We start from the raw sequence: 56533 nt of genomic DNA, 5'->3' as shown, positions 1-56533 counted from the left end.
GAAGGATCCGCGTGGTGCCCGGCTGGATGCCGTTGCGCTGTTCGTGCTGCAGCAATTCCGCCGCCAGCAGGCGCAGCTGGTCAGGTCCGGCTGCCTTGGGCACCATGATGCCATCGGGGCGGGCGGGCATGACGGCGGCCAGATCGTCCCGCCACAATTGCGTGCCCAGCGCATTGATGCGCACCCAGCGGCCATGGCCGCCACCGGCCAGCAATTGTTGCTGATGGGTGCGCAGCCAGTCATGCGTCATTTGCCGGGCAACCGCCTTTGATTGCGGTGAAACGGCATCTTCCAGATCCACGATCACCACGTCGGCGCCGCAGCCGGCAACCTTGGACAGCTTCTTCTCGCTATCTCCGGGAACGAATAGCCAGGACCGCATTGCCATTGTCGAACCTCTCACAAAATTATTTGGCGCCCTCATCGCTCCCTATAGCCAAGCATGGGGCGCACGCTAGGGGTGGGCGATGACAGTTTCCGATCACGGGGGCACGCATCCTGCCCGTTTTCTGCCTATCGCCGCGCTGGTCGCCGGTAATGCGGCCCTGGCGCTCGGCCCCTATTTCGTGCGCCTTTCGGATAGCGGACCCGTGGCAGCCGGTTTCTGGCGGGTGACCCTGGCGCTGCCTTTCCTTGTCCTGCTGGCCCGCTTCAATCGCCAGCCGATCATGGGGCTGGGGCGGGGCGTGGTGCTGGCCGTGATGCTGGGCGGCGTGTTTTTCGGGCTCGATCTGGCCAGCTGGCATGTCGGCATCGGCTCCACCCGTCTCGCCAATGCGGTATTGTTCGGCAATTCGGGCAGCCTGATCCTGATGATCTGGGGCTTTATCGCTATCCGCCGCCTGCCGCATGGCGCGGAAGGGATCGCCGTGCTGGCCGCGCTGGCGGGCTCTGCGATCCTGCTGGGCCGTTCGCTGGATATTTCCACCCAGACGCTGGTGGGCGATCTGTTCTGCCTGCTGGCAGGCGGGCTTTATGCCGGTTATCTGCTGATCCTGCACGATGCCCGGCGCGAACTGGGCGGGTGGAGCCTGCTGACCTGGGCCTGCCTTGCCGCTTCGCCCGTCCTGCTGGCAATTGCATTGCTGAAGGGGGAGCCGATCTGGCCCGGCGACTGGCGGCCGCTGTTCGGCCTCGCCGCGTCCAGCCAGCTTCTGGGGCAGGGTCTGCTGGTCTATTCCCTGCGGCATTTCTCCCCGGTGGTGATAGGCATCGCCCTGCTGACGCAGCCGGCGGTGGGAGCGCTGGCCGGATGGCTGGCCTTTGGCGAGATACTCGCCCCGCTGGATTTCCTCGGCATAATGCTGGTGGGCGGGGCGCTGGCCATATCGCGCATGGCCCAGCCTGCCGCGCCGTCGACGCCGCCGGGGAAGGGTGATGCCAAAGCGGGGACATAGGCAGGGGAAGGCGCCGCGAATTGCTGCGCCGTGGATCCCCCCGTTACCCCCATCGGCAGAACCTGCCACCCGGCGGGCAGTGCTTCTCGCCTGTTAGTCAGGGGGTGTGCAGGAACGCCTGGCTGAAGCTGACATGGCGCGCTTCGACCTCCTGCAGATCGGGGCCGGTCAGTGCATTTCGCGCCTGTTCCAGCAGCCGGTCTCCTTCCCGGCGAAGCAGGGCCTGACGGCTTTCGTCCTGGATCGGCGCGGCCGCATTGCGCAATGTGTCGAGCATGACCAGCGCGGCGATGCGGCTGGTGGCAATGGCGCTGCGCATCACGCCGAAACCGCGATCCACGTAATGTTCGAAATCATCGGGAAGGGGGATCACGCTGCGTTCCTCCGGCTCGTCCCCGCCCACGCGCTTGCGCAGGTCGCGCCGGCCCAGTTCGGCGGTGGCGGCACCCAGCCAGTGCAGGGCGGTGATCGCGGTGAAGGGATCGTTGATGCCCGGCGAAAGGGCGCGCAGGCCGATTTCAACCAGTTCATCGATCAGGAATTGCGGATCCTGTTCCGCCGAGCGCGATGCGCCGACGGAAAAGGCGGCACGCACATCATCTTCCAGCCCTTCCTTCGGCTCGCCCGAACAGACACGGGCCAGCGCCATGCCGGCATGGATGAAATCGCCCGTCCGCACTTCCAGCGCGATGCGGCAGCCGGCATCGTCGGCCGCGCGCTTTATCTCGTCAAAATCGATCAGGCGGACATAGCCGGTCTGGTCCGCCAATATTGGCGGGCCATCGGGCGCGGCCTTGTCCTCTGCGCCATTGGCGTCTTCGGGGAAGGCATCGGCAATGTCTTCAAGCAGACGCCGGCCAATGCCCTTCAGAACGGTATTGATACGGATGCTGGCCGGAATGTGATTGAGGAAGAATACCAGCACCGCGATGGAAAGGCCCATCAGCAGAAAGGCGATAACCAGCGACAATTGCGGCACGAAGCCGGGCAGGGAAGTGGCCGAGGAATCGAGCACGGCGGCGGCCGCTTCGTCCTCTGCCCGCACGGCGCGCAATGTGATCAGCGCATAAACGAACGTGCCGATGAAGGTGGCCAGGCTCAGCTGGTTGCCCCGATCCTCCATGAAATTGGTCAGCAGGCGGGGGCCGTAATTGCCGCTGGCATAGGCAACGGCGGCGATGGTGATCGAAAAGACGGTGGAGGCGACACCGATCATCGACCCGGCGATCACCGTCAGCAGGTTGCTGGCACCTTCGGGCCGGGCGGGAAGAATCCAGTTGGTATCGTTAAGCCACTGCGCCGCGCCGCGATGATCGAGCCACACCGTGCCAAAGGCCAGCACCCCCGCGCCCAGGGCGAACAGGGCGGGATAGAACCAGTAATTGGCGTTGAGGCGTGACCAGAGCCAGCGGATTTCGGCCGTCATGCGTCAGTTAACGCGCTGACGGCCGAAGGGTTGCATGGCGGCGATATTTCAGACCCTTCCCAGATCACCCTTGCCGATCGTTCCGCTCGCCATTTCCAGCATACGGTCCAGGCTGGCCTTGGCCTTCAGGCGCAGCCCTTCCTCGATCTCGATCCGGGGTTCCAGATCGCGCAGGCAGGTATAGAGCTTTTCCATCGTGTTCAGCGCCATGTAGGGGCAGATATTGCAGTTGCAGTTGCCGTCTGCCCCGGGCGCGCCGATGAAATTCTTTTCGGGCAGGGCCTTTTCCATCTGGTGGATGATATGCGGTTCCGTCGCCACGATCAGCGTATCGCCGGGGAAGGTCTTGGCGAATTGCAGGATCGAACTGGTTGAACCGACATGGTCCGCATGGTCGATGATGTGCGGCGGGCATTCCGGATGCGCGGCAACCGGCGCATCGGGATGCTGTTCCTTCAGCTTCATCAGTTCCCGCTCGCTGAAGGCTTCATGCACGATGCACACGCCCGGCCACAACAGCATGTCCCGGTTGAACTTGCGGTTGAGATAGCCACCCAGATGCCGGTCCGGCCCGAAGATGATGGGCTGGTCCTTCGGGATCTGCTGCAGGATCGTTTCGGCGCTGGAACTGGTGACGATCACGTCAGACAGCGCTTTCACTTCGGTGGAACAATTGATGTAGGTGAGCGCGATATGATCGGGATGCGCTTCGCGGAAGGCCTGGAACTTGTGCGGCGGGCAGGAATCTTCCAGCGAACAGCCCGCATCCATATCCGGCAGGACCACGATCTTTTCCGGGCTCAGGATCTTGGCCGTATCGGCCATGAATTTCACGCCGCAGAAGGCGATCACATCCGCGTCCGTATCCGCCGCCTTGCGCGACAGTTCCAGCGAATCGCCCACGAAATCGGCCAGATCCTGCAATTCCGGTTTCTGGTAGTAATGGGCCAGGATCACCGCATTGCGTTCCTTGCGCAGGCGGTTGATCTCTTCCAGCAGGTCGGTCCCGGTCGGTGGCTTTGTGGCAACGCTCATTACGGTTGTGCTTCCTCTCCGTCGAAGCGGACATTCACGGTGACATCGCCATAGCCGGCGACTTGCAGCGGTATAGCCAGATTCTGGCGGATTGCATCTTTTGCCGCATTGCGGGCGAGGTCCATCAGAACGGGATTGGCCGCCTGTTTCACCGCCTGCTGTTCGGCCAGCCGCGTATTGTCGCGGGTCAGCTGGTCCTGCGCATCGCGGCTGATCCAGATGCCTTCGCGCAGATATTGCGCGCGGCCTTCATCCAGATTGGGGCGGCCGACCTCGATCGCGGGCAATTGCACGTCCAGCGTCCGGCTCGCTTCATCCCAGCTCAGGCGGCTGGCATCCACTTCGGACAGGTCCAGCGTATAATTCACCCGCGCCGGAATCACCGCCACCTGCCTGCTCTGGATCGCGCCGAAAAAGCGGCTGTCCTCGCTCGCCACCACGGGGGAGAGCTGGGCGCTGAAAACGGTCAGGCGGTTCTGTTTTTCAAAGGCGACGAGGCTGGTGGCCAGCGGATCGCCATAGTCCCGGGGGCCAAAGGCGCGCCATGCCAGCCATGCCGACAGGGCCAGCATCAGGATGAAGAGCAGCCATGGCACGGCTTGCACACGCGCCAGCGCCCGCTGCCGTTCGGGCACGGGTTCTTTCTGGAGCGGCTGGGTGCCCTCCTTCTCTTCGGTCAGCTTGCGATCGCCCATATATCCCCCGAACGGCCAACCAGGCCGCGACGTTCCAGATCGAGCAGATGGGCCAGAACCGATTGCCCTGCCGCCGGCCACAATCTTTCATTCACCCCCTTGTACATGACGGGGACGAGGCCGGTAACACTGCGTTCCTCTTCGCCCAGCAGCCGCAATATCTGCCGTTCGCGCTGGCGCCGGTGCCCGATCATGCCGCGCAGGAATTGCCGGGGGCGGGTGACAGCCGGACCATGGGCGGGATAAAATATGCGGTCTTCCCGGCCATAGAGCCGTTCCAGGCTGGCCATGTAATCGGCCATGTCGCCATCGGGCGGCGCCACCACCGTGGTGGACCAGCCCATCACATGATCGCCGGTGAATAATGCGCCGCTTTCCTCCAGCGCGAAGCAGAGATGGTTGGATGTATGGCCGGGCGTGGCAATGGCTGACAGGGTCCAGCCGGGCCCTTCGATCTGTTCCCCGTCCCGCAGAACGCGGTCGGGGCTGTAGCTGCGATCGAAAGGTGCGTCGGCACGGATCTCCCCCGTGTCCAGTGCCAGCGGGGCGCAGCCGAGGATCGGTGCATCCTTGCGCCGGGCCAGCGGAGCGGCACCGGGCGAATGATCGCGATGTGTATGGGTGCAGCAGATTGCCAGGACCGGGGCATCCCCGATGGCGGCTTCCAGCGCCGCGAGATGGCCGGGTTCGTCAGGGCCGGGATCGATAATGGCCAGTCCGCTATCGCTGCCGACCAGATAGGTCTGTGTTCCCGTATAGGTGAAAGGCGATCCATTGGGCGCGAGCACGCGGCGCACCAGCGGTTCCAGTTCTTCGCATTGGCCTGTGGGCCAGGGTTTCGGCGGCAATCCCATGCGCGCCGATATGGGGATGGCGGCTTGTGCTGTCACGCCTTGGAAAGAAAACCGGCACGATGTGCGGCTGGAAACTGCCTCGGCTGCTCCCGGAACGGCCCTATAGGCTCATTACGGCGGCGCCCAGCCTTTCGCGCAGGCGCTGGATGGCGAGCGGTTTCATCGCGTAGCGATCGCGCCATGCGTGATCCAGTCGCTCGACACGGGCATAGAACCGGCTGGTGCGGCCGATAATTTCCTGCAGATCATCAGGCAGAAGGGAAATCTGATCCGGATCGCCATCTTCCTGCGCCGGGGGCAGGCGGCCATAGCGGCGCAACTGGAATTCGCTCAGCTCGCCCGCGAAATAGGCCCGCTGATTCAGTAGCCAGGCGATGGAATGCATCATCCGCGTGGTGGCGCGCAGCGCCTCGCAAGAGAGCGCGATGCGCGCAAGATCGGGGTTCTCGCTCGTTTCTTCCAATCGCCCCGAAAGGTCGAAGGCGCAGCGCGCTTCGTCCGCGAGCTCCAGCGCCTCGTAATAAAGCGAGTCGATGATCGTCGGGCTGAGATCGGCGGGGCTGGACATTACGGGCAAGAGCTAACCCGGAAACGCTTCCTTGCGCCAGTAGACGAAAGTCCATTTGCACCGGATATCCACGAGTGTCCCGGAGAGGTACGGACTGTGCGGCATTCCCCTGCGATCAGGCGATGATGTCCGGCGTAAGGTGATCTTCGATTATCGAGATCTGGTCGCGCAGCCGCAGCTTGCGTTTCTTGAGCCTTGCGATCTGTAGCTGATCGTCGCCACCGGCGCCGGTCAGGGCGGCGATGGCGGCATCGAGATCGCGATGCTCGATCCGCAGTGCGGCCAACCGCTTGCGCATCTCCTCTTCGCTCAACTCGTTCCCTTTCATTGCATCGCCGGCGTGTCTCGGATTGTCGCAGGCCGGGTTTGCCGATCTATGTCTATTATGATTTGATGACAATCGCGCGGCTCACCTTCCGCGGCGAGTCGTGCGCATGGCCGTCCCCGGGCTATCCCGGAAGAGAGGAGAACGCGTATGGAATCGACACATGTCGCCGCATTGCAGGCAAAGCACCATGGGCTTGAACAACGCCTCCGCGACGAGATGAACCGACCGGCTCCCGATAATGTAGCCATACAAGCGATCAAGAAGCAGAAATTGCAGATCAAGCAGGAAATCGCCGCGAATTGAGGCAACCTGCATTCCGGACTGGCGGGTGCAAATATGCGCCCGTCATCCCCGGTAACATTTCCAAGACCAGACATATGCGATAGGCGTCAGGCATGAGCGCCGTCGCAGCAGCACGATCCATCCTCACCCGGCTTCACGAAGTCATGGCTTCCCGCCTTCATGCGCAGGGCAAGCTGAACCAGGTCGTGGACATAATCGGCGAGGCGCTGCACAGCGAAGTCTGTTCGATCTACCTCCTGCGGGAGGGGATGCTGGAACTTTTCGCCACGCGCGGCCTGAACCAGAGCGCGGTGCACGTCACCCGGCTGGCAGTGGGCGGCGGCCTTACCGGCACGATCGCCCAGAATATCGAAACGCTGAACCTGGCCGAGGCGGCGACCCATCCCGAATTCCAGTACCGGCCGGAAACGGGGGAGGAAAAATTCCATTCCTTCGCCGGCGTACCAATCGTCCCCCGCGAACGCGCAATCGGCGTGCTGACCGTGCAGCACACCGATCCGCGCCGTTACGAGGAAGTGGAGATCGAAGCGCTGCAGACCGTCGCCATGGTGCTGGCGGAACTGATCCACAATGCCGGCCTGGTGGATGACGAAGTGGCGGACGGGGCCGAATTCCGTTCCGAACAGGAAGTGCTGGGCGGGCTGCAACTGGTGAAGGGGCTGGCGATCGGCCAGGCCGTGTTCCACCAGCCGCGCATCAATATCGAACAGACCGTGGCGGAAGACACGGAGGCGGAGCGGCAGCGCGTCTACATGGCGTTCGACAAGATGCGCGAACAGATCGAACAGATGTCCGGCCAGGCCGAATTCGGCGTGGGGGGCGAGCATGAACAGGTGCTCGAGACATACAAGATGTTCGCCTATGACGAAGGCTGGAGCCGCCGCATCAATGAAGCGATCGATTCCGGCCTTACCGCGGAAGCCGCGATCGAACGCGTGCAGCAACGCACGCGGATGCGGATGCGCGAAATCCAGGATCCGCTGTTGCAGGACCGGATGCACGATCTGGAGGATCTGGCGAACCGCCTGCTTCGCATCGTGTCCGGCCAGCTGGGCACGGCGGCCAGTGTCGGCCTGCGCGGGGATTCGATCCTGATCGCCAAGAATCTCGGCCCGGCCGAACTCCTGGAATATGACAAGCGCCGGCTGAAGGGCGTGGTGCTGGAGGAAGGTTCGCTCACCGCCCATGTGGTGATCGTTGCCCGCGCCATGGGTGTGCCGGTGATCGGCCGCGTGCGCAATGCGCGCGGGCTGATCCGCGAAGGCGATGAATTGCTGCTGGACGGGGACAAGTCCCAGCTGACCGTGCGACCGGCGCAAAGCGTGATCGAAGCGTTCGAAGCGCGTTTCGCGCGCAATCGCGAAAAGCAGGCGGCCTATGCCAAATTGCGCGATGTCGAACCCTTCAGCCGCGATGGGCAACGCGTCGAAGTTATGATCAATGCCGGCCTGCGTGACGACATGCCGATGCTGAGCCTGACCGGCGCGGACGGGATCGGCCTGTTCCGCACGGAGTTCCAGTTCCTTGTCTCCGCCGCCCTGCCTCGGCGCGACCGGCAGACGCGGCTCTATCGCGATGTGCTGGAAGCGGCGGGGGACAAGCCGGTGATCTTCCGCACGGTTGATATCGGCGGGGACAAATCGCTGCCCTATCTGCGCAGCGAAACCTCGCGAGAGGATGAAAATCCCGCCATGGGCTGGCGCGCATTGCGCCTGGCGCTGGAACGTGCGGGCCTGCTGAAGGTCCAGGCGCGGGCCCTGCTGGATGCGGCGGCTGGGCGGACGCTGAATGTCATGTTCCCGATGGTTGCCGAACCGTGGGAATTCGACGCGGCGCGCGAAGTGTTCGAAAGCCAGCTGGCCTTCCTGAAGCAGCGCCGCCGCAAAGTGCCCGAAGCGGTGCATTACGGCGTCATGCTGGAAGTGCCTGCTCTGGCCGAAGTGCTGGACCTGATCATGCCGCGCCTGTCCTTCATTTCTATCGGCACCAATGATCTAACCCAGTTCCTGCTCGCGGCGGACCGGGCCAATCCCAAGCTTGCCGAACGTTATGACTGGCTGAGCCCGGCGATCCTGCGTTTCCTGCGCCGGGTGACGGAGGCGACAGCCGGGGAAAATGTGGCGCTGGGCGTTTGCGGTGAAATGGGCGGCAGGCGGCTGGAAGCCATGGCGCTGCTGGGGCTCGGCATCCGGCGGCTTTCCATTACGCCGGCGGCGGTGGGTCCGATCAAAAATCTGGTGCGCCAGCTGGATCTGGTGGAAATCGGCGCGGCCATGGCCGGCTGGCTGGCCAATCCGCCGGCGGATATACGCGCCACCATGCTGCAATGGGCCACGGAACGGGGGATCGATGTCGATTAAGCCGCCGCGCCCCAATGGCCGCTTGACTTGAACTATGCAGACCAGCTTTTGTGCATAAAGAGGGTTTCGCAAACAAGGACCGGCGTTTGGCTGGAAATCAGATGACGGAAGAAGTCGAGCGAGAGGACAATCCGGCCCAGCCGGAAGGCATCGGCCCGCAATTGCGCGCCACGCGGGAAGCCCGCGGCCTGAGCCTGGATCAGGTCGCCGCTGAAACCCGTATTCCCGTGCGCCATCTGGAAGCGATCGAACAGGGTGATTTTGCTGCCTTGCCGGCTCGCACCTATGCCGTTGGTTTTTCCAAGACTTATGCCAAGCTGGTCGGGCTTGATCAGGAAGACGTGGTCGCCATGGTCCGCGCCGAACTGGAAGCGCAGGAGCCGGAAGGCACCTATCGCACCGCCAGTTTCGAACCGGGCGACCCGGCGCGCGTTCCGTCTTCCCGCCTGGGTCTTTTTGCCATTTTTGCGCTGGTCCTGCTGCTGGTTGGCGGCTTCTTCTTCATGCGCACATTATTCACGCCGGCGGCCGAACTGCCCTCCCTCGTCGCGCAGGAAGAGGCGGCCGAACAGGAACGGCAGGCAGCCCTGGCCGCTGCCGAACAGGAACCCGAGGCCGAGGCAACTCCGGCCGGGCCGGTGGTCTTTACTTCGCTGGAAGAAGGCATCTGGGTGAAGTTCTACGATGCCGAAGGGCGGCAGTTGATGCAGAAGCTGATGGCCGAAGGCGAAAGCTACACCGTGCCTGCCGATGTGGAAGGTCCGCAGATATGGACCGGGCGGCCCGATGCGCTGGCGATCACCATCGGCGGGCAGGAAGTGCCCAAACTGGCCGAAGATGACATGGTCATGCGCGATATTCCGGTGACTGCATCGGCTCTGCTGGCTCGTAACGAGGAAGCGGAGGGAGCGTCTCCCACAAGCTAGCGGGCAAGCCCGCTCGACAACGGATTCCAGCATTGGCACAGTATCGTTCAGCCGAGGTTCGTGCCGATTGCGGCACATGCGGCGCACCGTGAATTGGGAGGAACGCTTGCACATGGGTAAGGCGTGGATGACACCGCGTAAGGCAATGAGTGGTATGGTTCTGGCCGGGCTGGCCGCGGGGCTCGTCCCCACACAGGCCGCGGCGCAGGACGATTCCCGCCTGCGCAAGCTTGAGGCCGAAATCCGCGCCTTGCAGCGGGCTGTGTTCCCCGGCGGGGATTCCCGCTATTTCGAACCGGAAGTGGATACGTCCCGCGCGCAGCCGCAGCAGCCGCCCGTCGGCACGCCTTCCAGCACGGCATTGACCGATGTGCTCGCCCGGCTCGAAGCGATCGAGGCGCAGCTTGCGCGGCTGACCGCGCGGAGCGAGGAAAACGCCAATGCGATCATGCAGTTGAACGAAGAAATGGAGATGATGAAGAACTCCTCCGGTTCTTCCATCCCCTCCGGCTCTCCCTTGCCGCCCTCCGGCGCGACGTCTTCCGGATCGCGGCCGAGCGGCGTGATCCCCGTGCCCGAACAGGGCGGCGGCGAATTGCCGGCAGTCGCGCAAGGTGGATCGCAGCCCGCCAACGCACCGGCGCAGGCTGGCCCGAGCCCTGAAAGAGTGGCGGCGGTCAAGGCCATAGCCAAGCCGTCCTCCGGCGATGCCGGGGAAGACGAATATGTCTATGGTTTCCGCCTGTGGGATGCCAAATTCTATCCCGAGGCAGAACAGCAGCTGGCCCTGTTCCTTGAAAAATATCCGGATCATTGGCGTGCCAGCTATGGCCGCAACCTGCTGGGCCGGGCCTATATGGATGATGGCAAGCCGCGCGAAGCGGCGCGCTATTTCCTCGATAATTACCAGGCGGACAAATCCGGTGCCCGCGCGCCTGACAGCCTGCTCTATCTGGCGGAGGCGATGACGGCGCTGGGCGATACAAGCCGGGCCTGCATCGCCTTGGCGGAATTTGGCGATACCTATCCCGCGCTCGCCACGGGCAGGTTGCAGAAAGAATATGAAAACAACCGCGCCCGGGTCGATTGCAATTGAAGGCCCGCCGCGCGGCGCGGTTGATCGTTTTGCGCGGGCGCTGACGGCTCTCTGGCCCGAAGGCGGGCCGATCGGTCTGGCTGTATCTGGCGGGGCGGACAGCCTTTCCATGCTGCTGCTCGCCCATGCCGCAATCCCCGGCGGTTTCGAAGTGGCGACGGTCAATCATGGATTGCGCGCCGCCAGCGCCGGGGAATGCCGCATGGTGCATGGCCTTTGCGCCCAGCTGGCCATTCCCTGCAATGTGCTGGCAGTAGAGGTGGTGGCAGGCAATCTTCAGGCGAATGCGCGCGCCGCGCGTTATCGCGCGCTGGAAGGCTGGGCTCGTCAGCATGGGCTGGGCGCGGTGGCGACTGCCCATCAGTCGGATGATCAGGCCGAAACCTTTCTGATGCGCCTCGCAAGGGGCAGCGGCGTGGCCGGGCTGGCGGCAATCCGCGCACGCGGCACCGTGCCTGATGGCGACATGCCGCTGTTGCGGCCGCTGCTGGGCTTCACCCGTGAGGAATGCGAAGGGATCGTTGCCGGGGCGGGGCTGGATCCGGTTCGCGATCCGAGCAATGAGGATCAGCGTTTCGACCGGGTGCGGATGCGCCAATGGCTGGCCGCTTCGCCTTTGCTTTCTGCCGAAGCGGTGCGGGCAAGTGCGGCAAATTGCGCCGATGCCGCCGATGCGCTGCGCTGGGCGGCCGAGCGGGAATGGGCCGAACGGGTCGAACAGGGCGACCGCGAAATCCGCTATCGCCCGCAGGCCCCGCGCGCAATTGCCCTGCTGGTCGCGGAAAGGGCCGTGCGGCAATTGGGTGGGCAGCCGCGCGGAACTGCGCTGGCGGACCTGCTGGACCGCCTCGAAAGCGGGCAGGGCGGCAATCTGGCCGGGGTAATGGCGCGCCCGAAAAACGGGGAATGGATCTTCACGCCGGAACCGGAACGGCGCCCGGCCTGACCGCGCCGATCAGCTGGAAAGCGGCGTGCCGATACCGGCAGCGACGCCGCGTGTGATGATCACCCGGTCGCCCTTGCTGGCAATGGCGTAGAGGCGGGAGACGAAATCATCCGGAGCGCCGATGCAGCCATGGCTGGCATAGCCATTTTCCACTTCCGACCCGCCATGGATGGCAACGCCATCCCATGTTAGACGGAGGGTCCACGGCATGGGTGCATTGCCGTATTTCTCCGACACATTGTGCCGTTCCTTGGACAGGATCGGGAAAGTTCCGGTGGGGGTCGGATGTTCCGGCGTGCCCAGCAGAACCGCTGCCGCGCCGATTTCGTAACCATCGCGGAAGACGGAAAGAACGCGGGCTTCGAGATCGACTGTCATCACCAGCGGGCCTTCGGGCACGCCTTCATCGTCCCAATGCCATTCGCCATATTTGATCGGACCTTCGATCGGCAGGATGCGCTTGATGATGAAGGGGCTGTCCGCTTTCGGCTGGGCCTGCTGTTCGTCAGCAGGTGCGGGGGCCGTTTCGGCGTTGGGCTGGGCATCCACGATATCGCGGTTATCGGCCAGTGCTTCCTCTCCGGCGAACCACGCATTGGGATCAGCGGCGGAAGGCGCTTCTTCCGCTTCGGAGGAGCAGGCGGCCAGCAGAGCGGCGGCCGCCAAAGCCAGCATGGCGCGGGCGCCGAAGATTGATCCTGCCTTGGTCATCGGCGGCATATGTGGCGCGATATTGAAGAATTCCATCGTCCGGCCGCGCCTGTCCCGCCGCGATACGACCGGCCTCGCATTTGCGAATGCCTATCCATGGGCGCCGAAATGATTGGCGATGGTGGTGGTGATGCGCAGGGAAAGCTGGTGCGCCTTGTCGATCGGATCGATGAAATCGCGGCGTATCGCCTCGTAACCTTCATCCCCGCGATCCGGGAAATCGGTCGGCTGCGTAAGGTCGAAATCGTCGATCTTGGGAAAGCTGGTGGGGAAGGCCCGGCGTAGTTCAACCAGCGCATCGTCCACGCGCAGGGTGAAGATCATTTCCAGCACGTCTTCGCGAGAAATATCGTTCGCCCGGCTGAAGAGCGGGATGGAAACGGCCCGGATGAACATGTGCTGGAACAGCGCCAGGCGCAGTGCCTGGCTTACACCGATGGCCCGGCGCACATTCTCCCGGTCTTCCAGCGGGTTTTCATTGGGCACCATCGCCAGCAGGCGGTGCAGTTTCAGCGCATCCACCCGCAGGCGGGACGCAAGGCGGCGGAACACGCCGATCCGGTCATCCTTGATCAGATATTCCGCCAGTGCGCCGCAGGGTGCGGTCAGATGGCTTTCCGTGCCGCGATAGGGGCGGCTGGCCCAATAGGCGGAATTGAACAATTCGCCATAGGCGGCAACCGTCTTCACGCTGGCCAGCGCATTGGCCGCGCGGGCAAGGCGGATCAATTGCCGCCCACGTTCGCTTTCGCGCAGCAATGCGGCCAGGTCTTCATAATTGCCATCCGCCGCGCTGCCGATCCCGGCGATCACATTCACCGGATAGCCGAGCTGTTGCAGGATCGCATTATGCGGGATGGCGCGGATCTGCCGCAGGCTCATTTCGCGGTCGGCGGACAGATCCGACTGGCGGCGGGAAACCCGGCTGCCGGTGGAATTGAGCATACCCAGCCCGAAGGCGGTGATCGCCCGGCTATAAGTGCGGCTTTCCAGGTGATCACGCTGATGATCGCGGATCGCGCGATAGAAATCGAGGCTGAGATCGGTGCGGCGATAGAACGGATCCTTCGGCGCATCGGGATCGGTTTCTGCCGGACGAATCTGGGCGATCCGGGTCAGCGTGGCCAGCGCAAGTTCGGGCGTATCGAAGAACAGATAGCCATCGCCGCCCTGGAAGCTGACTTCCGGTTCCAGCCTGATGCCTGCCCGCACGAAACGCCGCCGGGACCACGGGCTGAGCGGCCAGGCCAGACGGTCGGCAAAGCTGGTGGGATGGGCGCCGCGGCCCATGCTTTCGCCATGCGTATCGAAGATCAGCGCGGCGACATCGGTCAGCCCGTTCTGTTCCATTGCCCGTGCCAGCCGGCCCTGTAACCGTTCGATTGCAAGGCTGGCGGGGATCTGCCCGACGAAGCGCCCGGCATCGGAAAAGCCGGTCTGGATCGCTACCCGCCCGCGTTGGCGGGCATAGTCGCGATAGATATCCTCCTCCAGCAGCGCATCGAGAAAACGGCCGCCATGTTCCAGCGCATTTTCCGTTTCGAACAGGGGGGAAATATCCACCTTGTCCTGAATGCCGAAGAGTTTGGCGAAATAGAGCGCGGCCAGAACGGTTGCCGGTTCTTCGCATTCTGCGATCAGCATGCGGATCGGGGTGTCGGCATCCACGTGTTGCAGGATCTGCGCCATGGCCAGAAACTGGCGGATTGCCGTGCTGCTTTCGATCGCCAGCGCGGCGAAGTTCGATTTCAGCGGCTCCACCTGTTCTATCGCCTTGCGCAGATGGACGATGGCGCCCTTGCTCGACAGGTCGATCTGGCTGTCCGGGTCAAGCCGGCGGCGGATCGCATTATGCAATTGCTTGGAATTGACGCGGAAATGGATCCACCCCATTCCCAGCCCATCGGCACGCATGGCTGCGGCCAGGGTTTTCAGCCGGACCCCGCGTTCCCCGCCGCAATCCTTCGCTTCCGTTTCCAGCGCATCGATATGGCGTTTGAGCGACAGGACCTGCCGCGGATCATTGGCGGTCAGCCGGTTGGCCGCGACTGACAGGGCCGCCGGGTCGGACAGGTCGGCGGCGAAATCATGCGCCCGGTCTGCGGCATAGGCTGCTGCCGGCTGCAATTCGCGCAGCAGCGGATGATTGGCGTCGATCTCTTCCAGCGTGGCGACATAGCGGCCGAGCCGCTGCGCCTTTTCAGCCAGGCGAAAACCGATGGAATTGGCCCAGGTAATATCGGTCCGCCCATCCATGTCGTAACCGACCCAGCTGGCGAAGCGGAAGGGCAGGGGGGCCAGATCGCTCCATTCCTGCGGCCATTCCTGCTGCGCGTGGGTCAGCACTTGCGACACGATCCGGTCGCGCGCGTCCTGCGCATTGGCGATCGCCTTCATCGCCTCCGCATGTTCATGGGACAGGGTGATTTGCGGCCGTTCCGATGTGGCGGTGCACACGCTTTCGTCGATCGCATCGTCGCTGCTGGCGGCTTTCGCCACGGCTTCGGTCTGGTTCGGGGACAGCAGGAAGGTCGGATGCGCGGTGAATACGGCGTGCAATTGCGGGCTTTCCCAACGCTTGCGAAAGGCCGCAAAATCATCCTCCGCGAAATCGTGCCGCAATGCCGCGTCATTTGCGGAAGGCGTGACCGGGGCAACAAGATTGCGCAGTCTTTCGGCCCGCGCGGCCAGCGCATCGCATTCCAGTTCCGCTATCAGCCTGTCGCAATCGAACAGCGTCATCTCCCCGCTTTCCAGCAGGCGGGAAAGATCGAGGGAGAGCTGGAATACGGGATTGAAGAGCGGCGTCTCCTCCGTCCGTTTATGCAGGCTCTGCAGGCGTTCGGTGAGTTCGGAGACGGTCTTCAATGTCACGTGGTGAGCCCCGCTGCCTCTCGGGCCAGTTTCTCGATCTCGGATCTGTTCGGCTTGCCCCTGGGGGCGATCCAGCTTCCACCCACGCAGAGCACGGGATCGAGCGCCAGCCAGTCCGGCGCCGTTGCGGCGGAAATGCCGCCGGTCGGGCAGAATCGGCACTGGCCGAACGGCGCGGCCAGCGCCTTCAGCGCTGGAATGCCGCCCGCCGCCATGGCCGGGAAGAATTTGAAATGGGTCAGGCCCAGATCCAGCCCGCGCATTATATCGCCCGCAGTGGCCGTGCCGGGCAGGAAAGGTACGCCCGCTTCCAGTGCGGCCTTGCCCAGCGGTTCCGTCAGGCCCGGAGAGACGATGAATTCGCTGCCCGCAGCCAGCGCCTGCTCCAGCTCTGCCGCATTGGTGACTGTGCCTGCACCGACGATCGCACCTTCCACCTGCTTCATTTCACGGATCGCATCCAGTGCCGCCGGGGTGCGCAACGTCACTTCCAGCACGCGCAATCCGCCTGCAACCAGCGCTTCGGCCAGGGGCAGGGCATGGGCCGCATCGTCGATCACCAGAACGGGGATGACGGGGGCGGTGCGCATGATGTCACCGATTGCATTCATATTCAGGCTGCTCCGAGATGTTCGTGGGCGAAGGCGGCCGCGGCGCCGAACAGGCCGGGTTGCGGATGGACGATCAGCTTCACCGGAAGGCTGGACATAAATTGTTCGTAACGGCCCTTGAAACGGAAGCGGCCGGCAAAACCGGATCGCGGCAGGCGTTCGCGCAGGCGATAGCCGAGCCCGCCCGCAATCACGACTGCACTTGCACCATGGCCGAGGGCGAAATCCCCGGCCACGCCGCCCAGTGAAAGGCAGAAACGGTCCACCGCCGCCGTGGCCAGCGCATCTTCCCGGTCAATGCCGAGCTGCCAGATGCGGCGATCTTCCATTTCCGGCACGGCGCGCTTTTCCAGCGCGGCCAGCGCTTCGTAAATGGCGACGATGCCGGGGCCGGAGACGACCCGTTCCACCGAAACGCGGCGATGCTGCTGGCGCAGGCGCTGCAGGATCAGATCGTCGATATGGTCGATGGGCGGAAAATCGACATGGCCACCTTCGGTCGCCTGTACGTGATATCCGGTGGCGAAGCGGTGGAAATGGGCGACGCCCAGCCCGGTGCCGGGGCCGATCACGCTGATCGTACCCCTGTCGGGCAGGGGCGTTTCGGGGCCGGTCAGGTGGATGAAGGCATCTTCCGGCGCCCGCGCCACAGCGTGGGAAACCGCAGCGAAATCATTGATGACGGTGACTTTTTCGAGCCGCAATTGTTCATCCAGCGCGCCCGTGTGCAAGACCCAGCTATTATTGGTCATGCGCACGGTTTCGCCGGTCACGGGCCCCGCAATGGCGATTGCCGCCGCATTGGGAACCGGCTTGTCGCAGCGGCGGGCGAATTCTGCCCACGCGGTTTGCAGGCTGGCGAAATCATCGGTCTTCAGCGTGACCGGTTCCTGCAGGTCGATCCTTCCATCCGAAGTCACGCTCGCCAGGGCGAAGCGGGCATGAGTCCCGCCGATATCGAGGGCGACGAGATCCGTCACAGGCCAGCCATCGCAAGCATTGCCGAACCACCTTTCTCCGCTTCGTCCGCATTGGCGCGGAACATGCCGAATAATTCGCGGCCCATGCCCTGTGCCGGCTTGGGCGCTGCTGCCGGTTGGCGCGAGGATAGGTCGGCGGTGGTGGAAAGCGTGCCATCCTCGGCCGAAAGGCGCACGATGTCGCCATCGCGCAGATAGGCCAGCGGGCCCCAATTGCCGCCGCTGTCGCCCAGCGCCTCGGGGCTGACATGGATGGCTGCCGGAACCTTCCCGCTGGCGCCCGACATGCGCCCGTCTGTGACCAGCGCGACCTTGTATCCGCGATCCTGCAATACGCCCAGCGGTGGGGTCAGCTTGTGCAATTCGGGCATGCCGTTGGCGCGCGGGCCCTGAAAGCGCACGACCACGATCACGTCCTTGTCCAGCTCTCCGGCGGCGAAGGCCTTTGCCACCTGCGCCTGATCGTCAAAGACGCGGCATGGCGCCTCGATCGTCCAGCGTTCGGGCTGGACCGCGCTGGTCTTGAAACAGGCGCGGCCGAGATTGCCTTCGACCAGCCGCATCCCGCCTTCGCTCTGGAACGGTTCGCTGGCCGGACGTAGCATTTCCGCGTCGCCCGACGGCCCGACATCGCGCCACGCGACCTTTTCGCCATCCAGCCAGGGTTCCTGCGCATAGGCAGACAGATCACCGCCGCCGACAGTCATGATATCGCGATGGGCAAGTCCGGCATCGAGCAATTCGCGGATCACGAAGCCCATGCCGCCAGCGGCGTGGAAATGGTTCACATCGCCCGATCCATTGGGATAGACGCGGCAGAGCAGAGGTACGACCTTGCTCATTTCCGCAATATCGCCCCAGTCGATCTGCACGCCCGCGGCACGGGCGAAAGCGGGAATATGGATCGCGTGATTGGTCGATCCGCCGGTTGCCAGCAGGCCGATGGCCGCATTGATGATGGCCTTTTCATCCACGCAATGGGCCAGCGGGCGATAATCATCGCCATCCCGCGTGATGGCGGCCAGCCGGTGGACCGCGGCGCGGGTCAATTGCTTGCGCAGCCCGCTGTCCGGCGTGACGAAGGCGGCGCCCGGCATATGCAGGCCCATCATCTCCATCATCATCTGGTTGGAATTGGCCGTACCGTAGAAGGTACAGGTGCCGGGCGAATGATAGCTCTTGCTCTCGCTCTCCAGCAATTCGGCGCGGGTCGCCTTGCCTTCGGCGTAAAGCTGGCGGACCTTCTGCTTTTCCTTGTTGGCGATGCCGCTGGGCATCGGGCCGCTGGGGATGAAGATCGTGGGCAGCCAGCCATAACGCAGCCCGCCGATGAGCAGGCCGGGCACGATCTTGTCGCAAATGCCCAGCATGGCCACGCTGTCATACATGGCGTGGCTGAGGCCGACGGATGCCGCCAGCGCGATGACATCGCGGCTGAACAGGCTCAGTTCCATGCCATCCGCGCCCTGCGTCACCCCGTCGCACATGGCGGGTGTTGCGCCCGCCACCTGCGCCGTGGCGCCCACTTCGCGGGCATAGATCTTCATCTGCGGCGGGTAGGCGCCATAAGGCTGATGGGCGGAAATCGTATCGTTATAGGCGCTGATGATGCCGATATTCGGCCCCCGCCTCGTGGCGATGCTTTCCGCATCCTCACCCGCCGCGGCGAAGCCGTGCGCAAGATTGGAGCAGGGCAGGGCGGTGTTACGGTCCCGATGCCGTTCGCCCTCTATCTCCATCAGTTCCAGATAGGCCCTGCGGCCGGGGCGTGATCGTTCGATCACCCGGTCGGTCACGCGTTCGATGACTGGATGCAGTTTACTCATGCCAGCTTACCCCGTCCCGCTCGGTCAGGGCGATGGCCGCGCTCGGCCCCCAGCTGCCGGCGGTATAGCTTTTCGGGGTCAGCCCCTCCTTCTTCCATTCGCCACGGATCGCGTCGATCCAGTTCCATTGCGCCTCCACCTCGTCCCGGCGGACGAACAATGTCTGGTCGCATTCGATCAGGTCCAGCAGCAGCCTTTCATAAGCGATGCGGCGGTGCTGGCCGGTAAAGGCATCGGGCATGGAAATTTCCAGCGGGACGGAGCGCAGGCTCATCCCTTCGCGGTCCAGCCCCGGAACCTTGGCCATCAGCGACAGGGTGATGTTTTCTTCCGGCTGGATGCCGATAACCAGGCGGTTGGGCACGGTCCGCGTGCCGTTGAAGATGGAATGCGGGATCGGGCGGAACTGCACGACGATTTCGGTCACGCGCCGGGGCATTCGTTTGCCCGTGCGCAGATAGAAGGGCACGCCCTTCCAGCGCCAGTTGTCGACATGGGCCTTCAGCGCCACGAAGGTTTCGGTATTGCTTCCACGGCCCAGTTCTTCGTCATAACCGGGCACGATCGCGCCGCCCACGGCGCCCCCGCGATACTGGCCGGTCACGCTTTCGCCCGGCCCGATCGGGCGCAACGCGCGCAGGACCTTCACCTTTTCATCGCGCACGGCGCTGGCATCGAAACTGGTGGGCGGTTCCATCGCCACCAGCGCCAGCAATTGCAGCATGTGGTTCTGCACCATGTCGCGCAGGGCGCCCGCTTCGTCATAGAAATCGACGCGGCTTTCCAGGCCCACCGTTTCGCCAACGGTGATCTGCACATGTTCGATATAGGAGGAATTCCATAGCGGCTCGAACATCACATTGGCGAAGCGCAAGGCGATCAGATTCTGGACGGTTTCCTTGCCCAGATAATGATCGATACGGAAAATCCGGCTTTCGGGAAAAGCTTCCGCCACGGCATCGTTGATTTCGCAGCTGGATGCCAGATCCACGCCCAGCGGCTTTTCCAGGCTGATGCGCGAACCTTCGCCTGTCAGCCCGGCTGTTTGCAGGCCCTTGATAGTGGTTTCAAACAGGCTGGGCGCGGTGGACAGGAAGATGGCTAATTGCCCGCCGGGGCCGCCGACCTTTTCCGCCAGGGCGGAAAATCCGGCCGGATCCTTCACGTCCAATTGCTGATAACTCAGGCGGTTGAGGAAATCCGCCGTGCCGCCGCGGCGATTGGCGGGCATGAATTTTTCCAGCGCCCCGCGCGCGAAATTGCGGAATTCGCTGTCCGTCATTTCCGAACGCGCGGTTCCCACGATCCGCATATCGGGTTCCAGCAGGCCGTCAGAATGAAGGGCGCAGAGCGAGGGAAGCAGCATGCGCTGGGCAAGATCCCCGGTCGCGCCGAACAGCAGCAAAGTGTTGGCTGTTGAACTCATGAAATTGCGTCTCTGCGCGGTGAATACATCCATCAGACCTTTTGTTCGTACCCCGTTATGCTGCACTGCGTCAGGCCTTGCGGCAAGGGAAAGATCAGCCGCGCCTGCGGACCGATACCTGCTGGTTGCCGAATTGCGTCGGGCCGAACACAGTCATGAAGCTGACATCGGCCGCATCGCGCCCGACCCCGATCTTCACCGCATCATCCGGCCCTGCCATGCGTGTTGCATCGACAATATACCATGCTCCGCCGCCAGGAATATCCGGATCTTGCAGAAATACTTCTGCCACAGCGTGAAAATCGGCCGGATCGACCTCTGGCGCATAGACGCTGACATATCGGGCGGGAATTTCCGATGCCCGGGCGAAGGACACCATCAGATGTGCATAGTCGCGGCAGATGCCGCGCCGTTCCACGAAACTGTCCAGCGCGGTGGTGTTGCTGTCGCTCGTGCCGGGCTGATAGCGGATCTTGCGCGTGATCCAGTCGCGCATGGCCAGCACGCGCCGGCCGCCCGTCTTGCCGCCGAATTCGGCCTCCACGAAGGATTGGAACCGGGTTGCCGCGCAATATCGTGAATCGAACAGATATTGCACGGTTTCCGCCGGGAGGTTGTGCGGGTCCAGCCGGCCAAGATCGTCCAGCCCCGCCTGCATCCGTTGCAGGCCGATCCGGGCGGAATAATGGACGTTGAACTCCCCCTGGCAACGCAGCCAGATCCGTTCCCCGATATTGTCCTGTGCGGCGACGCGGGCGATATGCTCCGCCGGATCCATCCGCGTCTCGCAGGACAGGATTTGCTGTTCCGGAATAGCCGCCGCCTCGAATTGCAGCAGCATGTCGGTGCTGGCTTCGGCGGTGAAGGAAAAACTGCTCTCGATCTCGATCTGCATACAGGTCCGCAACGCGCCGCAAGGCCGTGGGTTTCGTCTTACTCCCCGATTATGTGCACCACGATATTGCGGCGGTGGGACATGCTGCGATGTTCCACCAGATAAATGCCCTGCCAGGTGCCCAGCGCCATGCGCCCGCCCGATACCGGAACGGTCAGGCTGTTGCCGGTCAGCATCGACTTGATGTGGGCGGGCATATCGTCCGGCCCTTCATCGTCATGTTCGTAATGGCTGCCTTTGGGCACAGCCTTGTCCAGCCACCGCAGCAAATCGCGCCGCACGGCAGGGGCCGCATTTTCGTTGATCGTCAGCGATGCCGAAGTGTGGCGGCAGAAAATCGTCACCAGCCCGGTGACGATGCCTGTGCCGCGCAGCCAGTTGTCGATCTCGTCGGTAATTTCAACGAGGGTGGCCCCTCCGCTCGATACGCCGAAGCTGGTTTGTTCCTGTCTCATGCGCGCCCGTATAACGGCGGCTGGCCATGGGCGCGAGACGTTCGGGTGTCGGCGCAGACAGCGGACTGAACAGGCTGCCGTGGAGCCGAGCAGGAATGACGCCTACTGAATGCGTTTGACGCGGACGCCGGGCTGGCCGGCATAGCGGAGCATGAAGCTCCCCAGTGCGGCGCGGCTGATCTCCACGGTGGAGCCGCGCCCCGGCGGATTGTAGGAGAAGGGGACGGCTTCCACGAATTCCCACCGGGCGCCATCCTCCAGCGTCAGCAGGTAAATGCCGGGGGAACGCCTTTCCACCGATGTCAGGCGTGCCTTTATTGATTGCGGGCGCTGGTCCCTCCCGTCCCCGGCCGTCTGTCTCTGGCGCACGCTCTGGGCGCCGAAGCCGCCCGGCTCGACCGGGGCAGGGGTGCCGGAGTGGCGACCCGTTCCGAGGGGGATGCACTCTCGGCCTGTCCATTGATCAGCTTTTCCGCGCCAATCGTATTATCATAGCAGGCGACGCGTGCGGCCATGTCCCCAATCCTGGCGCATTCGCGCATGATCCGCACGATCGCTTCGTAATCGGTGGGCTGCGCCGCCCCGGGCGTGGCGCCGGCCAGAAGAATGGCCGAAATGCCGAACGTGCCGATGCTGCATCCTGTTTTCGAAATCATGCCTGTCCGTCCTGCAACGAGCAGTGGCGGCAGGTCCTTTTGCACTGGGAGGGGACCCGCCGCCACTGTGGCGGACCCGGCGGCCAGCTTGCCGGGCCCGCTTCCTGATTGGCCTAGAGCTTCACATTCACCGCCAGGAAGAAGCGGCGGCCGAGAACGTCGTACTGGCTGGGATAATAGGGGTTGGCGGCCCGGCCGAAGCGCGGCGTGCCGTCCCCGATGACGTCATCGGTGAAATAGCCGACATAGGGCGGCGACTTGTCGAACAGATTGTCGATACCGCCCCGGATGGTCACATTGTCCGTGATTTCATAACGGCCTGTCAGGTTGAACAGGTCGTAGGCCGGGGCGCCGGCGACATTGGTTGTTTCATTGGTCGCTGCCGCAACGGAATCGATCGAGGGCTTGTGCTGCCATTGCAGGGCAATGGTGGCCGGGCCGACCGAATAGTTGAAACGGGTGAACAGCTTCCAGCGATAGGAACCGGACTGCGTGCCGACTTCGCCGCCGCCCAGCGTACCGGCATAATCGGTCAGCGGGATGGCCACCTGGTCCGGCGTGGTCGCGAACCTGTCCAGATAGGTGAAGTTCACATTGGTGGAGAATGTGCCGGGAATGCCGATGCCCACATCCTCGAATGTGATGCCCCAATCCATCTGCACATCGACACCGGATGTTTCGACCGCGCCCTGATTGTCATAATTGACGGTGATGACCTGGACATTGCCGTCGGTATTGTCCCGCTCGATCCGGGCGCAGGCATCGTTCATTTCGAAATTCGGGTTGAATTCCGTCGTGAAGCACTGGCGCAGCACCGAATCCAGGCCTTGCTGCGATATGCCGTCGGTCAATTCGATATTATAATAATCGACCGAGAGGCGAAGCCGCCGCAGCCACGGATTTTCGCTGGGCGAGGTGATGACCGCACCGATCGTATAGGTCTTGGCGGTTTCTTCCTGCAGGCCATTGGCGCCTGCCAGAAGCGAGGTGAAATATTGCCCGCCAAGGAGGAAATCGTCCCGCCCTGACGCGTAATATGTGGCTGCCGCATCTGCGCCCATCATCTGTTCGCACAGGCCGCGCACCTGGGCCGCCGTGCCATTGTCATTGGCATCCGGATTGGCGGAATAATTGCCATAGAGCAGCGGCGACGTGTTGTTTTCCAGCGAACAGGGATCGCCATCGCGGGCATAGGACAATTGGTTGGTCCGCGCCGTGAACAATTCGCCCAGATTGGGCGCGCGGCTGGCCTTCTGATAACCGCCCCGGAAGCGCAGCCAATGGGTTGGCGCCCATTCGCCATTGATCTTGTATGTGCCGATCGTGCCGACTGAATCGTAATCCGACAGGCGATAGCCGAGTTCGAGATTGAGATCTTCGACAAAGGGCATGTCGGACAGGACCGGGATCAGCAATTCGCCGTAAAGTTCGCGGACCGCCGTCGATCCTTCCGTGCTCGCCTGCGGGAAGGTAGTCGTCGTTTCGTAAAAGGAAGAACCTTCGAAGGCTGAACTGTCGGAAGTGAATTCGATCGAATTCTTCCGATAGGCAGCGCCCAGGGCGAAGCGCAACTGGCCGCCCGGCAGTTCGAACAGGCCACCCTGGAGGTTCGCCTCCACGAGCTCCTGCGCGATGCGGTTTTCAAATTGCAGGTCAGCGCTGGTGGCCGTGTCGCAATCGGAACTGAAGGCGGAGTCGGGGATGAACACGCTCAGCCCTGTTTCGCAGCTGGCGGTGGAACCGTAACGCGCGCCATTATTGCCCAGGGCAAAGAAATTGCGACCGTAATTGGGCGAGGTCAGGATCGTACGGAACCGTTCGAGCGAGACCAGCCCGACGAGATTGGTCTTGGCGACCGTTTCGCCATGCGAAGCGATCACGTCCCAGGTGAAATCGGTGCCGGGGATTTCGCCTTCGAAACCGAGCTGGATCTGGAAAGTGTTGTTGAAAGTGTTCACGCCGCGGCGCCCGAAGGCATCGAGCGAATAGTTGGACATCCAGGGCGCATCCGGATCGTCGCGGCTGTTCAGCAGCGTGGCGATATTGCCCGGAACGGGGAAGACTTCCCTGTTGGTGCAACCGCCGACCGGGCCGCAATTGAGCCCGTAACGGCCCCCGGCCATGAAATCGGGATTGGTCGGGTTGTCGGTCAGATCGTTCGGCGTGCCATCGGGCAGGACGGACGATATCTTGAAATTGGCCGTTTCCGGCGCATAGGGGCTGCCCGTGTAGATCTCGTCATCATACGGGATTTCCGTGCCCGTGGAGGACAGCAGGACCGTGTTGAAGGAAACCGACCGGGTTTCCGTCCGCGCGAAATAGGCCTGGCCGACAAAGCTCAGCCAGTCATTGATCTCGTAATCCCCCTTCGCGAAGAAGGAATAGCGATCCTGCGGTGATGACAGGATACGGTCCGGATTGTTCTGTTCCAGCAGGCCCGTATCCAGGATCTTGCGGGTCAGCCCATTATCCGTGCCGCCCTGATAGTTGAGCAGCAGCGGGTAATAGACATCGTCGATCGTGACCGAATTGTTCACCCACAGCGAACCGTCATCGTTGAAATAGACGGCGGAGGTGCCGGGCACGGCGACCGGGGCGTTCGGGAAGAAAGATGTCAGCACGTCTTCGTCGAACGGGTTGGAGCCTGCCGTCGAGACATAGTTTTCGGACAGGAAGAACTCTTCCCCGCGAACCGTCGGATCGGCCCGGGCGCGGCGATAAGCCTTGCGATCCTGCCGCAGCAGTTCTTCGCGCTTGTAATATTCCATGCCCAGCAACACCGAGCCGCGGCCATTGTCCAGTGAAGTGCCGACAAGGCCGGACAGGCGATATTCCTCGCCCCCGCCATCGGGCGAGAAGCTGACCTGCCCATCGAAATCGACGCCGGTGAAATCGTCCTTCAGGATGAAGTTCACGACACCGCCCACGGCATCCGCGCCATAGGTGGAAGATGCGCCGCCAGTGATGATTTCCACCCGCTGGATGGCGGCGGAAGGGATGGAGTTGATGTCGATCACGCCAGTGCCGTTGATCGGCGTGGCGCGGCGGCCATCCAGCAGCACCAGATTGCGGTTGGAACCGAGCTGGCGGAGGCTGACAGTCGAAATGCCCGGCGTGCTGTTTGCATTGGGCTGGATATCGGCAGTGTCGAACTGCGTCAGCGCCGGGCTGAATTGCGGCAGCTTGTTGAGATTGGCTTCCAGGTTAACCGCGCTGCTCTGTTCGATGATGTCGGAATCGACTGTCACGATCGGACTGGTGGCGGTGTAATCCGGCCGCGCGATGCGCGAACCGGTGACGATGATCTGCGTCGGCGTCTCGCTTGCCGCTTCGTCCTCGTCCTCTCCCTGCGCTTGCTGCGCGAAGGCTGGTGTCGCCATCGCGATGCCGCCGGCTGCACCAGCCAGCAGCAGCGCCCTGAACAATTCCTCTCTCTTCTGCATTGTCATGACACTCCCCAGTCATGGCGCTTCCCCGCAGGCCTTGGTTTTGCGGATGCAGGTTGCGCCTGATTATCCGTCGGGAGAGGCCGATCGGGCTTCCTCCCGCATGTCGGGATGAGGAATGGCGCGATGGGCCCGCTGGCGGCGCAATGCGCTGCGCGGGTCGCGCGTGTCAGAATGCAGCTTTCCCCGTTTGCAATGAGCACAGCACGCTCTCCCCTCCCAGGACTCCCCGCGCTCGCACGGCCCGGGTGCTGTCCGATGCCTTGCCTATCAGTGCAAAATGGTTCTGTCGATAAATGATTTATATATAAACCATTACCATAGAAACGGTTTTAAAAACGTACCAGTTTTATGGCGCGCGCGCATATGGCGGCCGACCGTGCCGCGCAAATCGCGCGTGTAAACAAGGCTTTGCAGGGATTGTTCGAGGCCTGGCGGCCGCGGGGTCTATCGGTCGATTACGCCGAAGAGATCATGTGCATCGGCATCTTCGACCAGAGCCGACACGAAATCACCCGGTTTCAGATCGGCCGGGACGTTACGCAGATAGACCTGACCGTCGATCTCCGGGGCATCCGCCTGGCTGCGCCCGGTGGCGCCGATATCGCCATCCTCGTCCGGTTCGCCGACCTCGTCGATGATGACCGGCAGGCGGCGGCCGATCTTGGCCTGCAGCTTGGCCGCGCTGATCCGTTCCGTCACTTCCATCAGCCGGGCGTAGCGTTCTTCCTTCACCGCTTCGGGCACGGGATCGGGCAGGGCATTGGCCGCCGCGCCTTCCACCGGTTCGAAACGGAAACCGCCCACACGGTCCAGCTGGGCTTCTTCCAGCCAGTCCAGCAGGTAGCGGAAATCATCCTCCGTCTCTCCGGGGAAGCCCACCACGAAGCTGGAGCGGACAGTTATGTCCGGCGCGATTTCACGCCATTTCTTCAGCCGGTCGAGCACCTTCGCTTCATTGGCCGGGCGTTTCATCGCCTTCAGCACTTTCGGGCTGGCATGCTGGAACGGAATGTCGAGATAGGGCGTCAACAGCCCTTCCGCCATCAGCGGGATCACCGCATCGACATGCGGATAGGGATAGACGTAATGCAGCCGCGTCCACGGCACGTCGCCTTCCGGGGTGCGCAATTGGCCCAGTTCACGCGCGAGATCGGTCATATGCGCGCGGACTATATGGCCATGCCATTCGCGTTCCTCGTGCCGCGTATCGACGCCATAGGCAGAGGTATCCTGGCTGATGACCAGCAATTCCTTCGTCCCGGCGGCAACCAGCTTTTCCGCTTCGCGCAGAACGGCATCGATCCGGCGGCTGGCCAGCGTGCCGCGCAGATCGGGGATGATGCAGAAGGCGCAGGAATGATTGCAGCCTTCGGAGATCTTCAGATAGCTGTAATGGCGCGGGGTGAGCTTCACATCGGCCTGCGGGATAAGATCCATGAACGGACCCTGCGCGGGCGGGGCTGCTTCATGCACCGCCTCCACCACGTCTTCATATTGATGTGCACCCGTGATCGCCAGAACCTGCGGGAAGCGGGCGCGGATCACATCCGCTTCATCGCCCATGCAGCCGGTCACGATCACGCGGCCGTTCTCGGCAATCGCCTCGCCAATTGCTTCCAGGCTTTCTTCCTTGGCGGAATCGAGGAAGCCGCAAGTATTGACCAGCACGACATCGGCACCGGCATAATCCGGGCTCATCGCATAGCCATCGGCGCGCAGACGTGTGAGGATACGCTCTGAATCGACGAGCGCCTTGGGGCAGCCGAGGCTGACCATGCCGACCTTCTTCTGGTCGGGAATCTTCGTTTCGGGGGGCAACGTGGCCATAATTTTCGCGCCCCTACACCCGGGCGACGCTTTCCGCTAGGGTTACGATATCCGGATGAGGAGGGTTGCGATGGGCGAAGTGAACCTGCTGGCCGTATTTCTTGGGGCGCTTGCCTTCTTTTTGATCGGCGCGATCTGGTACGGGCCATTATTCGGCAAGAGCTGGCGGGAACTGAACGGCATTGCCCCGCTGCCCCCATCTGCCACCGGCCCGCGCCCGGGCCAGCACCCTGCATGGCTGATCATGGTGCTGGCATTCCTGTTTGAAATGCTGATTTCCCTGATGCTGGGCCACAATATCGCGCGGACGAACCCGCCGCCTTACGTGATCATGATGATGGCGGTCGGGTTCGGCGCCACGATCATGACACCGGCCATCGGCATCCATTACCTGTTCCAGATGCGGCCGGGGAAGCTGTTCTTCATCGATGCCGGTTACTTCATCGTCGGCATGGCCGCGATGGGCGGCGTGTTCATCGCCCTGGGATAGGAAGGCGCCGCCTTATTTGCTGGCGAAGACCGAATAATGCGGTTCCAGCGCCGTGACCTGATCATTGGCGAAGCTGATTGCATAAGTGATGCTGCCGCCGCTTTCTGCCGGGACGGAAACATTCCAACGATCGCTGCCATCGTCCAGAGCCGCAGGATCGGGGTGGAAGCCGGCAATCTTGGCGCGCACCGCATCGCGGCTTTCACCCACTTCAAAAGGACCGGCCGGGCCGCTGGTATAGGTTTCGGTGAAGCCCCACAGGCCTTCATCGGCAGAAAACCACGCCGCCACATCCGGCCGTTCCCGGCCCATGCCGGATCGCATTCCGGTGGTGAAGGTGAAGGCGACTGCAAGGAAACAAACCGTCGCTGCGGCGAACAATACTGAGCGGCTCATGCCTCTCTCCCCCATAATGCCGGCAGTGGCCGCGTCTTGCGCGCGGATTCGCCGTTCATGATTTTGCGGGCGATCCTTGTTTCATCTGCAGCAATTCGCAAGTGTTAACTTGCGGCCGGAAATCAGGCGACGATTTCTTCGTCCGATTCCACTGGCGCATTGGTGGGGCGGACTTCCACGATAATATCGCCCGCCTGCAATGCTGAAACTTCTGCGTCCCAGAAGCCATAGGCCACGCCATTGCGATAGATGCGCAGGCCTTGCCCGCCAGTTGCCAGCTGGCTCAGCGGTTTGGCAATTTCTTCCGGGCGAACGGGCCGTTCCACCAATTGCACCCTGCCGCTGACGGAAGCGAGATCGGCCAGATAGTCCGCAATATGCGCGCCCTGTGCGCTGCCGGCCAGCAACAGGCCGGTGAAGCGAACCGGGTTTATGACATTATCGGCGCCTGCCTGGTGGGCGAGAATCTCGTTATCCGCGGCGCGTACCACGACGCTGATCGGCACGTTGGGCGCCAGGTGGCGAACGGTCAGCACGATCAGGATGGAGGCATCGTCCCGTCCGGCGGAAACCAGGACGGTGCGCGCTTCCTTGATGCGCACTGCCATCAGATGTTCATCGCGCGAGGCATCCGCCTCTATCACGTTGCAGCCAATGGCTTCGGCCTGGGCCAGCCGTTCCTCGTCCGTATCCATCACCACGATGGAACGGGGATCGGTGCCGCGTGCAATCAGCTCGCCCACGGCTTCCGAACCGGATACGCCGAAGCCCAGCACGACCACGTGATCAGACAGATTTTCCTGGATGCGGGCCATGCGGAACTTCTCCCAGCTGCGCTTGATGACGAAATTATAGGCGGCGCCGACGAATATGAAGATCACCGCGAAACGGATCGGCGTGACGATCACCGCTTCCACCATGCGCGACCGGGGCGTGATCGGCGCAATATCGCCAAACCCGGTCGTGGTGATGGAGATCATGGTGAAATAGACCACGTCGAGGAAACTGACATGGCCATCGTGATTGTCGATCAGTCCGTCACGATCGAACCAGTGGATCATCACCACCAGCATGACCAGCGCCAGCGCCGCGCCCAGCCGCAGGCCGACATCGGCCCAGACGGGGACTTTCAGCGCACGCCGCAGGGGCGTGAAATTGCGCCGCCGGATCGCTTCCTCATGCCGGTTGGAACGATGCGAGCGGGCCATGATCAGCCGCCTCCTGCCGAAAACGGGGAGGGGCGACAGATCATTCGCCGTAACATTCCGCAAGCCGGCCGATCGCCGGGTGGTGAGTCAGGTCCAGCTGCAACGGGGTGACGGCAACATAGCCTTCCGCCACGGCTTCCAGATCGGTGCCGCTGTCCAGCGTGTGTTCCATGTCTTCCAGGCCGAACCAGAAATAGGGCCGGCCGCGCGGGTCCATCCCTTCCACCAGCGATCCGCGGCTGTAATCGTGGAACCCCTGCCGCACCACGCGCACGCCCTTTACCGCATCGGCGGGCAGGGCGGGGAAATTGATATTGACCAGCGTGCGCCGGGCCATCTGCACTTCCAGCAGCGGTTTCAGAACCCTGGCCGCCCAGCCTTCAGTGGCGGCAAAGCCATGGTCTGCGCCGCGCAGGGCCTGGCTCAGCGCAATGGCCGGAATACCTGCCAGCGCGCCTTCCATCGCGGCTGAAATCGTGCCGGAATAGGTGATGTCGTCACCCAGATTTTCACCATTATTGACGCCGGAAATCACCAAATCCGGCTTCGTGTCGGGGAACAGCTTGCGCAGGGCCAGATTGACGGAATCGGTCGGCGTGCCGGTGACGGCAAAACGCTTCTCGCCATGCTGCTGCAGCCGGACCGGGCTGTGCAGGGTCAGCGAATGGCCGGCGCCGGATTGTTCTTCCGCCGGGGCGCAGACCCAGACATCGTCCGAAAGCTGCGCCGCGATGCTTTCCAGCACCCGCATTCCGGGGGCGTGAAAGCCATCGTCATTGGTCAGCAGGATCCGCATCAGGACGCCGGCACCAGCTTGTCCAGACCGCCCATATAGGGGCGCAGCACGTCCGGCACAGTCACCGATCCGTCTTCCTGCTGGTAGTTTTCCAGCACTGCCACCAGCGTGCGGCCCACCGCCAGGCCCGATCCGTTCAGCGTGTGGACGAAGGCGGTCTTCTTTTCGCCTTCCGGGCGATAGCGCGCATTCATCCGCCGCGCCTGATAATCGCCGCACCAGCTGATCGAACTGATTTCGCGATAGGCGCCCTGTCCCGGCAGCCATACCTCCAGATCGAAGGTCTTTTTCGCCGTCGCGCCCATGTCCCCGGCGCAGAGCAGCATCTTGCGATAGGGCAGGCCGAGCTGTTGCAGCACAGCCTCCGCGCTTTCCACCATATGTTCATGCTCTGCCATCCAGTCATCCGGGCGGCAGATGCAGACCAGTTCCACCTTCAGGAACTGGTGCTGGCGGATATAGCCGCGCGTATCGCGCCCGGCGGCCCCCGCTTCGGACCGGAAGCACGGCGTATGCGCCGTCAGCCTGATCGGCTGGGCCAGATCGCCGAGGATCTGTTCACGCACGGAATTGGTCAGGCTGACTTCGGCCGTGGGGATCAGCCAGCGGCCATCGGTCGTCTGGAACAGGTCGTCGGCAAATTTGGGCAATTGCCCGGTGCCGAACACGGCTTCGTCCCGCACCAGCAAGGGCGGGGCGCATTCGGTATAGCCGCGCTCCCCCGTCTGGAAATCGAGCATGAATTGCCCGATCGCCCGTTCCAGCCGCGCCATCTGGCCGCGTAAAAAGGTGAAGCGCGCGCCGGACATTGTCGCGCCTGTTTCAAAATCCATGCCGAGGGCGGGGCCGAGATCGGCATGTTCGTTCGCCTCGAAAGCGAATTCGCGCGGTGTACCCCAGCGGGAGACTTCCTGATTGGCCTCCTCATCCTCGCCTTCGGGCACGCCATCGGCCGGGATATTGGGCAGGCCCGCCAGCATCGCATCCAGCTGCGTGCCCAGTTCCCGCTCTTCCTCTTCCAGCCGCGGCAGGCTTTCCTTGATCTCCGCCACTTCGGCCTTGAGAATTTCGGCGCTTTCCACTTCGCCATTGCGCATGGCGAGGCCGATTTCCTTGCTCGCTTCGTTCCGGCGGCCCTGCGCTTCCTGCATCCGCGTGGTGACCGCGCGGCGCCGTTCGTCCAGATCGAGTATTTGCGAACTGACCGGATCCAGACCGCGAAGGGCGAGGGCGGCGTCGAATGCTTGCGGGTTTTCCCGGATGGCGCGCAGATCGTGCATGGGCCCGGCCTATCACGCAGCGGGGGGCGGTTGTCCAGTGGGCTTGCCAGCCGAAGCAGTTGAAACGCGGGGAACCGGGTTGCGGGTCAGGGGTAAACCTTCCTATGCCGTTGCAACGCGATTGTCCGGCGGCCAGGCGCAGCAGTCGAGGGGGGCGAGAATTGACCGACAAAGTGCTGCGCCCGCCGCGGCGTACCCGTTTCATAGATGGGCTGAACAGGGGCATGGCGCTGGCGCGGAGGGCAGGCCTTGCGGACCGGCCGGTGCTGGAAAAACAGGCGCTGATGGACCGTGCGCGCGCCTTCACCGGGCTGGAGGATTTCGGCGATCCCTGGTTCGAACGTCCGCTGGATGTGCTGCTGGAAGCGGTGAAGGGCGAAGCGCGGCTGAACACCGCCGGGGAATGGGCGGCGCGCGCGCAATTTGAAAAAGTGCTGCATGACCGGCTGTGGGCCCGGCAATGGTTTGCCAGCCATCCCGAAATCCTGGAGCGGCGCCTGCCGCATCCGGTGATCGTGGTCGGGCCGATGCGATCCGGCACCACGCGGATGCACCGGCTGCTGTCGTCCGACCATCGCTTCACCCATATGCGCAGCTTTGAAACGATCAGCCCGGTGCCGCGCCCCGGTTTCACTTTCGGGGAGGCGGATAGCCGGGCCGTGCTGGCCAAACGGATCATGCGCGTGGCGCGGCTGGCCAATCCGCGCACGCTGACCATTCACCCGACCGGCCCTTATGAACCGGAGGAAGAGCTGGGCCTGCTGGTCAGCAGCTTCTGGGGCATGAAGCACGAGGCGCAGTGGTGGGTGCCCAGCTATGGCCGGTGGTGCGAAGGGCAGGACGCCGTACCCGCCTATCGCCAGATGGCGCAGCTGCTGAAACTGGTCGGCTGGTCGCAGCAGGCATCCAGCCTGCGGCCATGGATATTGAAAACACCGCAGCACATGATGGATTTGCCTGCCCTGTTGCAGGTGTTCCCCGATGCGCGGCTGATCTTCACCCATCGCGATCCGCTGTCGGTGGTGGGCAGCACCGCTTCGCTCGCCTGGAACCAGACGATCATCTATTCCGACCACGCCGATCCGCACGCCATTGGGGAGGAATGGCTGCGCAAGACACGGTTGCAGATCCAGCGAATGCGCGCCGCGCGCGACGATATCCCGCGCGAGAGGATGATCGACGTGCATTATGAAGAAATGGAAAGCGATTGGCGCGGGGCGATGCGGCGCGTCTATGATTTCCTCGCCCTCGATATCGAACCGGCGCTGCCGGCGATGGAGGCCTATCAGATGCGGGCGGCCGGGCTGAAACATCGCCCGCACCGATACAGCCTGGAGGAATTCGGCCTCTCGCCGGAAAGGGTGCATGGCGAACTGGGCGATTACATCGCCACTTACGGCATCGCGAAGGAACACCGGGCCAGCAGACTGGCATAGCCAGGCGGACGAGCGCTCGCCCGGCGGCGCCAAATCCAACAATCTGGAACAGTTGGAACACTGTCCTGAAGGACAATTCCGCACCTTGCGCGCAAGGCGTTCATACAGGGCCGAACGGTTGGAAAGAGCGTCCCGTCCATATGCGGGAGATGGCGATGTAGGACAGCATCCCGATCAATTATGATGCAAGGATGCGCAGGCACTCGGGTTAGCTCGCTTGATCGAGCATCCCCGAAATCGCCAGGCAGCCTACCCTTCGGGGCCATTGAACCGGGCGCCAGACCAAGCCATCGCTTGGGCAACACTTTTTAACCTCGGTCATTCAGGACACTCAAAAACTTCCGGGGTGCACTTGGCGCAGATGTCGAATTGTTCGGCAAACAGAACAGAAGGTGCGACTTGGCTCTGCAATTCAGCGACATTGACTTCCTCATCATCGGTGCCGGAAAATCGGCCACGACCTGGCTGCAGACGCAGCTGCAGGCGGATCCAGCGGTCTATATGGTCGACCCGGAGCTTCACTATTTCTCGAGGGAGTACCATCGGGGGGATGACTGGTACCTGTCGCAATTCAGCGAAGAAGGTATCGGAAAAGTCGTGGGCGAGAAGTCCAATTCCTATATGGACGAGCCCGAGGGTGCGGCCCGCATCCATCGCGTCCTGCCCGATGTGAAGCTGATCGCGCAGCTTCGCGACCCCGTCGAACGGGCCTATTCCCATTATTGCATGTTTTTCCGCCGCGGTGCGGTCGGGCCGGATATCGAAAACTACCTCGATCCCTCCAGGTCCAGGAACGACCGGCTTCTGAATATCGGGAATTATGCCGCACACCTGCGCAACTACATCGACCTTTTTGGCCGCGAAAAGCTGCTGATCCTGTTTTTCGAAGGTGTGGCAGCCGACCCCGAAGGGCAGATGTCCCGCGTGCGAACCCATCTGGGTTTGCCGCCGCGCCCGCTTGCAACTGCGGCACGCAGTATAGTGAAGGACAAGACATCGCGGCGCGTGCCTGGGCACATGCGCCGGCGCCTTGCCTGGATGAAGCCCATAGTGCGCCCTCTGCGCGGCACATCCGCGTTCGAGGCAATCCGCGGATCATTTGTGCAAGAAATCCGGTATCCTCCGCTGACCGACGAACTGCGAGAGCGCCTGAACGACTATTACGCGCCATCCATCGAGGCGCTGGAAGAAATGAGCGGCCAGTCGCTCGGTCACTGGTGCAGGCAGATGGCTTGCGCAGACTGATGAGCTTCCATTGGCATTTATCCCATCGATCATGGTTGGTCCGCTGGTGCAAATACACCGCGGAATTGGTCGATATCCCTGCCATGGCCTAGGCTGCAGCCAGCCATGGCTTGGTATTTGAGATTAGATACAGGCGATTAGAATGAAAAAAATCATCATCACCGGCATCCAGATGAGGAACAAGGGCTCGCAGGCCATGTTCCTCTCGCTTTATTCCGCCTTGCGGAGGCTCTACAAGGATTGCGAGGTTATCGGCTTCGCCTTCAAGACGGATTCGCCTGAACAATATGCCTTCAAGCTCTTGCCTCATGATGATTATACTCGTCTTGTATTCAAGTATCGCCTGAACAATATTCCATTTCTCACTCCTTTTCTTACCCGCTTCGCGGGGATGGTGAGAAAAACCGACAAATGGAACGGCAAGATCGCGGAAATGGACAAGGCGCTGCGCGAAGCAGATCTTGTTCTGGACGCCAGCGGCTACACGCTCGGTTCGGGCTGGAGCAAGAAGGGCGGCGCCCAACTTCTCGACACGATCAGGACCGCCAGGCGCTACAACAAGAAGATAGTGCTCATGCCTCAGAGCTTTGGCCCGTTCGACTGGGGCGAAGACGATGATGCGCAGTTCCTTGAAGAGGTCAAACGGGAACTGGCCTATTGTTCAAAGATATATGCCCGCGAAACAGAGGGTTATGAATGCCTGAAGTCCCTCGGCCTCGACAATGTCGAATTGTCTGCTGACCTGGTTATCAGGGAGGAGGCATTTCCGAAGGCAAGCGAGATTTTCGTTTCCGGCAAGTCCCAGGACATCGACTATCCCGAGCGAGGCTCTGTCGGTTTTATCGTCAATGAAAACCTCTTCAGGATCGGCGATCCGGCATCGGTTCGCAGGCTTTATGCGCAAATGCTCGACAAGCTGGTAGAGAAGGGCGAGAAAGTATATTTCCTGAATACATCGACGGCAGACCTCAAGCTTACGGAAGAAATACTGAGCGAAACCCAAAACAGGGACAAGGTCAGCGTCATAACCGGCGACTATTCGAGCCCAGAGCTTATCGACATGATAAGCCGGTTCAAATATGTTGTCGCCTCACGGTATCATTCGATTGTTTTCGCCTACAGAAGCGGCGTCCCCGCCATCATATTCGGATGGGCGGTCAAATATACCGATCTGGCGGCGCATTTCGGACAGCAGGACTACGTCTTTGACGTTAGAAATCCGAGCCTGGAACAGCTCATCAAGAAAATTGATGAAATGGGCGAAAGGCATCAGCAGGAATCGCAGCTGATCAAGCAGCGACTGGACGTCATGCAGTCGAGTTCGGTTGTGAGAAGCGCGCTGGACGAATTGGGGCTTGGGGCCGAGGTAAAAGTGGAATTCAAGCCCACTCAAAAGAGCAGGGCTCAAACGAAATCCATGATTCCGTCAGTATAATATTTTCGGCACGAAGCCCCAATGGTAACGGTGCAGCCTCACGGTCTCACCGTTCGCAAGGTTTGCCCTGATACTGGCTTCGGTGGAGCTTGTATTCGTTCCCGTCCCAGCGGATCACGGGCATGCAGAAGCCGGGGCCGCCCACTTCTATATCGGGAAAGCCATCGGCGCCGGTGGTATCCAGGAAGTTGGCATAGCCGATCGTGTCGACCATCTGTTTCCAGCTGCCATCGGCCTGCTGGCTGAGCAATTGGAAGCCCGCGCCCGATCCGCCGAAGCAGAAGGTGCCGCCTTCTGTCACCAGCGCTTCGGGCAGGCCATCGCCATTCAGATCGCCCGGCAAGACCACCGCGCCGGGTTCATAGCTGGGCGTGCCGGGATCTTCGCAGCGTTTCCATTGCTCGCCCTGACGGGTGAAGCCGGCAGCGCGGAAGATCGCGGCTTCGTCGATTTGAGGTGGGGATTCGGAGGGTGAGGCAGGCTCGGCCTGTGCCGCATCCTCTTCAAAACATCCGGCAAGGGGCAGGGTGCAAAGCGAAACAACGAACAAAAACCGGCGCATGGGCAGGCTCCCGCAGAGTTGATGCGGGATGATATCATTTTGCCGCCGGGGGAATAGCCGGTTTGTGCCACCTATTTCGGTTTCCTGCAGGTCGTGATGCCGAACAGGGAATAGATCGGGCACATGCGGAAAATGCCCGTTACCAGCGGGATGATGCCGATCAGGCCCAGCGGGGTCTGCGGGCCGACAAAGGCAAGGGACAGCAGCATAACGCCAATGGCGATGCGCAATACGCGGTCGATCCCGCCGACATTGATCTGGAACATTCCACCTACTCCTCGCCTATTATCATGCTCGCCCGCAATCGGGATGGCTTTGACGGCGATCAAGCTGTCGGAAAACCGGGGGCAGGGCAAGGATTGAACGCGCGCCATTCACGGGCCGGGCCACCCCGGAAGGCCTGCAGGCATCGCTTCGGGAAAAGCGATTAACAAAGATCAGTCCGGGAAACCGTTTCAACCCTGAAGCGTAAGCCTTGGACCATGTCGGAACTGCGCGAGAAGAACGAAAAGCGGATGTTGCTGGATCTGGACGCTGCGGCGCTGGATGAAAGCCTGCGCCGCCATGTCGCCGAACCGGATTTCCCCTGCCTTGGTGCGAAATCGGCCGCGGCGCGCGGTAAATTGCGGGTGGAAGCGGCCTGGTCGATCACCAGCGCCTGGGATGATGTGCGCATCCATGACGAGCTGATCGAATGGAGTTATGCCTATGCATCCGACCCGGAAGGATTGCGCAGTTTCGCGGTGGTTTTTTCCGGCCCCACCGATCTTGACGAAGAAGCCTTTGAAAAGGCGATGTGGGAACGGCTGCAATCGCTGGCGGACAAGGATGCGTGGCGCGGGCAGCCTTACAATCCCGGCGTGGTGAGCGATCCGGGCAACAGCCATTTCTCGCTCAGCTTCGGTCAGCAGGCCTATTTCGTTGTCGGTCTGCATCCCAATGCCTCGCGCCCGGCCCGCCGCACCCCGCATCCCACGCTGGTATTCAACCTGCATGATCAGTTCGAACGGCTGCGCCATGAAGAGAAATACGAACGGATGCGCGAACGCATTCTGGACCGCGATCTGAAGCTGGCGGGAACGCCCAACCCGATGCTCGCCCGGCATGGGGAGGGCAGCGAAGCGCGGCAATATAGTGGACGCATCGTAGGAGAAGACTGGAAGTGCCCATTCAAGGATCCCCGCAGCGGGTCGAACCGAGAAGCGGAACGTCATTCACGCTCGAAACCGGGGACGAGCTGACCATCATCGATCCGCTGGGCGGGCAGGTGAGCGATCTGGTTGCCTTTTCGGCGGAGGATCGGCGCGAAGCGCTCTCCAACGGGCGCACCTTCGATTATGAAGAGACGATCAGGCTGAGCCGGGGGGATTTCCTCTGGTCAAATCGCTCTCGCAAGATGCTGGAGATCGTGGAGGATACGGCGGGCAGCCACGATTTCCTGCTGACGCCGTGTTCGGTCGATACGTTCACCCATTTCTATCCCGACAAGCCCGTTCATCGCGGATGCTTCGGCAATCTGGCGGAAGCGCTCGCGCCTTATGGGATAGAGGAGGCAGACATACCCACGGCCTTCAACGTGTTCATGAATGTGCCGGTCAACGCCGTCACCGGTAAGATCGAGGTCAAGCCGCCCGTAACGCGGGCGGGCGACCTGATCCGGTTCCGCGCCCGGATGCCGCTGGTGATCGGGATGACGGCCTGTTCGGCCTATGCCTCCAACGGGGGCAGCTTCAAGCCGATCGATTATCACGTGCAGCGGGCAAGCGCCTGACTGCCCGGACACGCACCGGGGAAACGCTTTTGCACCTGGCCGTTGGAAGAGGTGAAAGGAAAGATTCTTGCCAATCACCATCAACGATCAGACCCATGAACTGCCGGATGATCCGCGTGTCAGCCTGCTCGATTTCCTGCGGCACCATCTTGGGCTGACAGGATCGAAAAAGGGATGCGATCATGGCCAGTGCGGGGCCTGCACCGTGCTGGTGAACGGAATGCGCATCAATAGCTGCCTGTCCCTGGCCGTGACCCATGATGGCGACAGCGTCACCACGATCGAAGGGCTGGGCACGCCGGCGCAACCTTCTGCCCTGCAGCAGGCCTTTGTGGATCATGATGGATACCAGTGCGGATATTGCACGCCGGGCCAGATCTGTTCAGCCACCGCCATGTTGCAGGAACTGGCGAATGACTGGCCCAGCGATGCAAGTGAAAGCCTGACCGGACCCGTCGAAATCAACGGGGAGGAGCTTCGCGAACGGATGAGCGGCAATATCTGCCGCTGCGGGGCCTATGCCAATATCATCGCCGCGATCCGCCACGCGTCGGAAGGGGAGCGGGCATGAGGCCGTTCGATTATCAGCCGGCCCGGCGCCTGGAACATGCAGCGCAGCTTTGCGGTGAAGAAAATACGCGGGCGCTGGCAGGCGGGACCAATCTGATCGACCTGATGAAGCTGCAGGTGGAAACGCCGCGGACGCTGGTTGGCATCGAAAGATTGCCGATGGCCGAAATAGAGGATCTGCCGAATGGCGGCCTGAGGATCGGCGCAAATGCCACGAATACGGCAGTAGCGGTCCACCCGAGGATCCGCGCGGATTATCCGGTGCTTTCACGGGCGATCCTTGCCGGAGCCACCCAGCAATTGCGCAACAAGGCGACCACTGCGGGCAATCTGTGCCAGCGCACGCGCTGTTATTATTTTACCAATGTGGACCAGCCCTGCAACAAGCGGGAACCCGGATCGGGTTGCGGGGCGATTGACGGGATTTCGCGCAATCACGCGATATTGGGGACCAGCGATCGGTGCATCGCCACCTATCCCGGCGACATGGCAGTGGCGATGGCGGCGCTGAACGCGATGGTCGAAATCGCGAATGCGGAAGGTGAGCGCAAAGTCATCCCGGTGCGGGATTTCCACCGCCTGCCGAGCGATACACCGTGGCGCGACAATAAACTTTCGCCGGGCGAGATCATTACCGGCGTAACGCTGCCCCCGCCAACTGGCGGAACCCAGCTTTACCGGAAGGTTCGCGAACGGTCGTCCTACGCATTTGCGCTGGTTTCCGTGGCGGCGATCGTGACGATGGAGAACGGGAAGATAGGGCGGGCGGAACTGGCCTTTGGCGGATTGGCGCACAAGCCCTGGCACGATCCGCGCATCGGGCAATTGCTGACCGGACAAGCGCCAGCCGCATCGCTGTTCGATGAAGCGGCGCACCTGCTGCTGGAAGATGCCCGCACCCATGGCGGCAATGATTTCAAGATCAAGCTGGCGCGCCGCACCCTTGCAGCCGTGCTGGCAGAAGCGACGGGAGCGGAAGAATGAGCGTCCGGTTGAAGCAGGACAAGCCCGATACGCGCAACATATTGGACAAGACGCAGCAGAAGGTGATCGGCAAGCCGGTTTCCCGGCCGGACGGAATTGCCAAGACAACCGGAACCGCACCTTACGCTGCTGAATATGCCATCGAAAACTGCGCGGAAGGGGTGCTGGTGACGGCCCCGTTCACCCGCGGTGAAGTGACCGGTATCGACGCATCTTCGGTCATGGACATGCCCGGCGTGATCGCCGTGATCGATGATGACCGCCTGACCGCGCGCCCGGCCCAGGGAACGGCTGCCAAAGCGCCGGCCCAACCGGCAAGGAAGGTGGGCTATTTCGGGCAGCCGATCGCTCTTGTCGTGGCGGAAAACTTTGAACAGGCGCGCGATGCGGCCCGGCATCTGAAGGTGCAATACCGGGCAGATGCGCTGTCTGACGTGCCGCTGGATCCGGAAAATGCTGGCGCTGAATCGCAAGGCGGCACCAGGCAGGGCGATCTCGCCCATGCGATGAAGATCGCGGCCCATAATGTCGATGTGACCTATCGCACGCATGGGCATTCCAGCGCCGCGATGGAGCCCCACGCCGCCATCGCCCAATGGGATGGGCAGCGCCTGACCGTGCACGCTTCGCTGCAAATGCTCAAATTCAACATTGCCGAACTGGCCGATTGCCTGGGCCTGGAGGAAGACGATATCCGGTTGCTGGCGCCCTATGTCGGCGGCGGTTTCGGATCGAAGCTGGGCATCAGCCAGGAAACCGTTGCCGCATCGATTGCTGCGATGGCGCTGCAGAGGCCCGTTCGCGTGGTCTTGAGCCGGCAACAGGTGCTGCAATGCGTGATGCGCCGGTCCGAAACACGCCAGCGGTTGAGGCTGGCCTGCGATGAGGACGGGCGGTTGATCGGCTTCGGCCATGAAGCGCGCGTTTCAAACCTTCCGGGCGAATCCTTTGCCGAACCCGTGCTGCAATCCAGCGAATTCCTCTATGCCGGGGAGAACCGGCATCTTGAACTGGAACTGGCCCGTATTCACCGGATGACCGCCGGTTCCGTCCGCGCCCCTGGCGAAGCGGTGGGAATGCCTGCCCTGGAAGCCGCGATGGATGTGCTTGCCGAAAAGGCAGATATCGATCCGGTGGAATTGCGGCTGCGGAACCTGCCGGAAAAACACCCGGCCAGCGGCCTGCCATTCTCTTCCCGCAAATATGCCGAATGCCTGCAGGAAGGCGCCAGGGCGTTCGGGTGGGAGAAGGGCGGATGGCAGAAGGGGCCGCGCCGCCCACGGCAGAAGAAAGAGGGCGAATGGTGGATCGGCACAGGCATGGCCGGTGCCGCGCGTGTGCACAATGTGATGGAAGCGAAGGCCCGCGTTCTCCTCCAGCCCGATGCCACTGCCGTCGTCCAGACGGACATGACGGATATCGGCACGGGCAGCTATGCCATATTGCGGCAGGTCGCGGCGGAAATGCTTGGGTTGGAGCCGGAAAAAGTGCTGGTCGAACTGGGCGATACGGATTTTCCGCGCGCTTCGGGTTCGGGCGGCAGCTGGGGCGCATCCTCTGCCGGATCGGCCGTGTTCGTGGCGTGCGAGGATCTGCGCGGCCGGATCGCGAAGCTTGCCGGAACATCAGCCGAAGAGATTTCGCTGAAAGACGGCATTGCGAGCTGGCACGGCGGCAGCCTTCCGCTGGATCAATTGCTGGATGGCAAACAGCTGGAGGCCGAAGGGCATTACCAGCCAGGCGATATTACCGATGATTTCACGGCCGCAGGATATGGTGCATTCTTTGCCGAAGTCCGGGTGAATGATTTTACGGGCGAGGCACGGGTCAACCGGATGCTGGGGGCCTTCGGCTTCGGGCGCGTCCTCAACGAAAAGACCGCCCGATCGCAATGTCTTGGGGGCATCACCTGGAGCATCGGCGCTGCGCTGACAGAGGCGCTTCTGTTCGATCCCGTGGATGGCCATCTGGCGAATTGCGATCTGGCGGAATATCACGTCCCCGTGCACCGGGATGTTCCCGATCTCGACGTCTTGATGATCGAGGAACGGGATCCGGTGGCCAGTCCGATCCAGGCCAAGGGCATTGGCGAACTGGGCATGTGCGGCGGGGCGGCTGCCATCGCCAATGCGATCTACAATGCATGCGGTGCGCGCCTGTTCGAATTTCCCATGACGCCCGACAAGGTTCTGGCCGGCTTGCCGGACTGAATTGAGCGGCTGCGCGCTTCCCCGGCGTGCAAGCACCGGGAAGCGGTCAATCGCGGCGAATATTCGCCAGCAACAGTTTCAGCGCGGCCGCCACGGATTCTTCGCAGACGGCCCGGCGCCCGATGTCACCGAAATGGCATGTCTGCCGCTCTCCTGCCGTTTCCCGTTTCGCAAGGGCGATATGCACCAGCCCGACTTCCTCGTCATTCTCCTGCGGGCCGGCAAAGCCGGTAATCGAAATGCTGATATCGGCGCGGCTGCGATCCAGCCCGGCCTGCGCCATCTTGTCCGCCAGTTCGGGGCTGACACCTTCGCAAGCCTCCACCTCCGCGCGGTCCAGCCCCAGCAAATCGCATTTCGCCTCGTTCGAATAGACGACAAAGCCGCGTTCCAGGGCGCCGCTCACATCCGGGTTCGCGACAAGGGAGGAACAGAACATGCCGCCGGTGCAGCTTTCCACCACGGCAAGGCTGGGACCATCCGAACAGCGGGCTTCGCCCAGCTGGTCCACCAGATCGGCAATGGTTCTGTTCCGGCTCATCCATATGTCCCTTCTGAAACCCGGCAGGAGGAGTGATTTGTTGGTTCAGCCCGAGAAACGATCTGAAATTCAAACCGTTGCAAGCGGGAAGACCAAAATCGGCAAGAGGATGAAAAACATGTCGGATCTTACCGCGATCGCGCTGAACGCAACGCTGAAGAAAAGCGGAGGGGACAAGTCATCGACCGATGCGATGATTGCCGTCCTGGAAGAGAAACTGCAAAAACAGGGCGTGAAGCTGGCGGAAACCATTCGGCTGGCCGATCATGACATGAAACCCGGCGTAACATCGGATGAAGGGAAGGGGGATGACTGGCCCGAATTGCGCAAGAAGATCCTCGCCCATGACATCCTGATATTCGGCACGCCCATCTGGATGGGGCAAATGTCCAGTATCGCGAAACGGGCGCTGGAACGGATGGATGCTTTTACCGGCGAAACCGATGAGAACGGCCGTATGCCCAGCTATTCGAAAGTCGCCATCGCCGCGATCGTGGGCAATGAAGACGGCGCGCATTGCGTATCGGCCAGCCTGTTTCAGGCGCTGAACGACACGGGATGGACCGTGCCCGCCGTGGCGGCCTGCTACTGGGTCGGGGAAGCCATGGGCTCAACCGATTTCAAGGATCTTTCCAAAGTTCCGGACAAGACCGCCCAGACAGCCGAAATGGTGGCGTCCAATGCCGCCCATCTCGCAGGCCTGCTGAAGAAGAGCCCCTATCCGGGATGATGCCGCCATGACGGAAAAATGGTCTCAAAACGTTACCGAAGGTTCGGACTCGCTGGATCTGGAAGAGGGCGTTTTCACCTGGAAAGATCCGAAGGACATCGCCAGATCGCTCAAACGGTCTGCCGAACAGAGCAAACGGCGCAAGGGAACGCCGCTGCAATCGGCAATGAGCATGCTGACTTTCTACATCAACCGCGCCGGCGGCAATCTGTCGAAAGCAGACAGGGAAAAGCTGGAACGGGCAAAGGATGAATTGCGCGCCCTGTTCGGCAAGAACTGAACTGCGGCCCGCCCTGACCACCGATCCGGGTGGAAACAATGGATTGCCGGGGCTATCGCTGGGGCGTGAAAGAGAAATTCCCCGTCGGACAGGTCGGGATCATCGGAACCGGCCGGGTGGCACGCGCGCTTTCCTGCGGGCTCGTGCGGCGCGGCATGGGCGCGCCTGTTCTCTGGGGCCGCTCGCCCGATAGCTGCAGGGCCGCCGCCAGTGAGACCGGAGGCCATGCCGAAGCCTCGCTTCCCGCTCTCCTCGCCCGATCCGATGTGATCGCCATCGCGGTGTCCGACGATGCCATCGCCGGGATCGTCCGGACGATTGCCCAGGCCCCGGTGCAATGGCAGGGCAAGCTGGTTTTTCACGTCAGCGGCGGCAGCGGAACGAATATTCTGGCGCCGCTGCTCGCCCTCGGGGCCGAAACCGCGGCGATCCATCCGGCGATGACCTTCACCGGCCAGCCGGAACTGGAAAGCGCGAGAATGGCAGGCGCCCGCTTTGCCATCACGGCCGCGCCGGAGGAAGCGACCGGCCGTGCCCGCGCGATTGTGGAGGCTCTGGAAGGTGTGCCGGTGATGATCGATGAAGATCACCGGACGCTGTATCATGCGGCCCTGTGCCATGCGGCAAACCACCTCGTCACACTTCTGAGCGGGGCGTTGGATGCGCTCAGAACGGCCGGAGTGGACGATCCGGCCAGCCTGCTTTCCCCGCTCGTTCACGCTGCCCTGGACAATGTGCTGGCCAGCGGTTTCGACGCGCTTTCAGGCCCCGTGAAGCGCGGAGATGCAGGCACGATCCGCGATCACCTGGCGACACTGGAAAAACACGCCCCGGCCCTGCTCCCGACATACCGAGCCATGGCCATCGCCACCGCCGAAGAGCTTGCAAGACAGGACAACGAGCCAGCAGGCACCTCGCTGCTGCTGGAATTGCTTGGCGGTTCTGCGGATGGGAGTGTGTCCGGGCTGGAGTGATGATGTGGTGGTTCTCGTTCGTGACACAATAAGCGATGGTCAACGCTAGGCCTGCGGATCGACGTTGACGCTGCTCGAAGTCGCGTGAGCAACGCGGGCCATGACACACATGGGGACAAGCGCCGGGACGTGCATGGCGAGCCCATGCCGACCGAGACCCGGCCTTGCCTCCGATGCCGCAAGCCCTTCGAAAGCGAGGGCTCGCACCATCGGCTTTAAGGAATTTCTCGAGGAGGCCGGTATCAGAATCGAGCACCCAATTACGAATGAGCGCCAATATTAGCTTGGAAAAGGCGTGCCCCATAGGACGTCAGCGTCTGGGGCTCCACCGTACTAGTTCGTGCTGACCGTTACGATGCGTGGCGGTTCGGAACGCGTCCTACTTCATAGGCCGGTGGCGACTGTAGCCACAAGTCCTCGATGTCTCGTCGCATAGGTCGCAAACGTCCTATCGTATCGCTTGCAAATCGCTCTGTTGGGCGCATTATCAGACCATCGAAAGGCGGTATGATGAGCGACAATACCAAAAACGACACCGAGGCCAAGGTCGTCGACTTCGTCAACCTTCTGGCGATGGCCGGTAAGCCCGACACACGCAAGGCCTCGGAGAAGAAGTTCGGCAAGCCTGTGATGGACGTAGGCTTTTGCATCACGCCCTCTATGCTGATGAAGGCGCAAGCGAGGATCGGGCTCAACCCCGTCCAGTTCAACATCGTGATGCAGCTCCTCGATCAGTGGTGGGCTGCGGAACGGAGGCCTTGGCCGTCGAAGGCGACGATTGCTGAGCGTATGGGAATGAGCCCGCGTCAAATTCAGCGACACATCGCCGAGATGGAAGGCGCAGGTCTGATTCGTCGGATCGGGCGAACCAAGCCCGGCAAGGGCAAGACCAGCAACGAGTACGACCTCTCGGGACTGGTGAAGAAGATGCAGGAGCTCGAGCCTGAGTTCACGCAAGCGAAGGAGGAGGCGAAGGCTCGGAGCAAGGCACTCACGCAGCCCAAGCACAAACAATCGGCTTAAGTCCCGACGCGGCGTTCTTCGCCAGTCGAAGCCTTGTACGTAGAAACAGCCCCGGCGAACGCCGGGGAGAGGTATCCAAGGCTATGGACCGAAGGAAGCGGCTCGCAGGACACTGCGGGTCGCTTTCTTTTCACTACCCCGAAAATACCCCTGAACGAAGTAGTGGGGCCATCTATTCAGCTAAGTATCTGAAAAGATGGTGGGCGCGGCAAGGATTGAACTTGCGACCCCACCCGTGTGAAGGGTGTGCTCTACCACTGAGCTACGCGCCCGCCTGAACTCTGCGATTCTGGCAGGGGCGCGCCTTTGCCATGGTCGGGCGGCGCTGGCAAGCATTCTGTGGCTGTTCAGTCCAGCATCAGGCGCGCCGCGATCCGTTGCAACAATGTGCCGCTGCCCGATGTGCGGCGCGATCCGGTTGCGATGATGGGCGGGCATTCGAGGCAGCGGGCCTGCGCACCGCGGATTTCCAGCAGGCCGGACAAGTCATCCGCCACGCGATCCGCCAGCGCGCCTTGCCGGCGGGCCAGCAATGCAAACATGTCCATGCTGGCGGTTTCGCGCGTGTTTTCCCCCAGCAGCCGTTCCAGCATGGGGGCGTAGGGATCGTCTTCCGCGCCCAGATAATCGGCATACCAGGCGCCGTCCTTCAATTGCGCCTGCTGCGCCGCCCAGGCGAGGGCGACCTGCAAATCGCCAAACTGGTCCACCAGGCCCATCTGCCGCGCAGTGCCGCCATCCCAGACACGACCCTGGCCGAGCTCATCCGCCCGTTCGCGCGTGATCCCGCGAGATCTGGCGACCAGCGACAGGAAGGTTTCATATCCCGATTCGATGGTCAGCTGCATCACGTCCGCCGCTTCCGGCGTCAGCCCGCCCAGCACGTCCGGCTGGCCGGACAGGGGCGTGGTGCGCACACCGTCGGAGTGGACATCCCATTCGGCCAGCGCGTTTTCGAAAGTGGGCAACACGCCGTAAATGCCGATCGACCCGGTGATGGTTTCCGGTTCGGCAAAGATGCGGTCGCCCGCGGTGGAAACCCAATATCCGCCGCTGGCCGCGACATTGCCCATGGAAATCGCGATCGGGATGTCCTTCGCCTTGTGGCGCAGAATGGCGCGGCGGATCGCTTCCGATCCCGTAACCGTGCCGCCGGGCGAATTGACGCGCACCACCAGCGCTTTCAGATCGTCGTCCAGCGCATCGTTCAGCAGGCCGACGATCCGTTCCGCGCCTGCTTCGCCGGGGCCGGCATCCCCGTCGCTGATTTCGCCGGAAATGGTGATCACCCCGATCCTGCCGCCCGATCTGGCGGGCTTGTTGGCGGCCAGCCAGGTCTTGAGATCGGTCGCGGCGAAGGCGCCCGGTTCACTGCTCCAGCGGTCCTCGCCCGCGATCTGGGCCAGCCGTTCCCCCCATTCCACGCGGGTGCCGGTGCGATCCACCAGCCCGGCCTGCAGCGCCGCCTGCGCCAGATTGCCGCCAGCAGCGCGGATCAGTTCCGGCGCGCGCTGGGCCGCCGCTTCCAGATCGGCCTTGGGGCGGGCCTGTTTCACATTCGCCTGCCATTCGGTCCACAGCGAACCATAGAGCGCCTGGTAATTTTCGCGCGCTTCGGGCGACATGTCGCTGCGCATATAGGGTTCGACCGCGCTCTTATACGTGCCGACGCGGAAGACATGGGCATTGATCTTCAGCCGTTCGATCAGGCCGCCATAGAACAGCCGCGTGCCGCCGGGGCCGGTAAGGGCCGCGCCGCCCATCGGATCGACCCACACCTCGCTGGCATGGGCGGCCAGCAGCATGGAATCGTCACTATAGGCCACGGCATAGGCCAGGATCGGCTTGCCGGCCGCGCGGAACCGGTCCAGCGCTTCGCCCACTTCCTGCAAATGCACCTGCCCACCGCCGAGGAAGCTGGTCATGTCCAGCGCCAGCACCTTGATCCGTTCGTCCGCGGCGGCGCCGTCGATCGCGCGGATCAGATCGCGCGCGGCATATTCGCGCGTGGGCAGGGCGGAAGACAGCAGCACTTCTACCGGATCGATGGGGGAAACTTCCTCCACCACGGTGCCGTCAAGGTCCAGCAACAGCGCCCCTTCGCGGACCGTGCCGGGGCTTGGCCGTGCGCTCAACACGCTGAACAAGGCAAGGAAGAACAGCAACAGGAAGATAAGAGCCAGCGCATCCTTGATGCCGACCAGCAGACGCCAGACCTTGCCTGCGAAACTCATAAATGCCTCGACCCCGGAAAATTTCTGTCTGCCCAGACTAGGGGCAAGCTGGCCCGCGTTCCACCGGAAAGCGCGCAACAGGCACCAAAACTCCTTGAGCAGTCGAAACCGCTCTATTAGGGGCTTGGCTTTAATGGCAGCATCAGACATCCCCCAGGCAGGCTCCCGCTATCCGGCGGGTGCAAGAGCCTTTCCGCACCGCAGCCTGCTGGGTATCGGCCAGCTGGAAACGCACGAGATTCTCTATCTGCTGGACGAGGCGGAACAATGGGTGGCGCTGAACCGGCGGCCTACCAAACATGCCGATGCGCTGGCCGGCCTCACCATCATCAATGCCTTTTTCGAAAATTCGACGCGCACGCTGCTGAGCTTCGAAATCGCCGGCAAGCGGCTGGGCGCGGATGTGGTCAACATGCATGCCGCGCAATCCAGCGTGAAGAAGGGCGAAACGCTGATCGATACGGCGGTGACGCTGAACGCGATGCGCGCCGATGCGATCGTGATCCGCCACGGCAGTTCCGGCGCGGTGCAGCTGATCGCGGACAAGGTGGCCTGCCCGGTGCTGAATGCCGGGGATGGGCAGCATGAACATCCGACCCAGGCCCTGCTGGATGCGCTGGCCCTGCGCCACAAATTGCGGGAACGCGGGCGGCAGGAATTCAACGGTCTGAAAGTCACGATCTGCGGCGATATCCTGCATAGCCGGGTCGCCCGGTCGAACATCCTCTGCCTGCAGGCGCTGGGTGCCGTGGTTCGCCTTTGCGCACCGCCCGCGCTGATGCCCGCCGGGATCGAACAAATGGGCGTTGAGCCGCTGAGCGATTTCGACACCGCGCTGGACGGCGCGGAAGTGGTGATGATGCTGCGCCTCCAGAATGAACGGATGGACGGGCAGTTCATCCCGTCTCCGCGCGAATATCGCCATTTGTTCGGGCTGACGCTGGAGCGGCTGCAACGCGCTGCGCCGGATGCCATCGTCATGCATCCCGGACCAATGAATCGCGGGGTGGAAATTGACAGCAACGTGGCTGACCTGCCGCAATCGATAATCACCGATCAGGTGGAAATGGGCGTGGCGATCCGGATGGCCTGTCTCGATGTGCTGACGCGCCGTGCGCGGGGCGTGCAGGGCTGGGGCGCAGGGCCGGAAGGAGAATGGGCATGAAACAGATGCGCCCGTTGACCATTACCGGCGGCCAGCTGGTCACGCCTGAAGGTTTGCGACCCGGCGCGGTGCGCTGTGTCGAAGGGCGGATCCAGGCAATTGGCGATGTGGATCTGGCAGAAGATGACGAAGTGGTGGACGCCGCCGGGAAACTGGTGGCGCCGGGCCTCGTCGATTTCGGCGTTTTCGCGATAGACAAGCCGGCCTTCCATTTCGGCGGGATCACCCGTGCGGCGCTGATGCCGGACCAGAACCCGGTGCTGGATCACCCGGCGCGGGTCCGGTTTGCGGCGCAGAGCGGAAAGCCCGACTTCTGGGTTCATCCGCTGGCCGCGGCCTCAAGGGGGCTGGAGGGCGAACAGATGGCGGAAATCGCCCTGATGCGCGAAGCCGGTGCCAAGGGCGTGGCCACGGGCCGCCAATGGATAGGCGATAGCGGCGCAATGCTGCGCCTGCTGCGCTATGCCGCCATGCTGGACCTGGTGGTGGTCAGCCATGCGGAAGATGGCGGCCTGGCCGGGAAAGCCGCTGCAACGGCGAGCGAGATGGCCACGCGGCTGGGCCTGCCCAGCGCGCCGAAAGAGGCGGAGGCGCTGGCCGTGGCGCGTGACATCGCATTGGCGGAACTGGCCGATGCAAGGCTGCATCTGCGGCAGGTTACGACGCGGGAGGCGCTCGCCCTCGTGCGGGCAGCGAAGGCGCGCGGCGTGGCGGTGACTGCGGGCGTGACCCCGGCGCATTTCATGCTGTCTGACCTGGCCCTGATGGATTTCCGCACCTTTGCCCGGCTTTCGCCGCCCTTGCGGGAAGAGGCGGACCGCCAGGCCGTGATCGAAGCGATTGGCGATGGCACGATCGACGTGGTTTCATCCGGCCACGATCCGCGCGGCCCGGAAGACAAGCGCTTGCCCTTCGCCGATGCGGCACCGGGCATGGCCGGGGCGGAAACGCTGCTGGCCATGGTGCTGACGCTGGTGCGCGACGGGGTGATCGACATGGCGCGCGCCTTCGATCTGGTGGCGGCCAACCCGGCGCGCCTGCTGGGCGTGGAAGCGGGTGCCCTGCGCCAGGGTTGGGAAGCGGATCTGGCAATCGTCGATCCGGAAAAACCATGGGTGGTGGATTCTGCCCGGATGGCCGCCTTTGCCGGGAATACACCGTTTGACGGCCAGCCGGTGCAGGGCCGGGTCACGGCCTTGTGGAAGGGCGGCGTGGCTGCCGGAGACTGATCGCCGCCGACAGAAACGAAAACGGCCCCGCCGAATGATCGACGGGGCCGGATTGACCTGTAATTCGTGACCGGCTTCAGCGGCGCGCCATGCGCACGCCCGCATCCACCGAACCGGGCAGGGATCGATCCGCGGCATAGGCGAAGCAACCGTCTCCCCTTGATTTCACCGTGCCGCACATGGAACGGGAATCCGTCCGGCCGAAGCCGGCAGCGGCCACGCGCCAATAGCGTTTGCCCTTCACCATGGCTTCGCTGATGATCATCTTGTGGCCGGCCAGTTCGGGGTAGCGCTTGGTATAGATGCCCCATGCACGGCGCGCGCCCTGTTCGCTGGAGAAGCTGCCCAATTGCACCATATGCGTGCCATCGGCCTTTATTCTTGCCGGGGCGGCAGCCTTGGCGGGCGCCTCCGGGGCGACCGCGGCAACCTTCGCCATATTTGCCGGGGCGGGCTGGGCTGCCTTAGCCGAGGTGGGGGCGGGCGCGGCAAAGCTGGCCGCATCCAGCTTCACTGCCGCCGGGGCGGCAAAGGCCGATTCAAACTTTTTGGCGGGTGCCGGCGCGGGCGCTGCGGGCCCTTCCGGTTTCACGTCGGGATCGATTGAGACGATCTTGGCGGCGGGTTCCTTCGCCTCGGCTTCCGGCATGGCGGCCAGTTCCACTGGCGGCAATTCGTCCTGAGCCGGGATGTTTTCCAGCGCGCTGGCCTGCGCGGCAAGCTGTTCTGCCTGCGGATTGTCGATCAGCGCCAGCATGGTTGGCTGGCCGCCATCGGCAACACCTGCGGGCACTTCCAGCAAATTCGCCACACGTGCCTGCCAGGCATTGGGATTGGACAGCAGGGCCCATTCCTGCATCCTGTCGCCCACCTTGTCCGCCGGGACATCCTGCGATGCCATCAGGCGGGCTTCACGCCAGCGGCCCGCCATCGCATAGCTGAAAGCCAGGTTCTGGCGCATCTTGGCGGTATTTTCGCCGCCACGGATGGCGTTGGTCATCAGATGGATACCGCGTTCCGGCTGGCCGGCAATAGTCAGTGCCAGGCCCAGGTCGGATACGGGAATTTCGCCTTCCCAATCGTTGAGCAGGGCAGCGGCCTCGCCATGCTTGCCTTCACCCGTAAGGGCTAGAGCGAGGCTGAGCGCGGTGCGCGCGGTATTGTCCCCCAGCCGCATCGCATCGTCAAAAGATGTCGCGGCGGAGGCAAATCGGCCCGCATCCAGATAGGCATTGCCCAGCATGGCGCGATATTCGGCATTGCGCGGTTCAGCCATGACGGAGGCCTCGGCATAGTCGATCGCCTTGTCATGCTTGCCTTTGGCCAGCGCGTTTTCGGCCTTGCTGGCGGACACATTGGCCGCGGGCATTGCACTGGTTGCGCAACCGGCCAGGAGTGCCCCGGTCATTGCGCTGGTAAGGGCAAGACCCATCGCGAAGCTGGTGCTGGAATTACGCTGCATGGCCTGTCTTCCGTTGATTAGGCTTTCCTGGAACCGCGATTGACCTGCGCGGCGAGGGCATCGAGTTCGGGGAGTTCAGCCAGGAAGCGATCGAGTGCTTCCGTTACCAATTGCTGCGCGCTGCGATTGCGCACCGTGCTGGCAAGACGCAGCTTGAGATGGCGCTGTTCGTCAAGGCGCAGGGTAAAGGCGGCGCGGCGGCCCTGGTCGATCGCACGGCGGCGCTGGCTGCGCTTCGGTTTTGCCTGTTTGCGCAGCGGCTGCACAATCGCGGCCTGTTCCTGCGATTCCTGCGGCGCGGCAACCGGCGAGACTTCGCTTTCCCAGCTATTGTTCTGCCAGGATGCAATCTCGGGCTGTGTTGTCTGGGCCAGTTGTTCGGGCGCGGCTTCTGCCTGGGCAACTTCGGCACGGGCCAGTTCATCGTCGGCGCGCGCTTCGGCCTCGGTCTGCGGATTGCTGGGGGACGGGGTTAGCGGCAGAACATTCGCCTCGCGGCGTTCATGCTCTTCATGGCCCATGTCGTTCCAGCCGAGATCTTCCAGATCGGGGTTGGAACCGTCGGCCGACAGCGCTTTTGCGCCTTCTACGCCAAGCGCGCCCATGGTCGCGAATTGTGGGCGCATGGCCGGGCGGGCACCGCCCTTGCGGGCCAGCAATGTCGCGCCAAGCGAAGCAAAGGGTTTCGGATCGTTCATCCTGTCCGCCTGTTACTGCGCAACCCGGCGGCCGAAGCCGCCCTGCGCGCGATGAATGCCGGGAACCTGCTGCATGCCGTTGGGAGCAGCGAACACGGTGCGGCGGAAATTCCGTTCCAGCCGATCGGCCACGTAATTCCACAGGCCGACCACTTCCTGCGCGCTGCGGCCATTGGGATCGACTTCCATCACCGTGCGGCCGTCAATCATGGAAGCGGCGAAATCGGTGCGGTGATGCAATGTGATCGGTGCAACCGTGCCGTGCTGGGAAAGGGCCACGGCTGCTTCGGACGTGATCCGCGCCTTGGGCGTCGCGGCATTGACCACGAAGATCAGCGGCTTGCCCGCACGCTCGCACAGATCGACCGTCGCACCCACGGCGCGCAGATCGTGCGGGCTGGGGCGCGTCGGCACCACGATCAGTTCGGCCACGGAAATGACCGACTGGATCGCCATGGTAATGGCCGGCGGCGTATCGATTACGGCCAGCTTGAACCCCTGCTGGCGCAGAATCGCCAGATCGCTGGCAAGGCGGGCCACGGTGGTCTGGGCGAAGGCGGGATATTCCGCCTCCCGCTCGTTCCACCAATCCGCCAGAGAGCCCTGTGGATCGATATCGATCAGTACGACCGGGCCGGCGCCGGCACGCTGTGCCTGTACCGCCAGATGACCCGAAAGTGTCGTCTTGCCGGAGCCACCTTTTTGAGATGCCAATGCCAAAACCCGCAAGGCCGTTTCCCCTGATTTCAGGCCGGGCAGGAATGGAACGCCCGGCAATTCCTGAATCGGGGATCGCAGATCACCCTAAAATTTGAGTTAACGGGCGGCGTGTTGCGCATGGTTGTGTAAAGACTTGGCCTGGCGACAGTAATTCGGCCGGGGCTATAAAGTTTTTGCTAACGACCCGTTCACTATGTCAGCCTGCGAAACCACTGGGATCCATCGATTGAGGGCAGGCATGAAGGCATCGGGAAGAGCCAGGCCAATCTGGGCGATCGCCGCCATGCTGTCCGCATTCATGCCCGGCCAGGCGCTGGCCGATGTGAAGGATGGCGTGGATGCATGGACTCGCGGGGATTACGCCGCGGCTGTCCGCGAATGGGAAGGGCCCGCCGAAGCGGGCGATCCCGATGCGATGTTCAATCTGGGCCAGGCCTATCGGCTGGGGCGCGGCGTGCCGATGGATACGGCCCGGGCGGAACAATTATATGCCAGGGCGGCCGCGCTGGGCCATGTCCGCGCTGCCGATACCTATGGATTGATGCTGTTCCAGGACGGCAGGCGCACGGCCGCCCTGCCTTATGTGCAGGATGCAGCGCGCAGGGGCGATCCGCGATCCCAATATCTTCTGGGCATCGCCCATTTCAACGGTGACATCGTGCCCCGTGACTGGATTCGCGCCTATGCGCTGGTGACATTGGCCAATTCCACCGGCCTGCCACAGGCCGCGCCGGCGCTGGCCCAGATGGACCAGTATATTCCCCTTCAGCAGCGCCAGCAGGCGGCCAGCCTTGCGGTGGACATGCGGCGAGAGGCGGAGGCGGAACAGGCGCGGCAATTCGCCGCTGTGGATCTTGGCGGCGATGCCGATACGGGCGTTACCTCCTCCGCCGCTGCTGCTCGGCCCGCACCCAGTTCATCCATGAGCGTTCCCCGCCCGATCCCGACCACAGCAATTTCGCCCTCCGTCGCGGCGGCCCGCGCGGCGATAGAAGAAGCGCGTAGTGCAACGGGCACGAACAGCCCGGTCGAAGCTGGCGCGACCTATGCCCGGGGCGAGGCGCCCGCCAGTTCCCCGCCAGTCCGCCAGCGGGCCGAAGCACGCAGCGAAACGGCACCCGCAGTGGCAAGCAGGCCAGCGAAGGCGGAGCGCGGCTCTGCCCCCTGGGCGGTGCAGTTGGGCGCCTTTTCGGTTTCCGGCAATGCCGACCGCCTGTGGACGAAGCTGAGCGGCCGTGCCGAACTGGCCGGCGCGCGCAAGGAGCTGGTGCCGAGCGGGCGGGTGACGCGGCTTCTGGCCACAGGCTATCCCAGTCAGGCGGATGCCAATGCCGCGTGCCGGGCCCTGAAGAAGTCCGGTCAGGATTGTCTTGTTACGCGCCCTTGATGCGGCATAATACGGCCCGAGGGGGACGGGCATGAATATCAATGAATCCAGCGGGCTGGCGCATGAAGCTGGCCATGGCGCGGCGCCGGATCAGCCGGTTTCCGGCACCGATCGGATCGTCTCGCTCGATTTCCTGCGCGGAGTGGCGGTGCTGGGCATTCTCTTCGCCAACATCACGGCTTTCGCCCATCCCATGCTGGTCTATTCATGGCCCGGTGCGATGCCGGGCGGGGAACAGCCGGCGGATGGCTGGGTCTGGCTGTTCCAGTTCGTGTTCGTGGATGGCAAGTTCCGTGGATTGTTCACGCTGCTGTTCGGCGCGGGCATGTATATGTTCGTGGAGCGGGCATGGTCGCGCGGCGGATCGCGGCGATTGCAGCTGCGGCGGCTTATATTCCTGCTGATCTTCGGCCTGATCCACTATTTCCTGATATTCGTGGGCGATATTCTTGTCCTCTATGCGGTTTCCGGCTTCATCGCCCTGTCGATGCTGCATTGGACGGCGAAGACGCAGTTGAAGGTTGGCATAGCCTGGTACCTGCTGGGATCACTGTTGCTGACCGGCGCGCTGGGGACGCAGGCCGCGCTGGAAGCCATGCCCGAAGCGCGGGCCGAAGCCGGTGAAGCCTGGACGCAAATGTCGGATGAATGGGACAAGCAGATCAGGGACGCCTCGGCAGAACGTGAAGTGATGCAGGGCGGCAGCTATCCGGCAGTGGTCAGTTTTCGCGTGACCGAACAGGGCACGGATTTGCTGCAGATGCTGCTGATCGCCCTGGTTGAAACCATTCCGCTGATGCTGATCGGAATGGCCCTGTTCCGGCTGGGTTTCTTTGAAGCGGCGGCGGGCCGGGCGAAGATGAAGCGCTGGGGCTGGATCGGCTTTATCGGCGGGGCAGGGGTTTCCGCCGCGCTTGGCTGGATGGCGCTGGCGCAGAATTTTCCGCCATTCCTGACCCAGTTTGTTTTCAATGGCCCATCGGCCTTGCCGCGTCTGGCGATGATCCTGGGGCTGGCTGCCTTGCTGGTGCTGGCAGCAGATGCGGCATCGCGCGGCTGGCTGGGTGCACGCTTCATTGCCGCGGGCCGGATGGCCTTCAGCAATTATATCGGCACATCGCTGGTGATGATGCTGATCTTCCAGGGCTGGGCAGGGGGGCTTTATGGCGAACTGCACCGGCTGGCCCTGCTGCCGGTCGTGCTGCTGGGCTGGGTGCTGATGCTGGGCTGGTCCAGGCCGTGGCTGGCCCGCTTCCGCTATGGCCCGTTGGAATGGCTGTGGCGCTGCCTGACTTATGGAAGGCTTTTCAATATCAAGCGTTGAACGGGCTTGATATTGCAACCTGTTCGCATTAACAATCTCCCTCAGAGGAGATTCGCCGACATGTATGTCTGCATCTGCAATGCAATCCGGGAATGCGAATTACGCCGCGCCGCGCGCGCCACGGATGGTGACGCGGACAGGGTGTACGAAACATTGGGCAAACGGCCGCAATGCCGCCAGTGTCTGGACGATGCCGAAGATATCCTGAATGAAGAACGGGAAACATCGCTGGTCATGGCGCTCGCCGCAGCCTGATCCTATGCTGCTTTGCATTCGCAGCAGCGCGCTTTTCTGCCAGTTTCGCCCCTGAAAATATGATCGTGCCCTTGCATTGGGCGCCCGCCGCGTCGCAAATGCGCGCATAGCGAAGGCGGAGAACAGAACATCATGAAGGGCGACGAAAAGGTCATCGAGTTCCTGAATCAGGCACTCACGAACGAACTGACCGCCATCAACCAGTACTGGCTGCATTACCGCGTGCTGGACAATTGGGGCGTGTCGCGACTCGCGGCGAAGGAACGCGAAGAATCAATCGACGAGATGAAGCACGCCGACGCGTTGGCGGACCGGGTGTTGTTTCTCGACGGGCTACCGAATTTTCAGGCCATCAACCGTTTGAAAGTCGGTGAGACGGTGGAAGAAATCCTGAAGGCCGATCTGGCCCTGGAAATGGAAGCCATCCCCCTGCTGCGCGATGCGATCGAATATTGCGAAAGCGTGCGTGATTATGTCAGCCGCG

At 62.7% G+C, this 56533-nt stretch carries 55 protein-coding genes and 1 tRNA gene (2 of these 56 only partly in view); 25 read left to right on the top strand and 31 right to left on the bottom strand.

What is annotated here, in order from left to right; genetic code table 11:
• Positions 1-388: the 5' portion of an HpcH/HpaI aldolase/citrate lyase family protein gene (locus WYH_RS07535; RefSeq protein ID WP_218917156.1), read on the bottom strand. It extends 497 nt beyond the left edge of the window; 388 of the gene's 885 nt are visible here — the first part of the coding sequence; it begins with the start codon at positions 386-388; its stop codon lies beyond the left edge, outside the window.
• Positions 389-467: 79 nt separating this feature from the next.
• Between WYH_RS07535 and WYH_RS07530 the strand changes: the two genes are divergently transcribed.
• Positions 468-1397, top strand: coding sequence for a DMT family transporter (locus WYH_RS07530; protein WP_046903353.1), 930 nt, complete (start codon positions 468-470; stop codon positions 1395-1397).
• 97 nt (positions 1398-1494) lie between these two features.
• On the opposite strand, the gene WYH_RS07525 is transcribed toward WYH_RS07530, so the two are convergent.
• The 6 genes from WYH_RS07525 to WYH_RS07500 all read right to left on the bottom strand — a co-directional run bounded on the left by WYH_RS07525 (position 1495) and on the right by WYH_RS07500 (position 6288).
• Complete coding sequence (locus tag WYH_RS07525) at positions 1495-2823, bottom strand: DUF2254 domain-containing protein (protein WP_046903352.1); 1329 nt, start codon at positions 2821-2823, stop codon at positions 1495-1497.
• A gap of 48 nt (positions 2824-2871) precedes the next feature.
• Positions 2872-3858 carry a quinolinate synthase NadA gene (gene nadA / locus WYH_RS07520; protein ID WP_046903351.1) on the bottom strand — a complete coding sequence of 329 codons (987 nt, stop codon included), beginning with the start codon at positions 3856-3858 and terminating at the stop codon, positions 2872-2874.
• A complete protein-coding gene (locus WYH_RS07515) occupies positions 3858-4553 on the bottom strand; it encodes a DUF4230 domain-containing protein (protein ID WP_082347897.1) in 696 nt (231 codons plus the stop codon). The genes nadA and WYH_RS07515 overlap by 1 nt, the downstream gene beginning before the upstream one ends.
• A complete protein-coding gene (locus tag WYH_RS07510) occupies positions 4535-5407 on the bottom strand; it encodes an MBL fold metallo-hydrolase (RefSeq protein ID WP_046903350.1) in 873 nt (290 codons plus the stop codon). Before WYH_RS07510 ends, WYH_RS07515 begins: the two co-directional genes overlap by 19 nt.
• Positions 5408-5507: 100 nt before the next feature.
• A complete protein-coding gene (locus tag WYH_RS07505; protein ID WP_046903349.1) occupies positions 5508-5975 on the bottom strand; it encodes a DUF1465 family protein in 468 nt (155 codons plus the stop codon).
• Between the two features lie 115 nt (positions 5976-6090).
• Complete coding sequence (locus WYH_RS07500) at positions 6091-6288, bottom strand: YdcH family protein (protein ID WP_046904927.1); 198 nt, start codon at positions 6286-6288, stop codon at positions 6091-6093.
• A gap of 162 nt (positions 6289-6450) precedes the next feature.
• On the opposite strand from WYH_RS07500, the gene WYH_RS16500 reads away from it, so the two are divergent.
• The 5 genes from WYH_RS16500 to tilS all read left to right on the top strand — a co-directional run bounded on the left by WYH_RS16500 (position 6451) and on the right by tilS (position 11934).
• Positions 6451-6606, top strand: a complete 156-nt coding sequence (locus WYH_RS16500; protein WP_082347896.1) for a YdcH family protein — start codon at positions 6451-6453, stop codon at positions 6604-6606.
• Between the two features lie 92 nt (positions 6607-6698).
• Positions 6699-8966: a phosphoenolpyruvate--protein phosphotransferase gene (gene ptsP, locus WYH_RS07495; protein WP_046903348.1), complete on the top strand. Its 2268-nt coding sequence runs from the start codon at positions 6699-6701 to the stop codon at positions 8964-8966.
• Positions 8967-9067: 101 nt separating this feature from the next.
• On the top strand, positions 9068-9892 hold the full coding sequence (locus tag WYH_RS07490) for a helix-turn-helix domain-containing protein (RefSeq protein ID WP_046903347.1): 825 nt from the start codon (positions 9068-9070) through the stop codon (positions 9890-9892).
• Positions 9893-10037: 145 nt separating this feature from the next.
• On the top strand, positions 10038-10988 hold the full coding sequence (locus WYH_RS07485; protein WP_235979026.1) for a tetratricopeptide repeat protein: 951 nt from the start codon (positions 10038-10040) through the stop codon (positions 10986-10988).
• Positions 10954-11934, top strand: coding sequence for a tRNA lysidine(34) synthetase TilS (gene tilS / locus WYH_RS07480; protein WP_082347895.1), 981 nt, complete (start codon positions 10954-10956; stop codon positions 11932-11934). The genes WYH_RS07485 and tilS overlap by 35 nt, the downstream gene beginning before the upstream one ends.
• 9 nt (positions 11935-11943) lie before the next feature.
• Here tilS and WYH_RS07475 read toward each other — a convergent pair whose 3' ends face one another.
• From WYH_RS07475 to rimO, 12 genes are all read right to left on the bottom strand, one after another.
• The gene (locus tag WYH_RS07475) at positions 11944-12681 is read right to left on the bottom strand and encodes a L,D-transpeptidase family protein (protein WP_235979025.1); all 738 of its coding nucleotides are present in this window, start codon (positions 12679-12681) and stop codon (positions 11944-11946) included.
• Positions 12682-12735: 54 nt separating this feature from the next.
• Positions 12736-15513, bottom strand: a complete 2778-nt coding sequence (locus WYH_RS07470; protein WP_082347894.1) for a phosphoenolpyruvate carboxylase — start codon at positions 15511-15513, stop codon at positions 12736-12738.
• A gap of 2 nt (positions 15514-15515) precedes the next feature.
• On the bottom strand, positions 15516-16130 hold the full coding sequence (gene eda / locus WYH_RS07465; RefSeq protein ID WP_046903345.1) for a bifunctional 4-hydroxy-2-oxoglutarate aldolase/2-dehydro-3-deoxy-phosphogluconate aldolase: 615 nt from the start codon (positions 16128-16130) through the stop codon (positions 15516-15518).
• 2 nt (positions 16131-16132) lie between these two features.
• Positions 16133-17110 (bottom strand): glucokinase, encoded by a 978-nt coding sequence (glk, locus tag WYH_RS07460; protein WP_046903344.1) that lies wholly within the window; start codon positions 17108-17110, stop codon positions 16133-16135.
• Positions 17107-18936 (bottom strand): phosphogluconate dehydratase, encoded by a 1830-nt coding sequence (gene edd / locus WYH_RS07455; RefSeq protein WP_046903343.1) that lies wholly within the window; start codon positions 18934-18936, stop codon positions 17107-17109. Before edd ends, glk begins: the two co-directional genes overlap by 4 nt.
• A complete protein-coding gene (gene zwf / locus WYH_RS07450; protein WP_046904923.1) occupies positions 18929-20362 on the bottom strand; it encodes a glucose-6-phosphate dehydrogenase in 1434 nt (477 codons plus the stop codon). Before zwf ends, edd begins: the two co-directional genes overlap by 8 nt.
• Before the next feature lie 94 nt (positions 20363-20456).
• Positions 20457-21257, bottom strand: coding sequence for a transglutaminase-like domain-containing protein (locus tag WYH_RS07445; RefSeq protein WP_046903342.1), 801 nt, complete (start codon positions 21255-21257; stop codon positions 20457-20459).
• 38 nt (positions 21258-21295) lie between these two features.
• Positions 21296-21712: a secondary thiamine-phosphate synthase enzyme YjbQ gene (locus tag WYH_RS07440; RefSeq protein WP_046903341.1), complete on the bottom strand. Its 417-nt coding sequence runs from the start codon at positions 21710-21712 to the stop codon at positions 21296-21298.
• A gap of 102 nt (positions 21713-21814) precedes the next feature.
• Positions 21815-22009 carry a hypothetical protein gene (locus WYH_RS07435; protein ID WP_053833446.1) on the bottom strand — a complete coding sequence of 65 codons (195 nt, stop codon included), beginning with the start codon at positions 22007-22009 and terminating at the stop codon, positions 21815-21817.
• Positions 22010-22026: 17 nt separating this feature from the next.
• The gene (locus tag WYH_RS07430) at positions 22027-22368 is read right to left on the bottom strand and encodes a hypothetical protein (RefSeq protein ID WP_053833445.1); all 342 of its coding nucleotides are present in this window, start codon (positions 22366-22368) and stop codon (positions 22027-22029) included.
• A gap of 113 nt (positions 22369-22481) precedes the next feature.
• On the bottom strand, positions 22482-25817 hold the full coding sequence (locus WYH_RS07425) for a TonB-dependent receptor domain-containing protein (RefSeq protein WP_046903340.1): 3336 nt from the start codon (positions 25815-25817) through the stop codon (positions 22482-22484).
• 444 nt (positions 25818-26261) lie between these two features.
• Positions 26262-27644, bottom strand: coding sequence for a 30S ribosomal protein S12 methylthiotransferase RimO (gene rimO, locus WYH_RS07420; RefSeq protein ID WP_046903339.1), 1383 nt, complete (start codon positions 27642-27644; stop codon positions 26262-26264).
• A gap of 70 nt (positions 27645-27714) precedes the next feature.
• On the opposite strand from rimO, the gene WYH_RS07415 reads away from it, so the two are divergent.
• On the top strand, positions 27715-28134 hold the full coding sequence (locus WYH_RS07415) for a DUF1761 domain-containing protein (protein ID WP_046903338.1): 420 nt from the start codon (positions 27715-27717) through the stop codon (positions 28132-28134).
• Between the two features lie 12 nt (positions 28135-28146).
• Here the strand turns inward: WYH_RS07415 and WYH_RS07410 are convergent, their stop codons facing one another.
• The 4 genes from WYH_RS07410 to serS all read right to left on the bottom strand — a co-directional run bounded on the left by WYH_RS07410 (position 28147) and on the right by serS (position 31814).
• The gene (locus tag WYH_RS07410) at positions 28147-28530 is read right to left on the bottom strand and encodes a hypothetical protein (RefSeq protein ID WP_156320088.1); all 384 of its coding nucleotides are present in this window, start codon (positions 28528-28530) and stop codon (positions 28147-28149) included.
• Between the two features lie 122 nt (positions 28531-28652).
• Positions 28653-29738, bottom strand: a complete 1086-nt coding sequence (locus WYH_RS07405; RefSeq protein ID WP_046903336.1) for a potassium channel family protein — start codon at positions 29736-29738, stop codon at positions 28653-28655.
• 40 nt (positions 29739-29778) lie between these two features.
• Complete coding sequence (gene surE, locus WYH_RS07400; protein ID WP_046903335.1) at positions 29779-30534, bottom strand: 5'/3'-nucleotidase SurE; 756 nt, start codon at positions 30532-30534, stop codon at positions 29779-29781.
• Complete coding sequence (gene serS / locus WYH_RS07395; protein WP_046903334.1) at positions 30534-31814, bottom strand: serine--tRNA ligase; 1281 nt, start codon at positions 31812-31814, stop codon at positions 30534-30536. The genes surE and serS overlap by 1 nt, the downstream gene beginning before the upstream one ends.
• Before the next feature lie 161 nt (positions 31815-31975).
• On the opposite strand from serS, the gene WYH_RS07390 reads away from it, so the two are divergent.
• The 3 genes from WYH_RS07390 to WYH_RS07380 all read left to right on the top strand — a co-directional run bounded on the left by WYH_RS07390 (position 31976) and on the right by WYH_RS07380 (position 35930).
• A complete protein-coding gene (locus tag WYH_RS07390) occupies positions 31976-33250 on the top strand; it encodes a sulfotransferase family protein (protein ID WP_235979024.1) in 1275 nt (424 codons plus the stop codon).
• A gap of 399 nt (positions 33251-33649) precedes the next feature.
• Entirely contained in the window at positions 33650-34495 is an 846-nt protein-coding gene (locus WYH_RS07385; protein WP_218917155.1) for a sulfotransferase family protein, read from the top strand.
• Between the two features lie 142 nt (positions 34496-34637).
• Positions 34638-35930 (top strand): polysaccharide pyruvyl transferase family protein, encoded by a 1293-nt coding sequence (locus WYH_RS07380; RefSeq protein WP_046903332.1) that lies wholly within the window; start codon positions 34638-34640, stop codon positions 35928-35930.
• A 46-nt stretch (positions 35931-35976) separates the two neighbouring features.
• On the opposite strand, the gene WYH_RS07375 is transcribed toward WYH_RS07380, so the two are convergent.
• Both WYH_RS07375 and WYH_RS07370 read right to left on the bottom strand, forming a co-directional pair.
• Entirely contained in the window at positions 35977-36492 is a 516-nt protein-coding gene (locus WYH_RS07375) for a hypothetical protein (RefSeq protein ID WP_082347893.1), read from the bottom strand.
• Between the two features lie 71 nt (positions 36493-36563).
• The gene (locus tag WYH_RS07370; RefSeq protein WP_046903331.1) at positions 36564-36758 is read right to left on the bottom strand and encodes a YgaP family membrane protein; all 195 of its coding nucleotides are present in this window, start codon (positions 36756-36758) and stop codon (positions 36564-36566) included.
• Between the two features lie 249 nt (positions 36759-37007).
• On the opposite strand from WYH_RS07370, the gene gntA reads away from it, so the two are divergent.
• The 5 genes from gntA (at position 37008) to WYH_RS07345 (ending at position 42027) form a co-directional block, all read left to right on the top strand.
• Complete coding sequence (gene gntA / locus WYH_RS07365) at positions 37008-37733, top strand: guanitoxin biosynthesis heme-dependent pre-guanitoxin N-hydroxylase GntA (RefSeq protein WP_046904919.1); 726 nt, start codon at positions 37008-37010, stop codon at positions 37731-37733.
• On the top strand, positions 37655-38263 hold the full coding sequence (locus tag WYH_RS07360; RefSeq protein WP_244877980.1) for a DUF1989 domain-containing protein: 609 nt from the start codon (positions 37655-37657) through the stop codon (positions 38261-38263). Before gntA ends, WYH_RS07360 begins: the two co-directional genes overlap by 79 nt.
• A gap of 67 nt (positions 38264-38330) precedes the next feature.
• Positions 38331-38834, top strand: coding sequence for a 2Fe-2S iron-sulfur cluster-binding protein (locus tag WYH_RS07355; protein ID WP_053833444.1), 504 nt, complete (start codon positions 38331-38333; stop codon positions 38832-38834).
• Complete coding sequence (locus WYH_RS07350; protein ID WP_046903329.1) at positions 38831-39817, top strand: FAD binding domain-containing protein; 987 nt, start codon at positions 38831-38833, stop codon at positions 39815-39817. Before WYH_RS07355 ends, WYH_RS07350 begins: the two co-directional genes overlap by 4 nt.
• Positions 39814-42027 carry a xanthine dehydrogenase family protein molybdopterin-binding subunit gene (locus WYH_RS07345; protein ID WP_046903328.1) on the top strand — a complete coding sequence of 738 codons (2214 nt, stop codon included), beginning with the start codon at positions 39814-39816 and terminating at the stop codon, positions 42025-42027. Before WYH_RS07350 ends, WYH_RS07345 begins: the two co-directional genes overlap by 4 nt.
• Before the next feature lie 46 nt (positions 42028-42073).
• On the opposite strand, the gene WYH_RS07340 is transcribed toward WYH_RS07345, so the two are convergent.
• Positions 42074-42568, bottom strand: a complete 495-nt coding sequence (locus WYH_RS07340; protein ID WP_046903327.1) for a CinA family protein — start codon at positions 42566-42568, stop codon at positions 42074-42076.
• Between the two features lie 118 nt (positions 42569-42686).
• Here WYH_RS07340 and WYH_RS07335 point away from each other — a divergent pair, with 118 nt between their 5' ends.
• The 4 genes from WYH_RS07335 (at position 42687) to WYH_RS07320 (ending at position 45575) form a co-directional block, all read left to right on the top strand.
• Positions 42687-43298, top strand: a complete 612-nt coding sequence (locus WYH_RS07335) for a flavodoxin family protein (RefSeq protein WP_046904917.1) — start codon at positions 42687-42689, stop codon at positions 43296-43298.
• 7 nt (positions 43299-43305) lie between these two features.
• Positions 43306-43578 (top strand): DUF3175 domain-containing protein, encoded by a 273-nt coding sequence (locus WYH_RS07330; RefSeq protein ID WP_046903326.1) that lies wholly within the window; start codon positions 43306-43308, stop codon positions 43576-43578.
• Positions 43579-43616: 38 nt separating this feature from the next.
• On the top strand, positions 43617-44552 hold the full coding sequence (locus WYH_RS07325) for a Rossmann-like and DUF2520 domain-containing protein (RefSeq protein ID WP_046903325.1): 936 nt from the start codon (positions 43617-43619) through the stop codon (positions 44550-44552).
• Positions 44553-45062: 510 nt separating this feature from the next.
• Positions 45063-45575, top strand: a complete 513-nt coding sequence (locus tag WYH_RS07320; protein ID WP_082348082.1) for a helix-turn-helix domain-containing protein — start codon at positions 45063-45065, stop codon at positions 45573-45575.
• Between the two features lie 197 nt (positions 45576-45772).
• Here WYH_RS07320 and WYH_RS07315 read toward each other — a convergent pair.
• Positions 45773-45847 (bottom strand) — tRNA-Val (locus tag WYH_RS07315).
• Positions 45848-45922: 75 nt separating this feature from the next.
• Positions 45923-47809: a signal peptide peptidase SppA gene (gene sppA / locus WYH_RS07310; RefSeq protein ID WP_046903324.1), complete on the bottom strand. Its 1887-nt coding sequence runs from the start codon at positions 47807-47809 to the stop codon at positions 45923-45925.
• A 133-nt stretch (positions 47810-47942) separates the two neighbouring features.
• Here sppA and WYH_RS07305 point away from each other — a divergent pair, with 133 nt between their 5' ends.
• Both WYH_RS07305 and WYH_RS07300 read left to right on the top strand, forming a co-directional pair.
• Positions 47943-48974, top strand: coding sequence for an aspartate carbamoyltransferase catalytic subunit (locus tag WYH_RS07305; protein WP_046903323.1), 1032 nt, complete (start codon positions 47943-47945; stop codon positions 48972-48974).
• Complete coding sequence (locus tag WYH_RS07300; RefSeq protein WP_046903322.1) at positions 48971-50203, top strand: dihydroorotase; 1233 nt, start codon at positions 48971-48973, stop codon at positions 50201-50203. The genes WYH_RS07305 and WYH_RS07300 overlap by 4 nt, the downstream gene beginning before the upstream one ends.
• A 76-nt stretch (positions 50204-50279) precedes the next feature.
• Here WYH_RS07300 and WYH_RS07295 read toward each other — a convergent pair whose 3' ends face one another.
• Genes WYH_RS07295 through WYH_RS07285 form a run of 3 tightly spaced genes read right to left on the bottom strand, consistent with a single transcriptional unit; the run spans position 50280 to position 53092 of the window.
• Positions 50280-51665 (bottom strand): SPOR domain-containing protein, encoded by a 1386-nt coding sequence (locus WYH_RS07295; RefSeq protein WP_053833443.1) that lies wholly within the window; start codon positions 51663-51665, stop codon positions 50280-50282.
• 17 nt (positions 51666-51682) lie between these two features.
• Positions 51683-52363, bottom strand: coding sequence for a hypothetical protein (locus WYH_RS07290; protein WP_046903321.1), 681 nt, complete (start codon positions 52361-52363; stop codon positions 51683-51685).
• Between the two features lie 12 nt (positions 52364-52375).
• On the bottom strand, positions 52376-53092 hold the full coding sequence (locus WYH_RS07285; protein WP_046904914.1) for a ParA family protein: 717 nt from the start codon (positions 53090-53092) through the stop codon (positions 52376-52378).
• A 229-nt stretch (positions 53093-53321) separates the two neighbouring features.
• Between WYH_RS07285 and WYH_RS07280 the strand changes: the two genes are divergently transcribed.
• The 4 genes from WYH_RS07280 to bfr all read left to right on the top strand — a co-directional run.
• On the top strand, positions 53322-54470 hold the full coding sequence (locus tag WYH_RS07280; protein WP_053833442.1) for an SPOR domain-containing protein: 1149 nt from the start codon (positions 53322-53324) through the stop codon (positions 54468-54470).
• 31 nt (positions 54471-54501) lie between these two features.
• Positions 54502-55794 carry a DUF418 domain-containing protein gene (locus tag WYH_RS07275; RefSeq protein ID WP_046903319.1) on the top strand — a complete coding sequence of 431 codons (1293 nt, stop codon included), beginning with the start codon at positions 54502-54504 and terminating at the stop codon, positions 55792-55794.
• A 60-nt stretch (positions 55795-55854) separates the two neighbouring features.
• Positions 55855-56049 (top strand): (2Fe-2S)-binding protein, encoded by a 195-nt coding sequence (locus tag WYH_RS07270; RefSeq protein WP_046903318.1) that lies wholly within the window; start codon positions 55855-55857, stop codon positions 56047-56049.
• A 132-nt stretch (positions 56050-56181) separates the two neighbouring features.
• Positions 56182-56533, top strand: the 5' portion of a protein-coding gene (gene bfr, locus WYH_RS07265) for a bacterioferritin (RefSeq protein WP_046903317.1). The gene runs 137 nt beyond the window's last position; only the first 352 of its 489 coding nucleotides appear in the window; its start codon is at positions 56182-56184; the stop codon falls past the right edge of the window.

It is taken from the genome of Croceibacterium atlanticum, from assembly GCF_001008165.2.
GTDB lineage: Bacteria > Pseudomonadota > Alphaproteobacteria > Sphingomonadales > Sphingomonadaceae > Croceibacterium_C > Croceibacterium_C atlanticum.
Note: the sequence above shows the minus strand (reverse complement) of the source record. Positions and strands in the feature narration are given on the sequence as shown.

Excerpts from the sequence above, each read along its gene's own strand:
- WYH_RS07530 (WP_046903353.1), top strand. The coding sequence starts at position 468 with ATGACAGTTTCCGATCACGGGGGCACGCATCCTGCCCGTTTTCTGCCT.
- WYH_RS07525 (WP_046903352.1), bottom strand. The coding sequence starts at position 2,823 with ATGACGGCCGAAATCCGCTGGCTCTGGTCACGCCTCAACGCCAATTAC.
- nadA (WP_046903351.1), bottom strand. The coding sequence starts at position 3,858 with ATGAGCGTTGCCACAAAGCCACCGACCGGGACCGACCTGCTGGAAGAG.
- WYH_RS07515 (WP_082347897.1), bottom strand. The coding sequence starts at position 4,553 with ATGGGCGATCGCAAGCTGACCGAAGAGAAGGAGGGCACCCAGCCGCTC.
- WYH_RS07510 (WP_046903350.1), bottom strand. The coding sequence starts at position 5,407 with ATGGGATTGCCGCCGAAACCCTGGCCCACAGGCCAATGCGAAGAACTG.
- WYH_RS07505 (WP_046903349.1), bottom strand. The coding sequence starts at position 5,975 with ATGTCCAGCCCCGCCGATCTCAGCCCGACGATCATCGACTCGCTTTAT.
- WYH_RS16500 (WP_082347896.1), top strand. The coding sequence starts at position 6,451 with ATGGAATCGACACATGTCGCCGCATTGCAGGCAAAGCACCATGGGCTT.
- ptsP (WP_046903348.1), top strand. The coding sequence starts at position 6,699 with ATGAGCGCCGTCGCAGCAGCACGATCCATCCTCACCCGGCTTCACGAA.
- WYH_RS07490 (WP_046903347.1), top strand. The coding sequence starts at position 9,068 with ATGACGGAAGAAGTCGAGCGAGAGGACAATCCGGCCCAGCCGGAAGGC.
- WYH_RS07485 (WP_235979026.1), top strand. The coding sequence starts at position 10,038 with ATGAGTGGTATGGTTCTGGCCGGGCTGGCCGCGGGGCTCGTCCCCACA.
- tilS (WP_082347895.1), top strand. The coding sequence starts at position 10,954 with ATGAAAACAACCGCGCCCGGGTCGATTGCAATTGAAGGCCCGCCGCGC.
- WYH_RS07475 (WP_235979025.1), bottom strand. The coding sequence starts at position 12,681 with ATGGAATTCTTCAATATCGCGCCACATATGCCGCCGATGACCAAGGCA.
- eda (WP_046903345.1), bottom strand. The coding sequence starts at position 16,130 with ATGAATGCAATCGGTGACATCATGCGCACCGCCCCCGTCATCCCCGTT.
- edd (WP_046903343.1), bottom strand. The coding sequence starts at position 18,936 with ATGAGTAAACTGCATCCAGTCATCGAACGCGTGACCGACCGGGTGATC.
- zwf (WP_046904923.1), bottom strand. The coding sequence starts at position 20,362 with ATGAGTTCAACAGCCAACACTTTGCTGCTGTTCGGCGCGACCGGGGAT.
- WYH_RS07445 (WP_046903342.1), bottom strand. The coding sequence starts at position 21,257 with ATGCAGATCGAGATCGAGAGCAGTTTTTCCTTCACCGCCGAAGCCAGC.
- WYH_RS07440 (WP_046903341.1), bottom strand. The coding sequence starts at position 21,712 with ATGAGACAGGAACAAACCAGCTTCGGCGTATCGAGCGGAGGGGCCACC.
- WYH_RS07430 (WP_053833445.1), bottom strand. The coding sequence starts at position 22,368 with ATGATTTCGAAAACAGGATGCAGCATCGGCACGTTCGGCATTTCGGCC.
- WYH_RS07425 (WP_046903340.1), bottom strand. The coding sequence starts at position 25,817 with ATGACAATGCAGAAGAGAGAGGAATTGTTCAGGGCGCTGCTGCTGGCT.
- rimO (WP_046903339.1), bottom strand. The coding sequence starts at position 27,644 with ATGGCCACGTTGCCCCCCGAAACGAAGATTCCCGACCAGAAGAAGGTC.
- WYH_RS07415 (WP_046903338.1), top strand. The coding sequence starts at position 27,715 with ATGGGCGAAGTGAACCTGCTGGCCGTATTTCTTGGGGCGCTTGCCTTC.
- WYH_RS07410 (WP_156320088.1), bottom strand. The coding sequence starts at position 28,530 with ATGAGCCGCTCAGTATTGTTCGCCGCAGCGACGGTTTGTTTCCTTGCA.
- WYH_RS07405 (WP_046903336.1), bottom strand. The coding sequence starts at position 29,738 with ATGGCCCGCTCGCATCGTTCCAACCGGCATGAGGAAGCGATCCGGCGG.
- surE (WP_046903335.1), bottom strand. The coding sequence starts at position 30,534 with ATGCGGATCCTGCTGACCAATGACGATGGCTTTCACGCCCCCGGAATG.
- serS (WP_046903334.1), bottom strand. The coding sequence starts at position 31,814 with ATGCACGATCTGCGCGCCATCCGGGAAAACCCGCAAGCATTCGACGCC.
- WYH_RS07380 (WP_046903332.1), top strand. The coding sequence starts at position 34,638 with ATGAAAAAAATCATCATCACCGGCATCCAGATGAGGAACAAGGGCTCG.
- WYH_RS07375 (WP_082347893.1), bottom strand. The coding sequence starts at position 36,492 with ATGCGCCGGTTTTTGTTCGTTGTTTCGCTTTGCACCCTGCCCCTTGCC.
- WYH_RS07370 (WP_046903331.1), bottom strand. The coding sequence starts at position 36,758 with ATGTTCCAGATCAATGTCGGCGGGATCGACCGCGTATTGCGCATCGCC.
- gntA (WP_046904919.1), top strand. The coding sequence starts at position 37,008 with ATGTTGCTGGATCTGGACGCTGCGGCGCTGGATGAAAGCCTGCGCCGC.
- WYH_RS07350 (WP_046903329.1), top strand. The coding sequence starts at position 38,831 with ATGAGGCCGTTCGATTATCAGCCGGCCCGGCGCCTGGAACATGCAGCG.
- WYH_RS07345 (WP_046903328.1), top strand. The coding sequence starts at position 39,814 with ATGAGCGTCCGGTTGAAGCAGGACAAGCCCGATACGCGCAACATATTG.
- WYH_RS07340 (WP_046903327.1), bottom strand. The coding sequence starts at position 42,568 with ATGAGCCGGAACAGAACCATTGCCGATCTGGTGGACCAGCTGGGCGAA.
- WYH_RS07335 (WP_046904917.1), top strand. The coding sequence starts at position 42,687 with ATGTCGGATCTTACCGCGATCGCGCTGAACGCAACGCTGAAGAAAAGC.
- WYH_RS07330 (WP_046903326.1), top strand. The coding sequence starts at position 43,306 with ATGACGGAAAAATGGTCTCAAAACGTTACCGAAGGTTCGGACTCGCTG.
- WYH_RS07325 (WP_046903325.1), top strand. The coding sequence starts at position 43,617 with ATGGATTGCCGGGGCTATCGCTGGGGCGTGAAAGAGAAATTCCCCGTC.
- WYH_RS07320 (WP_082348082.1), top strand. The coding sequence starts at position 45,063 with ATGAGCGACAATACCAAAAACGACACCGAGGCCAAGGTCGTCGACTTC.
- sppA (WP_046903324.1), bottom strand. The coding sequence starts at position 47,809 with ATGAGTTTCGCAGGCAAGGTCTGGCGTCTGCTGGTCGGCATCAAGGAT.
- WYH_RS07305 (WP_046903323.1), top strand. The coding sequence starts at position 47,943 with ATGGCAGCATCAGACATCCCCCAGGCAGGCTCCCGCTATCCGGCGGGT.
- WYH_RS07300 (WP_046903322.1), top strand. The coding sequence starts at position 48,971 with ATGAAACAGATGCGCCCGTTGACCATTACCGGCGGCCAGCTGGTCACG.
- WYH_RS07295 (WP_053833443.1), bottom strand. The coding sequence starts at position 51,665 with ATGCAGCGTAATTCCAGCACCAGCTTCGCGATGGGTCTTGCCCTTACC.
- WYH_RS07290 (WP_046903321.1), bottom strand. The coding sequence starts at position 52,363 with ATGAACGATCCGAAACCCTTTGCTTCGCTTGGCGCGACATTGCTGGCC.
- WYH_RS07280 (WP_053833442.1), top strand. The coding sequence starts at position 53,322 with ATGAAGGCATCGGGAAGAGCCAGGCCAATCTGGGCGATCGCCGCCATG.
- WYH_RS07275 (WP_046903319.1), top strand. The coding sequence starts at position 54,502 with ATGAATATCAATGAATCCAGCGGGCTGGCGCATGAAGCTGGCCATGGC.
- WYH_RS07270 (WP_046903318.1), top strand. The coding sequence starts at position 55,855 with ATGTATGTCTGCATCTGCAATGCAATCCGGGAATGCGAATTACGCCGC.